The sequence below is a fragment of the Kribbella voronezhensis genome (genome assembly GCF_004365175.1).
GTDB classification, from domain to species: domain Bacteria; phylum Actinomycetota; class Actinomycetes; order Propionibacteriales; family Kribbellaceae; genus Kribbella; species Kribbella voronezhensis.
Map to the genome: position 1 here is coordinate 225,551 of NZ_SOCE01000001.1, position 57,671 is coordinate 283,221.

Below are 57,671 nucleotides of genomic sequence, written 5' to 3' on the forward strand. Positions count from 1 at the left end.
AGCCGGTACGGCGGAGTCGCCGATGTACGCCTTCGGGTTCGACCCGGTCAGGTGGCGCACCATCGCGACCATGCCACCGTGGTACTGGAAGTAGTCGTCCGAGTCCATGATGTCGTGTTCGCGGGTGTCCGCGTTCTTCGCCGCTACCTGGATCCGCGCGTAGGCGCGCTCCATCGACGGCCGGGCCTCCGCGCCGTCGAGGTCCTTGCCGTACGCGTACCCGCCCCAGACGGCGTAGACCTCGGCGAGCTCGGCGTCGGTCCGCCAGTTCCGGGCGTCGACGAGTGGCAGCAGCCCCGCACCGTACGAGCCGGGCTTGGAACCGAAGACCCGGGCCGTCGACGACCGCAAGTCATTGCCCTCGGCAACATCAGCCTGGACGTGCGCGCGAAGGTAGTTGTCGCTGGCATCTTCTTCCAGCGCGGCGACCGTCCGAACGGCTTCGTCCAGCAGCGAAACCACGTGCGGGAAGGCGTCCCGGAAGAACCCCGAGATCCGGATCGTCACGTCGACCCGCGGCCGACCGAGCTCATCCAGAGGGACAACTTCGAAGCCGGTGACGCGGCGGGACGCCTCGTCCCAGACCGGGCGGCAGCCGAGGAGCCAGAGCACCTCGGCCAGGTCGTCGCCTTGAGTGCGCATCGCGGAGGTGCCCCACACGGTCAGGCCGACCGATCGCGGCCACTCCCCCGTCTCGGCCCGGTGTCGAGCGAGCAGCGAGTCGGCCAGCGCGACGCCGACGTCCCACGCGTTGCGGCTCGGGATGGCCTTCGGGTCGACCGCGTAGAAGTTGCGGCCGGTCGGCAGGACGTTCACCAGACCGCGGGTCGGCGAGCCGGACGGGCCGGCTTCGACGAAGCGGCCGGCCAGTGCACGCAGTACGTTGGTCAGCTCGTCGCCGGTCCGGGCCAGTCGCGGCACGACCTCGGTGGCGGCGAAGGTCAGCGAGGCGGTGACGCCGTCGGACGCGCGGCCGAGAACCTCGTCGACGACGACCGGCACCTTGGCCGCATCCCAGCCGAGCGTTTCCATACCCAGCACGAGTTTGCGCGCGACGGACTCCAGCAGGTCCACACCGTCGGCACCACTGATGGCCGGCAGATCGGCGAGCGTCGCCAGTTCCGCGAGCTCCGGCACGACCTGTCCTGGGTCGGCGAGCATCGCGGCCTCGTCGACACCGAACGTGTCACCCAAGGCAGCACGCAGACCCCGAACCGCGCCCGCCTTGCCGCCCCACATCTGCTGCGCACGCAGTACTGCGAGGACCAGGTTGACGCGGGCCTCGCCGACGGGACCGCCACCGAGGATGTGCAGCCCGTCGCGGATCTGGACGTCCTTGATCTCGCACAGATACCCGTCGAGGTGCAGGACGAACTCGTCGAACTCCTCGTCCTCCGGCTTCTCGGACGTGTGCAGATCGTGGTGCAGTTGGGCCGCCTGGATCAACGTCCAGATCTGCGTCCGCAGCGTCGGCACCTTGTCCGGGTCGAGCGCGGAGACGGTCGCGTACTCGTCGAGCAGATACTCGAGCTTGGCCATGTCGCCGTACGTCTCGGCGCGCGCCATCGGCGGTACGAGGTGGTCCACGATCACCGCATGCCCGCGCCGCTTCGCCTGCGTCCCCTCCCCCGGGTCGTTGACGATGAACGGGTACACGAGCGGCAGGTTGCCCAGTACGGCGTCCGGCGCGCAGTCGGCCGCCATACCGATTCCCTTGCCAGGCAGCCATTCCAGCGTGCCGTGCTTGCCCAGGTGCACAACGGCGTGCGCGCCGAAGCCGCCGTCTTCCGGCGATGCTTCGAGCCACCGGTACGCCGCGAGGTAGTGGTGAGACGGCGCCATGTCCGGGTCGTGGTAGATCGCGACCGGGTTCTCCCCGAATCCGCGCGGCGGCTGGATCATCAGTACGACGTTGCCGAACCGCAGGGCAGCCAAGGCGATCGCCGGCTCCGGGCCCGACTGGTCGACGTACAGGCTTCCCGGCGCCTCGCCCCACGCCTGGGTCATTGCCGTCTGCAACGATTCCGGTACCGCGCCGAACCACTTCGCGTAGGTGGACAGCGGGATCTTGGCGACCGCGCTCGACAACTGCTCGTCGGTGAGCCAGTCGACGTCGTGCCCACCGGCCGCGATCAGCCGGTGGATCAGGCCGTCCGCACCGTCGGCGCCTTGCAGTTCGTCGAGGTTGAGGTCCGGTCCGAGGTCGTAGCCGGCCTCCTGGAGCCGACCGAGCAGGACGACAGCGGAGGCGGGTGTGTCGAGGCCGACCGCGTTGCCGATCCGGGCATGCTTGGTCGGGTACGACGAGAGGACGAGCGCGAGCTTCTTGTCCTTCGGCTCCACGTGGCGAAGCTTCGCCTGGGCGGTGGCGATTCCGGCGAGCCGCGCGCAGCGCTCGAGATCCGGCGCGTAGCTGGCGATCCCCTCGGCGTCGTACGCCTTGAACGAGAACGGAATCGTGATGAGCCGGCCGTCGAACTCGGGGATCGCGACCTGGGTCGCGGCGTCCAACGGACTGATCGCGGCGTCGCTCTCAAGCCACTGCTCCCGGGTCGAGGTCAGCGCGAGGCCCTGGATCAGCGGGATGTCGAGCGAGGCGAGCGCGCCCGCGTCCCACGAGTCGTCGCCACCAGCGCTTGCGTTCGCGGCGACCGTGCCACCGGCGGCGAGCAGGGTGGTGACGAGCACGTCTGCTTGGCTGAGCAGCCCGAAGAGTTCGGCGTTCTCCGTGCTGCTCGGGTCCAGGCCGCGCAGCGTGCCGCAGTACACGGGAAGTGCTTGTGCACCGGCGTTCTCGATGGCGTCGGCGAGCGCGTCGACGAAGGCGGTGTTGCCGGAGATCTCGTGCGCTCGGTAGTAGACGATGCCGACGACAGGGCGGTCGTCTTTCTGGAAAGTGCGGCCGGCGCGTACGCCGTACGTGGGAAGCGCGTACGGCGGGTCGAAGGCGTCGCCGGTGAGTAGCAAGGTGTCGCGGAGGAAGCCGGCGAGGTTGGTGAGGTTCTTCGAGCCACCTTCGCGTAGGTACGCGAGTGCCTCGGTGACGGCTCCGGCGGGAACCGTTGAGAGTGACATCAGCTCGGCGTCGGGAGCAGCCTCGCCGGACAGCACGACGGTGGGGATGCCGGCGGAGATGACGGCGTCGAGACCCTCCTCCCAGGCGCGGCGACCGCCGAGGAGGCGGACCACTACGACCTCGACGCCGTCAAGCATTTCCGGCAGCTCCGCCAGGTCGACCCGGGCGGGATTGGCGACCTTCCAGCCTGCGCCGGCCTGAGAGGCGGCGAGCAGGTCGGTGTCGGCGGTTGAAAGCAGCAACAGGTTCGCGTTCGCGGGCAAGCGCGGCCGGTCCTTCCTCGGGGTGTCCACGCCCCAGGTGGCAGGTACGACGGCAGCAGTTCCTGACTCCCACGAGAACGTGGTCACAGTGGCGGGACCGCCCCGGACTCACACCGGGTTCCTGCACCAACCGTCGCTAACACGAAGACTCTAGCCGACTCGGGTTGGTGGGTACGCCGGAGTAGGCCCACGTCACGCTCACGCTCGCTCCTGCGTCGCTCGCTGAGGGTTCCTCCCACCCGCCCTGCGGTCGCGGGCTCCTCCCTCGCTCGCTCAGATGAAGGCGGCCTGGTGCCGTGCGAGCCTCGTCGGCAGGCGACTCCGGAGGACCCGCGCCACGCCAGCGCTTGCTCCTGCGTCGCTTGCTAGGCGTTGCTCCCACCCACCCGGGGTCATGGGCTCCTTCGTCGCTCGCTCAAGAGCGCGTGCTGCTCAGGCAGCCGGTCTCGATCGCCGCCCGACGGCTAGACGAACGCGGATCGCCAGAGCGAGCGCACGCGTGACCGGGACCGGGACCGCTGGAGTTGCCTTCGGATCGGGTTCGCGCGCCACCACGCGGCTTTCATTTGAGCGGGCGACGAAGGAGCCCGCGACCCGGGTGGGTGGGAGGAGCGCCCAGTGAGCGACGCAGGAGCGAGCGCAGGCGCGACGTGGGCTCTCTCACCTACCTATGACCTGTGCGACGCGTAGTGCTCCGCCAGGAGGTCTTTGCCCCAGTCGTTGTGGAGGTCGCGCCAGACCGAGTGGATGTGGTTGGCGTCGTTCTGGGTGTTGTCGTATTCGGCCAGGAAGGTGGGGCCGGCGATCGAGTAGTAGTGGCCGACGCCGGGTTCGGAGCCGCCTCCCCAGGAGAAGGTGAGGCGTTCGATGCCGTTGTCGGTGATGTCCTTCCAGGTGCGCTGGCCGATCACGTCGGCCGCGCGTCCGACGTACTGGCCGATGAGGCGGCTGAAGAGCGTCTGCTGCGCAGCGTCCATGTCGCCGTACGCCAGCCCGCGCCGCAGTACGCCGGGATCCGCGACCGGGTCGTACCGGGTCAGGATGTCGTCCGGTGCCTTCTCCGAGAAGACAGCGACCGTACGCTGGCCCGGCTCCAGCGCGTGCAGCAGCTCGAAGCCGAGGTCCTGCTCGGCCGGGAGCGCCCGGAAGCCCTTGTGCGGGCCCGATTCGACCACCGCCGGCTCGGCGCCGAAGAACTGCGGAGTGAACGCGACCACGTCGTCGACAACGGTCACGTGCACCGCGAGGTGGTGCCCGTTGATCCGCCAGGCCCACGGACTGTCGCCGCCAGGGTCGCCGAGGATGCGGAGGTAGTACCGCTGCTCCGACCCGATGTCCACCGCAGAACCAGGCTCGGCCTGCGCCAGCCCACGCCGTACGGCTTCGGTGAAGAGCACGGACTGCGTATCGCCGTACCCGCGCTCACTGCACCCGATCTCGAGCAGCCGCATCGCCAGCGCGCGCTGGGCGACGTCCAGCTCCCCCAGTGTCACACCGGGCCGTTCACCGGGTAGATAGGTCCAGATCTGGTGGTCTGGAGTGTCGAAGGGCACCGTGATGCGCGCGCGCAGCTCCGGTGAGAGCGCGGCCAGCAGTTCCAGTGCGGCCGCGCGGGTCTGTTCTACAACCATGCCGATCGCTCCCGTTCCGTCGGTTCGTACTCGGTCCATTGTTCGAACGGCCGGTCCAGCTTGTACCGGAAATCCGGCTGGCGCAGCAGGACGCGCGTCTCGGCGTTGCCCGGATTGCGCAGCGTCTCGAAGAACTTCACCGACCAGTGGAACCAGCGCATGCAGAACAGCCGCATCGTGAGCCCGTGCGACACCAGCAGCACGTTGCGCGGCGAGTCGGCCGTCTCGAAGTCGCGGTGCATGGTCTCCAGGAAGCTCGACACCCGGTCGTACACGTCCGAGCCGGACTCCCCGTGGGTGAACCGGTAGAAGAAGTGCCCGTACGAATCGCGCAGCACCTGCTGTCGCTCGATGTCCTCGCTGTCCTGGTAGTTCGCCCAGTCCTGTTCGCGCAGCCGCGGCTCTTCGCGGGCGAGCCCGATCAGGTCGTCGAGGCCGAGCGCGTCGAGGGTCTGCAGGGCTCGCAGGTACGGCGAGACGTAGACCCGTACCGGCTCGTTCTCGAACACCTCGCGCAGCCGCCGCCCGGTCTCCGCGCACTGCTGTACGCCGTTCGCGGTCAGCGGGATCGCGTGGTCGGGCACCCGTTCGAAGATCGATTTGTCCAGATTCGCCTCGGACTCCCCGTGCCGCATCAACGCGATCCGCAGCGGCCGCTGACTCAAATGCACCTAGTCCTCCACCTGGCTCGACCTTCGGGGGCGTAGCGCCAGAATCGCCGCGGTGACCGCCGCCGCGTAGCCGACTCGCCGCGCCAACGCCGCCGTACGCCGGATGTCCGGCACCGTCGGCGGTAGGCCGTCACCGAGTGAGCCGCGATCCTCCACCTCGTCGCCGTAGGTGTTCGTCCCACCCAGCCGCAGGTCGAGCGCCCCTGCGAACGCCGCCTCGACCGGGCCCGCATTCGGACTCGGATGCTTCGGCGCATCCCGGCGCCACACCCGCCACGTCTCCCCCGGTCTCCCGGCGGCGAATCCGGTGAGCACGGCACAAGCTCGCGACGGAAGCAGATTGAGTACGTCGTCCAGCCGCGCCGCGCACCAGCCGAAGTTGCGATAGCGCGCCGACTTGTAGCCGACCATCGCGTCCAGCGTGTTCGCCGCGCGATAACCGATCAGGCCGGGAATTCCGAAGACGCCGCCCCACAACAGAGGCGCCACACAGGCGTCGGAAGTGTTCTCCGCGACCGACTCGACCGTCGCCCGGGCGAGCTCGTCGGCCTCCAGATCGGTGGCATCACGGCTGCACAGATAGCCGAGTCGAACGCGAGCAGCAGCGATCTCCTTCTTTTCGAGATACCCGGCCATCACTTCGGCTTCTCGCTCCAGGCTCCGACCACCGAGCACGGCCCAGGTCGCCGCCGCGGTCAGCACGGTCCTCGCGACCGGCCGATCACGGACCAGGCGCTCGGCGAACACACCAGCGGCTGCGACCGAGCCGACCAGGAGCCCCGCGTACGCCGTACCGGCAGCTCGCGAGTCGGCGTACAGACTCTTCTCGGCCCGGCCGGCCAGTTGACCGAAGCCGGCGACGGGGTGGAACCGGCGGGGGTCCCCGAGGAGACGATCGGCGGCGAATCCGAGTAGGAGACCGGCAGTTCTGGACACCCGGCGAGTCTGCCAGGTCCACTACCTCTACTTGCCGCAGCCTGGGACATCACAGGGCTGGTGGATTGCCGCTTGCCATCTTGTGGAATGGTAACCGTCAAGGGGCGGGGCATGTGGAAAGGTTACGACCATGGGAATCGCGGAGCTGCTCGACGGCGTCGCCGGAAGTGGTGAGTTCGGGGTGTGGCTGGGCCGGCTCGACGGCGTACCGGTGTTCCAGCACGGAGCGGAACGGACGCATTACTCCGCGAGCACGATGAAGCTGCCGGTCGCGATGGCGATGCTGCGGAAGGTCGACGCCGGCGAACTGGCGCTGGATCAGCCGGTCACCGTGCACAACGACTTCGCGTCGGCGGCCGGCGGCCGGTTCGGCGTGAATCCGGCCGAGGACGAGGCGCCGGCGACCTGGACCAAGCTGGGCGAGCAGGTGCCGCTCGGCTGGCTCGCGACCGAGATGATCACGAGGTCGAGCAACCTGGCGACCGACCTCGTGCTCGAACTGGTCGGGATCGACGCGGCCAACGCGGTGCTGGCGGAGTACGGGTCGGGGCTGAGCGCGATCCGGCGTGGGATCGATGACGCGGCCGCCCAGGCGGCGGGTATCAGCAACGAGATGAGCGCGGCGGATCTGGCCGCGGTACTGGTTGCAGTGGGCAACGATCCGGCAGCTGGCTACGTGCGCGACCTGCTGGCGGCGAACACCTGGAACGGCGAGATCCCGGCCGGCGTACCGGCCGGCACGCGGGTCGAGCACAAGAACGGCTGGGACACCCGGATCCGGCACGACGGCGGGGTCGTCCGGCCCGACGACGCGGAGCCCTTCGTACTGACCATGTGCACGACGTCCGAACTGCCGGACACTGAGGCGCAGAAGCTGATCGCCGCGGTGGCCGCGGAAGCTTGGGAACACCGGCACGACCTGGAGACTGTGCGATGAAGATTTCCACCCACCTGGTGTCGGCGCCGCTGCACACCCCTTTCGTCACCGCGCTTCGGACCGCGACGCACGCGGACTCGCTGCTGGTGTCGATCAGCGACGGCTCGGAGACAGGCTGGGGCGAGGCGCCGCAGGTCTGGAAGGTGACCGGCGAATCGCTCGCCGGTGCGCAGGCGTGCGTCGAAGGCCCGATCGCGGGCGCCTTGAACGGGCTCGAACCGGACGACCTGACCGAAGCACTCCGCCGGGTGCAAGGTGCTGCCGTCGGGAACTTCGGGGCCAAGGCGGCAGTCGATGTCGCGCTGCACGACCTGGCCGCGCGCCGCCGGGGGCAGACGCTGCACGGTTTCCTCGGCTCCACGGTCTCCTCGGTGCGGACGGACGTGACGCTGTCGGCCGGCGACGCGGATGCACTCGTTGCCGCTGGACGCGCCCGGATCGCCGACGGGTTCGACGTACTGAAGGTGAAGGTCGGCACCGGCGACGCCGCGGCCGACTTCGAACGCGTCCGCCGGATTCGTGAGGCGATCGGTCCGGAGCCGCGGTTGCGACTGGACGCGAACCAGGGTTGGACCCGGCGCGACGCCGTCACCGCGATCCGCGCGATGGAGGATGCGGGCTGCGCGATCGAGTTGGTCGAGCAGCCGGTCCCCGCCGCCGATCTGGAGGGGATGGCGTGGATCACCGACCGGGTCAGTACGCCGATCCTCGCCGACGAGTCCGTGTACGGCGTACGCGACCTGGTCGCCGTCATCCGGCACGGCGCCGCGGACCTGGTGAACGTGAAGCTGGCCAAGTGCGGCGGTCTCGGGCCCGCCCGGACACTGCTCGAACTCGCCCGCGAACACGGTCTCGGCTCGATCGTGGGCTCGATGATGGAAAGCCACGTCGGCGTCGGCGCTGCTACGGCGCTGGTGGCGGCGTACCCGACAACCTTGGTGAACGACCTCGATGCGGCCTGGTGGCTGAAGGAGTCTCCTGTGATGGGTGGGATCCGGTATGAAGGTTCGACGATCCAACTGCCTACGGGCGTTGGGCTCGGCGTGACAGGCTTGAACTCATGAAGCTAGTTGCCGCCAAGGTCCCGGTCAGCACCGTCTGGACCTCACCCGACGCGCCACGCGACGTCGATGCACCCGCGGTCGCCGCGTCCCCGGACGTGGCCGGATGGGCGAAGTCCATGGACACCGAGACGCGCCTCGGGCTGCACGGGCGAACCCTGACCCAGTTGCTGTACGGCGAGCCGGTGGTGGTCCGCTCCGAGCGCCAGGGCTGGTCCGAGATCCTCGCGCCGTGGCAGCCGTCGTCGAGCGACGAGCTCGGGTATCCGGGCTGGATCCCATCGAGTCACCTCGGTGAGCTGCCCTCGAGCGCGACGGCGCCCGTGGCGGTCGCCGTACCGTCCGTAGCGCTGACGGCTGAGCCTGGGTCGGGGCATTTGCTCGACCTGTCTTTTGCGACTGTGCTGGCTTCCGTGGATCACTCCGATGGGTTCACTCGTGTTGCCCTGCCGGACGGTGGTCAGGGCTGGATTGCCGACTCGGCGCTGCGCTCAGTGGAGGCGCCGGCTACGGCTGAGGATCGGATTCGGCTGGGGTCGCAGTTCTTGGGGCTCGAGTACCTGTGGGGCGGCACTTCGTCGTACGGGCTGGACTGCTCGGGTCTGGTGCATACAGTGAGCCGCGTTCTCGGCCAGCGAGTCCCCCGCGACGCGCATGACCAGGCCGACACGCTCGAGTCGATTCCGGTCGAAGAAGCCAGGCCTGGTGACCTGTACTTCTTCGCCCGCCCCGGCAAACAGGTCCACCACGTCGGCTTCGTCTCCGCCGAAGGCATGCTCCACGCCTCAGAAACCGGCAAACTCCTGGAGAACGAACCCCTCCTCCCCGCCCGCCTCGAAACCCTCGTCGCCGCCGGCCGCCTCTGACCCCCGTACGCCGACCCGCTCCGCGCCTCCTCCTTCGACCGCTCGACCCACCCCCGCCCGGGTCGCCGCTCCTACGTCGCGGCTCTGTCGATGGCCAGCGTGAACTGTCGCCTGGCGTGTCTGGCGGGCGGGTGTGCTGATTACCGGCGGGCCGTGCTCTGCGCACCCAGTCGAGTGTCGCTGTCACCGACGAGGCGCGGAGCTGCCCCGCCTCCCCGGTCCCATTGGTATCGCGAGGCTCTATACGTCGAACCGCCCCGGAGTTTGGGCTCCGGGGCGGTTCGACGTGTTGTTCGTCAGGACTTGTTCGAGTCTGTCTGGTCGACGGGCTTGGGGGCCGCTTCTGCCTCGGCTTCCGCGGTGATGGTGCGGGACTTGTGGAGGCTGAGGAGGGTGGTGATGCCCAGGGTGACGATGATGAAGCCGAGGGAGAACCAGATCGGGATCTCGGGGGCCCAGGTGATGTGGTGGCCGCCGTTGATGAACGGGAGTTCGTTTTCGTGCATGGCGTGCAGGACCAGCTTGACGCCGATGAAGGCGAGCACCACCGACAGGCCGAGTGACAGGTAGACGAGGCGGCGGAGCAGGTCGCCGAGCAGGAAGTACAGCTGGCGCAGGCCCATCAGGGCGAAGACGTTGGCGGCGAAGACCAGGAACGGCTCCTGGGTCAGGCCGTAGATCGCCGGGATCGAGTCGAGCGCGAACAGCAGGTCCGTCGTACCGAGCGCGATGATCACGATCATCATCGGGGTGACCAGGCGCTTGCCGTTCTTGCGGACGGTGAGCTTGACGCCGTTGTACTCGTCGGTGGCGTTCAGCCGCTTCTTCGCGAACCGGATGACCGCGTTCTCCTTGTAGTCCTCGTCGTCGTTCTCACCCTGCTTGGCGAGGTGGATCGCGGTGTAGACCAGGAACGCGCCGAACAGGTAGAAGACCCAGGAGAACTCGTTGATCGCGGCCGCGCCGACCGCGATGAAGATACCGCGGAAGAACAGCGCCAGGATGATGCCGACCAGCAGCGCCGTCTGCTGGTACTTCCTCGGCACCTGGAACCTGGCCATGATGATCAAGAAGATGAACAGGTTGTCCACGCTCAGGCTGTACTCCGTCAGCCAGCCGGCGAAGAACTCCCCGGCGTACTCGCCGCCGGAGAAGAACCAGACGCCGAGGCCGAAGATCACCGCGAGCGAGACGTAGAAGATGATCGCCCGGGCCGATTCCTTCGTGGAAGGTTCGTGCGGGCGGCGGCCGATGACGAAGACGTCGAAGGCCAGCAGGGCGAGCAACAGCCCTACGGTGATGTACCAAACGTAGTCGGCGACGTGCACAGAAACCTCCGGAGCTCAGACGAAAATCGGACTCCGAAGGTCTCTTCCGCCGGGCCCGATCAGTCGGGCCTGGCCGGCGGCACCGGGCGCGGAGACGAACTCCTTGACCGTGATGACGACACCGCCGCGAAGGAATACTCCCCTTCAACAGCCCCTATTCTCGCTGGTCGGTGTCCGAGTTTCCAAATCGAGGACGCCGGTTCCGCCTGTCGGGATGCTCACGCGCAGTACGGGAATGCGCTACCTGACACGTCAGCTTGCCGCCGACGGCCGCCTCGACTTGGGCAGCTTGGCGACGATGATCTCGTACGACGTATCGACCAGCTCCAGGATCTCGTCGTCCGGTACGGCGCCACCCAGCTTGACCGTGTTCCAGCCGGAGCGACCGATGTAGGCGCTCTTCACCACGTCGTCGGGGTAGGTGTCGACCAGCTCGTCGGCCTCCTCGCGGTTGTTCCCGCACTTGACGCCGACCGCGGCGCCACCGCCGAGAAACGCGAAGATCTTGTCCCCGACCTTCGCGACCAGGTCCCCCTCCCACGGCTCGTCCTGCCAGGCGCCCGGCTTCGCCAAGCAGTACTCCAGCAACTCCGCCCCGGTCAGTCTCATCCCGCTCCCCTCTCGTCCGGCCGCCCTGGCCGCTGCACTGAAGGCGACCGTCTCCGCACAATAGCCCAGACCGCCACGCAACTTAATCCGGGCTTTTCGCATCGTGCTTGATAGCCGAATCTCGGCGAAAGCCCGATCTGGGGGGACCTCAATGAAACAAAGGAATGGCTCGCGCACGCGCAAAACAGGGCAGCTGACCGCATTTGTCGCCGTTTTCACCCTGTTCATTTCCCTGATCAATGCAGCGACGGCGGACTCCGCGCCGTTGATTGCTCCGCCACTCCTGCGACCGGCAGCCGCGACGACGAACGGCGTCACCTGCAACACGGTTTCGGCCGGCGAACTCGGCGCCTGTATCAGCCGGATGCTGACCGACCCGAACGGTGCCTATTCGCCGGAACACGTCTACACGGCCGCCGAGAAGCAGCCGGTGTACGCGCCCAGGCAGGCAGCGGGAGTCACGGCAGCCGACGTCGGCTCCTGGTCCGTCGTCGGCGACTGCACGGTCGACGGCTACAAGATCAATCCGATCCATGCGAGCCTGACCAGAACCGGCAAAGTCCTGATGACCGCCGGATCGGGGTACAACAAGAGTTTCTTCGACCAGAAGATCTTCAAAACCTGGCTCTGGGACCCGGCCACGCCGGGCACCTGTCCGCGAGAAATCCCGATGCCGAACATCGACCTGTTCTGCTCGGGCCACTCACATCTGCCCGACGGTCGCGTACTGTTCTTCGGCGGCACCGGCCACTATGCCACCAGCGATCTCTATTACACCGGAATTCGCCAGACCTATGCATTCGACGACGTCACCGAGAAGTTCACCTCCGCCGGCCTGATGAACGTCGCCCGCTGGTATCCGAACGGACCGGTCAACGCCGTCGGCAATCCGATCGTCGTCAGCGGCCTGGACGCCGCCGGCAAGGTCACTTCCACCAACGAGACCTACAACTCCACCACGAACACCTGGAGCAAACTGCCGGGCACCCGGATCTTCCCCCTGTACGCCGGAATGGTGCTCCGCAAGAACGGGACACTCTGCTACTCCGGCACCAACATGGGCGGCAAGGCCGGCGCCTCCCCCGGATGCTGGAACTGGACGAACAACGCCTGGTACCCGATCCCCGGTCTGCTCTACCCCGACTGCCGCGATCAAGCCAGCACCCTGCTGCTCTATCCGGCGCAGACGCAGAAGTTCATGGTGATCGGCGGCGGCTGCCCGACCGGTCTCACCGGCACCACGGCGACCGTCGATCTGAACGCCGCGACGCACAAGTTCGCCAACGGCCCGTACCTCGGTTTCGCGGCGATGCACAGTTGCGCCACCGTCCTGCCCGACAAGTCCGCGTTCGTTGCCGGCGGCGCCGATCACAACACCAGGCCCGTACTGCGTGCCGCCCGGCTGCCCGTCGGCGCGACCGCGTGGCAGCAAGTCGCCAGCCCGACCGTGCCCCGGATGTACCACAGTTCGTGCATGCTGCTCCTCGACGGATCAGTCGTCACCATGGGAACTACTGCGATGCAGGGCTCGGTGGAGTCGCGGCTCGAGGTCTACAAGCCGTGGTACATGCAAGCAGGAGTCACCCGGCCGACGATCACCAGCGTGGCGCCCACTATGAAACTCGGCGGCTCCTACTCGGTGACCTTCGCCGGCCCCGCCTCCGTGACCGGCGCCATGTTGCAACGACTCACGTCGGTGACGCATTCGTCCGACCCGAACCAGCGCGCCGTCGACGTGCCGGTGACAGCAACGACCAACTGGAACCTGAAGACCCTCAAGATCGACGCGAACAGAGGCCTCATCCCACCCGGCCTCTACATGCTCTCGCTCCGCGACTGGCGGAACATCCCGTCGAAGTCGCTCGTGGTCCGCATCGTCGAGAACACAACAGCTACCGCCGCCGGCTCCACACCCACCGCGAGCGCACTGCCCGCAACTGGAGGAGCTCCAGCCGCAGGACCAGTGCCGCCCGCCTCAGCAGCCTGCTGCTGCACCTGCGGAGCTGGTTGCTGCTAGCAACAGCCGCAGGACGCTACGGGAGCTGCTCACAGCAGCTCCCGTAGCAGCGACTACTTCGCGCCGGCGTTGACCATCTGGCGGAGTTCCTTCTTCAGTTCGGAGATCTCGTCGCGGTAGCGGGCGGCGACCTCGAACTGGAGCTCGGCGGCCGCGTTGTGCATCTGGTCGGTGAGTTGCTGGATGAGGTCGGCCAGGTCCGAGGACGGCATCCCGCCGGCCAGTTCCTTCGCCTTCTCGCCCACCTTGCCCTTGAGACCGCCCGGCACCGGTGCCTTGCCGCGACTCTGGTTGCGGCCACTGCCGAGCAGCTCGGCCGTGTCGGCGTCCTCGCGGGCGAGCATGTCGGTGATGTCGGCGATCTTCTTCCGCAGCGGCTGCGGGTCGACGCCGTGGTCGGTGTTGTACGCGACCTGTTTCGCGCGCCGCCGGTTCGTCTCGTCGATCGCCATCTCCATCGACGGGGTGATCTTGTCGGCGTACATGAACACCGCGCCCGAGACGTTTCGGGCGGCCCGGCCGATGGTCTGGATCAGCGACCGTCCCGACCGCAGGAAGCCTTCCTTGTCCGCATCGAGGATCGCGACCAGCGACACCTCCGGCAGGTCGAGACCTTCTCGCAGCAGGTTGATGCCGACCAGTACGTCGTACTCCCCCATCCGCAGCTCGCGGAGCAGCTCGACGCGGCGGAGGGTGTCGACCTCGCTGTGCAGGTACCTGGTCCGGATGCCCATCTCCAGCAGGTAGTCGGTCAGGTCCTCGGACATCTTCTTGGTCAGCGTGGTGACCAGGACCCGCTCGTTGCGCTCGGTCCGGATCCGGATCTCGTGGATCAGGTCGTCGATCTGGCCCTTGGTCGGCTTGACGATGACCTCGGGGTCGATCAGGCCGGTCGGCCGGATGATCTGCTCGACGAAGCCGTCCGACTTGTCCTGCTCGTACTGCCCCGGGGTCGCGGACAGGTAGACGGTCTGGCCGATCCGCTCCAGGAACTCCTCCCAGCGCAGCGGCCGGTTGTCCATCGCCGACGGCAGCCGGAACCCGTGCTCGACCAGCGTCCGCTTGCGGGACATGTCGCCCTCGTACATCCCGCCGATCTGCGGGACGGTCACGTGCGACTCGTCGATGACCAGCAGGAAGTCCTCGGGGAAGTAGTCGAGCAGGCAGTGCGGTGCCGTCCCCGGCGCACGTCCGTCGGTGTGCCGCGAGTAGTTCTCGATCCCCGAGCACGTCCCGATCTGACGCATCATCTCGATGTCGTACGTCGTACGCATCCGCAGCCGTTGTGCTTCCAGCAACTGGCCGCCGCGCTCCAGCTCGGCCAGCCGCTCCTCCAGCTCGGCCTCGATCCCGGCGATCGCGCGCTCCATCTTCTCGGGCGCGGTCACGTAGTGGGTCGCGGCGCCGATGTAGAGCTCTTCCTCCTCGCTGAGCACCTCACCCGTCACCGGGTGCAGCGTCATCAGCCGCTCGATCTCGTCGCCGAAGAACTCCACCCGGACGGCGAGCTCCTGGTACACCGGGAAGACCTCGAGCGTGTCGCCGCGGACCCGGAACGTGCCGCGGGTCCCGGCCAGGTCGTTGCGCGCGTACTGCACCCCGACCAGCTTGCGGAGCAGCCCGTCGCGGTCGGTCTCGTCGCCGACCTTCACGTGGATCATCCGGTTCAGGTACTCGTCGGCGGAACCGAGGCCGTAGATGCACGACACGGTCGCGACCACGACGACGTCGCGCCGCGTCAGCAGCGACCAGGTCGCCGAGTGCCGCAGCCGCTCGACCTCCTCGTTGATCGAGGAGTCCTTCTCGATATAGGTGTCCGTCTGCGGAACGTACGCCTCGGGCTGGTAGTAGTCGTAGTACGAGACGAAGTACTCGACGGCGTTGTCGGGGAAGAAGTGCCGCAGCTCGTTCGCGAACTGGGCGGCCAGCGTCTTGTTCGGCTGGAGGATCAGCATCGGCCGCTGGATCTTCTCCGCCAGCCACGCCATCGTCGCCGTCTTACCGGTACCGGTGGCGCCGAGCAGCACGACGTCCTGCTCGCCGGCATTGATCCGCCGCTCGAGCTCCGCGATCGCGGCCGGCTGGTCGCCGGCCGGCTCGAAGTCGGACACGACCTTAAGGGGCGCGACCATACGCTGGAGATCGGTGACCTGTCTCATGCCACCCACCGTACGACCCCGCGCCGACAGTTTCCGAACCTCACCCAGCGAAGCCGCCCGACCACGCTCGATTCGGAGCTCGGAGCCGGTTTCAGAAGCTCCTGACCAGCGTCCCGTTCATGGTCAGGACCTCCTGCTTGTGCTTGGCCCAGACCTCCCGCTGCAGCGCCGAGTCGGTCGCCGTCGTCTGCCCGTTCTGGTCCTCGAAAGCCTGGATGAAGCCCGAGAACACCACCGGCGGCTTGCCCTTCACCGGCACCACCGCGGAGTAGTTGGTCGCGTAGCACAGCTTCAGCGCCTTGTTCGGGCACTTGCGATAACTGCCCTTGCCGATCACCACGTGCTCGAGGTTGTTCGACTCCACGTCGACCAGGTGGTCCGCGAACGCCTTGGCGCCCATCAGCCGCGTCTGCCGGACCCAGAACCAGCCGTCGATCGCACCGGGCCGGCCGGGCTCTGGCAACAGGTAGTTGAACCCGGAGCGCTTCTTGTCCGGGTCCTTGATCCACCCCTTCGCCGGCGTGAACCAGACCCCACCACCGATCTCCACGCCCGTGTCGTACGGGCCCTTGGTGATCACCGGCTCAGTGGGCTCCGGCGTCGGCGGGGTATACAGCGTGCCGACCGGCTCAGGCGTCAGCGAGTCACTGGCGACCGGCGGGTTCACCGGGTCCTTCTTGTCCCCGCCGCCGGTCACCAGGATGACCAGGCCGGCGGCGATCAGTACGACGGCCAGCACCGCGCCCGCCATCACGATCCACAACGTCTTCTTGGACTTCCTCGGCGGCTGGTACCCCGGACCGGGCCCCCAGCCGCTCGGCGCCGGCGGCCCCGACAGCGGCGCGGGCGCACCGGGCAGCGGCGCGGGCGGACCGCCCTGGTACTGCGGTGCGCCCTGGTACTGCGGTCCTGCCGGGTACTGCGGTCCTGCCGGATACTGCGGACCGGGCTGTCCGTACTGCTGACTCATGTGGTCTCTCGCGGTGTGTGAACGGGCGGGGTGTGTGCACTTCTCAGATGCCGGCGACGACTCAGATGCTGGCGACGACCGAGGCCTTCATCTTCGCCGCGTCGGCTTCGGCCTTCTGGGCGTAGTCGACCCGGGTCCGGAAGTCGATCGCGGTGGTGACCCCGTCCTTGCGGCGGTAGGCCTCCACGAACCCCTGGACCTTCACGCCCTTGGAGACCGAGGTGTAGCTGATCGCGATGCACTCCACCAAGACGTCGCCCGGACACGCGAGGTTCCGCGGGTTGCCCAGTTGGGCGACCTCGTTCTCGGTCTCACCTTCCACGATCGACAGCATGTAGTTCTTCGCCGTGACGTTCTGCTTCTGCCGGACCCAGAAGAACGCCCGTGGCTCACCGTTCGGCGCGTACGTCACCAGCTGCTTGCCCTGCGTCTCGCGGACCAGCACGCTCCAGCCGGCGACCGGTACGACGGAGACGCCGAACGCGACCGGCAACGCGTTGGCCGGTGGGGTGTACGTCGACGCCGGTGGCGTGGTCACGGCGACCGACGAGGACGGCCCCGGTTTGGGGCCCGCCGAGTCGTCACCGCCGGTCAGCACGATCAGTGCCACCGCGACCAGTGCCACGACGGCGATCCCCGCGACGACCGGGATCAGCCACGGCGGAAACTGCGGCCCCTTCTTGACCGGCTCCGGCCGACGCAACGAAGGCGGCCCGACCTTGTCACCCCACGCCGAACTGGTCTCCCGAGCCGGCCCACCGGCTACTCCGGTACTCCCCGCACCCGGTACGCCGGTACTCCCGGCACCCGGTACGCCGGTGCTCCCGGCACCCGGTGCGCCGACGGTCCAAGCACCCGGTACGCCACTGCTCCCACTACCCGGTACGCCGATGGTCCCGCTACCCGATGCGGCGGCACTCCCCCCACCCGGTGCGCCGGGGCCCCCGGTTCCCGGTGCGCCGGGACCCCCGGTCCCCGGTGCGTCGGGCTTGCGGCCCCAGCCCGAAGGCTCTCGGGGCGGGACCTCGAGGGACCACGGCGAGGGGGGCAGCTCCGGTTCGGGAGCTGCTCCCTCGCCCTCCTCGGGCTCGACCTTGCGGACCCACGGGTTGTCCGGGCCCTTGTCGCGCTTTCCGCTCACTGGCTCTTGAGCACCGACTGCAGCATCGCGGTCGAGTCCGGCTGGATGGTGTCCTTCTTGTCCTTGCGGCCGTACACCTTGACGATCGTGATCACGCCGTCGTTGCGCTCGATGACGCCGACGTAGCCGATCACCGGGACGCTGCCGTTCTGGCTGCTCGACATCGCCTCGTAGCTCTGCGTGGTGAGCAACTTGACGTCGGTCTTGTCGTCCGGCCCCGGCTTGAGCTCCTTGGGCGCGTTCGGCTTGAAGGTGCTCGACGTGACGGCCTTCTTCTCCGCCTCCATCAACTGCGGCAGCAGCGTCGCGGTGTTGTCGTTCGGGCCCGCCTTGAACGCCTCGACCATGAAGTACGCCTCGCTCTGCTTGAGCAGGTAGACGCCCTTGTAGCCGGTCAGGGTCTTGCGGATGTAGCCGGTCTGCGGCTTGACGAAGACGCCTTCGCCGACCTCGATGCCCTCGTCCACGTTCGTGGTCGGCTTGTCGGTCGGCTGACTGGTCGGCGTCGGGTCCGGCTGGACCTTGTTGTCGTCACCGCCGCCCAGCACCAGCGCCAAGACGACACCGATCACCGCCACCGCTGCCAGTCCGCCACCGGCGAGCAGCAGGATCTTCTTGCTGCCCTGACCACCACGACGCGGACCGTACGGCTGGCCGGGACCAGGACCCCACTGCTGCTGCGCCGGGTACTGCTGCGGGTAACCCTGCTGCGGCGGGTACCCCGGCTGCTGACCCGGGTAAGCCTGCTGCCCCGGGTACTGCTGCGGCGGCGGCCCCTGCTGGTACGGCGGCTGCTGCGGCGGTTGCCCCTGGTACGGCGGCTGCTGCGGCGGCCGGCCCTGCTGAGGCGGCTGCCCCTGAGGCGGCTGGCCCTGCGGAGGCTGCCCCTGGTACGGCGGTTGCCCCTGCGGCGGACCCTGGTACGGCGGCTGGCCGTACCCAGGCGGCGGCTGCTGCCCGTAACCCGGCTGGCCCTGCGGCGGCTGCCCCTGCGGCTGACCGTAGCCGGGCTGTCCTCCGTACGGCGGCTGCCCGGGCTGACCTGGCTGACCGTACGGCGGTTGCTGGTTGCTCATGCCTGCGTCTCCCCAGTCGATCCTTCGTAGCCTGCTGCCGGTCCACTCCCTTGCACAGCCACTCCCCGCTCCGACTTCGGCACCGAACGGACCGAGTTGCCACAGGCCGAGCAGAAGTCGGAGTGCGGAAGCAACGGCATCTCGCAGCGCGAGCAGAACGCGAGCTCACCCGAGGCATGGTTGGAACCACCACGAGCAGCAGACTCCAGTGCCGCTTCCAGCAGACCCTTGTGCAACACAGTGCGGACCAAGATGATCAGCGCGCCGAGCAGCAGCAGACCCCAGACCACACCGAGGATCGCGCCCACCGTGGAGCCGTGTCCGCCGACGAAGCCGAGCAGATAGACGCCGCCCTGGAACAGCGCGTTCACCACCATCGCCTGAACCAGACCGGCCGCCCAGCGCGGGGTGAAGCCGTCGTACTTCTCACCGAGACCGGAGAACTCCGCGGCCGCGAGACCGGTCGCCGAGCCGTAGATCAGCGGCTTCACGAAGCCCTGCAATACGACGATGGAGATCCAGGTGCCCGCGCTGCTGCCCGGACCGGCGAAGCCGCCGCTGATCCAGCTCCAGTGCAGGACGAGGGTCTCGAAGCAGGCGTAGCCCACACCGGCCACCACGCCGAAGGTGAAGCCGTCCATCAGGTCGTCGTACCGGGGCCGGGAGGCCAGGTAGAGCGGGCCGATCTGGCGGATCAGCTCGGAGACGACCGGCACCAGCAGCACGAGGATGAGCAGGTCGCGGCCGGTCGGTCCGCCGCTGTTCGAACCGATCGTGTTCGCCGACAGGCCGAGCTTGTCGGACCACAACCAGGTGAACACCGCTGCCAGTACGCCGGTCAGCAGGAACGCCGCGGCGACGACCGGGACCGGCTCGTCCTCCCACAGGTTCACGTCGTACAGGTAGAGGATGTAGACGATCGGGATGGCGAAGGCGGCAACCATGATCGCCACCGGCAGAGCACCCAGTGCGGCCAGTACGACGGTCAGCAGCAGCGCGACGCCGAGTGCGACCTTGTACGTGTACGGCTGCCGGCCGGCGCCTTGCGGCATGATCGTCGAAACCAGCTTGAACGAGGCGACCGGCTCGTCCGGTCTGGCGGCGTACGCCTTCGTGCGCCCGGCGTCCTGGGACTGCAGATCGTTGCCACAGTGATGGCAGAAATGCGAGACCTCGGGAACGGCAGAGCTACAGCGCGGACACTCCACGCCATCCTCCCAACCTTGGACTTGCGGACCGACGCGCGGACGCGCCGAGGGATGGTCAGGCCGACCGGCCGGAGGCCGGGCGAACCAGCAGAGATTCTCGTACAGGTCGGCCGGGATTCATCATTTCCCGCGCAAGGGTCACCCTTTCGTGTCCGTACCGTGGCCTGTCCCGGCCGCCCAGGCCCGCCGCGAAAGCTCCGGCCAGATCTCCTCGACCCGGCGCTCGAGGTCCGCCAGGCTGCCGGAATTGTCGACCACGATGTCGGCCGCCGCGAGCCGGTCCTCCCGGCTCGCCTGACTGGCGATCCGCTGCCCGGCCTCCTCGGCCGACATGCCCCGCAGCTCGGTCAGCCGCTGCACCTGCAGCTCGGGTGGGACGTCGACCACCAGCACCAGGTCGAACCTGTCCGCCTGTCCGGTCTCGACCAGTAACGGGATGTCGTTGACCACGACCGCCCCGGCCGGTGCCGCCGCCTCGATCTCCGCGGCCCGCGCCCGGACCCGCGGATGGATGATCGCCTCCAGCTTCCGCCGGGCCTCCGCGTCGCCGAACACCAGCCGCCCCACGGCCGGCCGGTCCAGCTCGCCTTCCGGGGTCAGCACGTCGCCGAACGTCGCGACCACCTCGGCCAGCCCGTCGGTCCCCCGCGCGACGACTTCCCGCGCCAGGACGTCGGAGTCGATCACCACCGCGCCGCGCTCCTCGAGCAGCCGCGACACGGCACTCTTGCCCGCTCCGATACCCCCGGTAAGCCCGACTCTCAGCACCCCCGAACCCTAGCGAAGATCAGGGAGTCGCCATCGTCAGGCCGGGCCGCTCGTCGTCCCAGGCCGCCGCGGTGATCCGCCAGCCGTCCGGCGTACGGATGAACTGCATCGTCTTCATGCCGCGGCCGGTGAACGGAGTGCCGTTCTGCACGCCCTCCTTCGCGTAGCTGCCGAACCAGTGGGCGATGTCGCCGAACGTCTCCACCCGCCCGGTGACTGCCCACTCCTTGAAGTCCACCAGGTCGCCGAACGTCAGCAGGGCCGCGCGAGGCGCGATGAACTCGTCGACGCTGTAGACCTCCGGCTCGAGACCGCAGGTCCGGGCGATCACCGCGTTCGGTACGAAGAGCGCCCGGAGCGCGTCGAGCCGCTCGGCACAGTCCGGACCGGTGGTGAAGGCAGCGAAGAATGTCCGTACGACGTCCTCGATCGCCTCGGCGTCGATGCTGGTGCTGGTGCTGGTGATGTCGGATCCTCTCAGGAACGGTCGGCGATCTGCTGACGCAACGTCTTCAACGTCGCGACGTAGATCTCCGAGAAGGTCGGGAACGGCTGAATCGTGTCGGCCACGACATCCACCGGCACGTGAGCGCGGATGGCGAGCGTGGCCTGCTGCAACCACTCGCCCGCCTCGGGTCCGAGCGCGTAGGCGCCGGTCAGCCGTTCACCGTCGCTCAGCAGCGTCAGGAAGCCGTTGGACTCGGCGTAGGCGCGCGTGTAGGTGGCAGTCTTGGCCACGTCCTTCAGCGCCGTCGTAGCACTGAAGGCTCCCTCGGTCTCCCCCACCGATGCTGCCTGCGGGTCGGTGTAGACGACGTTCGGCACAGCCTCGTAGTTGGCCTTCCGCAGGTCACCGGCGATGTTCGCCGCCGCCACATCGCCCTGGTACTTCCCCACGTGCGTCAGCAGCTTGATCCCGGTCACGTCGCCGACGGCCCACAGCCGCTCGCTGACCCGCAGGTACTCATCGACCTGTACGCCGTGCGCGTCGACCTCGAGCCCGACCGTCTCCAGGCCGATCCCGTCCACCCGCGGCCGCCGACCGGTCGCGACCAAGAGCCGATCGCCTCGCAGCTCCCGCTCATCGGCCAGCGTGACGACATAGTCCTCACCGTCACGCCGTACTGCGGTCGCCCGCGCGCCCAGTTCGAGCTCGACTCCATCGCGCCGGAGCACCTCGCCGAGTGCTTCACCCAACGCCGCCGGCTCCTTGGCGAGGATGTGCTCCCCGCTGTTGATCAGCGCGACCTCGCCGCCGAGCCGGCGTACCGCCTGTGCCATCTCGACACCGACCGGTCCACCACCGAGCACGAGCAGGCGACGCGGGACAGCCTTCATGGCAGTGGCCTCGCGGTTCGTCCACACACCGTCGAGCTCACGCAGCCCCGGGATCGGCGGAATGATCGGATCCGAACCGGTAGCCAGCACGACGTTCTCCGCCGTGTACTGCGTGCCGTCGACCTCGACGACTCCGGTGCCGGCGAGTCGGCCGGTACCGCGCAGCAGGTCGATGCCCTTGCTCGCCAGCCACTGCTCCTGACCCTTGTCGGAGTAGTCCGAGACCATGAAGTCCCGCCAGGCCAGTGCCGCCTCAGGGTCGAGCTCTGCGGTAGAGACCGCGTCCCGCGCCTGGTGCACCGCCTCACCGGGGCGCAGGAGCGTCTTGGACGGGATGCACGCGTAGTACGAGCATTCGCCGCCGACCAGCTCGCGCTCGACCAGGGCGACCCGCAGTCCGCGGTCGACCAGCTCTCCCGCGCAGTGCTCCCCTGGCGAGCCGCCGCCGATCACGATGACGTCATAGTCAGTCATTTGCCGGTCCTTCGATGTCGTCGTAGATACGAACCGCGGCGAGTACGCCGTCCGGTCCCCGTTCGTAGATCGCGATCCCGGCTTGCGGCGGCAACTCTCGCTCGCCCCAGCCGACACAGTTGTACTCCACCGCACAGCGCTGGCCGTCGTCGGTCACGCTGCACACCTGCAACTGGATGCCGCCCGTAGTGAACCAGCTCTTGAAGAACGAGCGCAGCTCGGAGGTACCGCGATGGTCCGGTCCGATGGGTTCGCGAAGGTAGCCGTCCGGTGCGAACGTGCTCACGATCGCCTCGGCATCGCCCGCGGCGAGGGCGGTCAAGTAGCGGCCGACGACCTCGGCAAGCTCGGCCGGCGCGGACTCGACCGGCGCCGGCTCGAGGACGGGCGGTCTGAGATGGCGCCGGCCGTCGACCGGCACCTGGCTGCAGTACGTGCGGAACTCGATCCTGCGGTCGTCCGACTCGGCGACGACCGCGAGGGGCCACTCCACGGCCCGTCCGGTGTCGTCGGCCAAGCGCGCCAGCAGTTCCACCACTGCCCGCCCGCCCACGCGTGTGGAGGCCACCGTCTCGATGGTGGCGTCGCGCTCGGCCAGCCAGGTCTTGTTGCTCTTGACGAAATGACGCAACTCGCGGTGACCGCGGACCTCACCGGCGCGGGGATCGAAGACCACCACCTCGCCGGGCCACACCGTCTCCAGAGTGTGTGCGTCGCCTTCCTGCAAGGCTGCGAAGTACTGCATGACCGGGTCGGCCTGACCAGCGGTTCGCGCCAGGGTGCGCGCCAGCGCCGCCGCACTGACGAACTCCGGAAACCAAGGCATCTCACCGTCTCCTCCCGCACCGCACCGTGTCGTCAGTCTGTTGTAGCCGGGACGGACTGACAACAGCGGTACCGAACCGCCCGTACGCCGAATTGTCCCCGGCCATGGTTAGCCTTCGGGGATGGGTATCCGCCGATTGACTCGGGAGCAGGCACGGCGCATCGCCGTACGCGCTCAGTTGCTGGACGCGGCGCGGCCGGACAACCTGGTCGCGATGGTCCGGCAGTTGACGTTGCTGCAGATCGATCCGACCTCTGCGATCGCGCCCAGCGCCGATCTGGTCGCCTGGAGCCGACTCGGTTCGGCGTACCGGCCTGAGCAGTTGAAGCAGGCCGTCGAGGTCGACCGGACGTTGTTCGAGCGCAACGCGCTGATCAGGCCGATGAGTGATGCGGGGCTCTATCTCGCCGAGGTCCCCGGCTGGCCGAGGATGCTCGACTGGATGAAGGCCAACGAGTCGTTCCAGCGGGACATCCTGGCGGTGCTGGCCGAGCGCGGCCCGGTGACGTCGCGGGACATCCCGGACACCTGTTCGGTGCCTTGGGCATCGACCGGGTGGACGAACAATCGCAATGTCACCCAGATGCTCGAATTCCTGGCCAGGCGCGGTCAGGTGGCGATCTCGGGACGAGTCGGTCGCGAGCGGATCTGGGACCTGGCGGACCGGGTCTATCCGGCCGGCCTCGACGTACCGACGCCGGCCGAGGCGCTGGAGATCAAGAACGAGCGACGGCTCCGGTCGCTCGGCATCGCGCGCGCCACCGGCGCGGAGGTCCCGGTGGAGCCTGCGATCGTCGGGGACACCGGCGAGCCGGTCGAGGTCGAGGACACGCCAGGTGTCTGGCGCGTCGATCCGGCGGCGCTGGCGACGGTCGACGACTTCGAAGGCCGGACGGCGCTGCTGTCACCGTTCGACCGGCTGATCCACAATCGCGTCCGCGCGCTGGAACTCTTCGACTTCGAGTACACGCTGGAGATGTACAAGCCGGCGGCCAAACGCAGGTGGGGCTACTTCGCGCTCCCGGTCCTGCACGGCGACCGGATGGTCGGCAAGCTCGACGCGATCGCCGACCGGAAGGCCTCCGTACTGCGGGTCAACGCGATCCACCCCGACGTCCGGTTCACCCGCGCGATCAGCAAGGCGGTCCTCGCCGAGGTGGACGACCTGGCCGGCTGGCTGAAGCTCGGCAAGGTCGAGTTGCCGCCCGGCTGATCCGCAACCAACAGTTGCGTGAGCCCGTCGTCATGGTCTACGTTATGTGCAACCAAACGTTGCAGAGAGCGGGGAGACCATGGAATTCGGAACCATCGAGCGCGAGATCCACATCGACGCCACACCGGAGACCGTCTTCGAGGTGGTCAGCAGTCCGGAGCACTTGCAGGAGTGGTGGGCCGACGAGGCGGACCTGACGTCGGCGACCCCCGGAGCGATGGGCGAGCTCGCCTGGGGCGACAAGGAGAATCCCCGGAGCCACGTCGAGACGTTCACCGTCGTCGAGGCCGACCGGCCGCGGAGGTTCGCGTTCCGCTGGGTCTACGACGAGGCCCCGGCCGCCGGGACCTCGTTGCTGGTCACGTTCGACCTCAGCCCGGCCGGCAGCGGCACGAAGCTCCGGATGACCGAGTCCGGCTTCCGCGAGAAGGGCTGGGAGGTCGCCGTCCTCGAACAGTCCTACCGCGAACACAGTGAGGGCTGGGACCTGTTCATCCCCCGCCTGGCGGAGTACGCCGCCCGGCTGGCGGCGACGCGATGAGTACCGCCATCGACGACGACCTGTGGTCCGCGATCGGGGACCCGACCCGGCGCCGGATGCTCGACCTGCTGCTGGCGAACGGCGAAGGCACGGCGACGAGTCTGAGCGAGCACCTGCCGGTGACGAGGCAGGCGGTCGCGAAACATCTCGGCGTACTGGACCGGGTCGGACTGGTTCACGTCACGCCGGCCGGCCGGGAGATGCGGTACCGGGTCGACGACGCCCAACTGGCTCGCGCTGTGGCACAGCTGTCCACAGTCGGGGCCGCCTGGGACGCCCGGCTGCGGCGCATCAAGCGGATCGCCGAGGCGATCCAGCGCAGTCAAGAGCAATGACCACAGTCCGGAAAGAGGTACCGCAATGTCCGACATCCTGCACCGCATCGCTACCAGGACCACCTCCGCCGACGGCGTGTACGAGGCGCTGACCACGATCGACGGTCTGGCCGGCTGGTGGACGAAAGACACCACGGGCAAGACCGGCATCGGCGACGTGATCGAGTTCCGCTTCCCGCCCGGCGGCTTCTCCCTGAAGGTCCTCGAACTCGTCCCCGGCGAGCTGGTCCGCTGGGAAGTGGTCGAGGGACCCGAGGAATGGGTCGGGACGACGGTCAACTGGAAGCTCGAGCAGAGCGGCGACTACACGGTCGTCCTGTTCGAACACCTCGGCTGGAAGGAGCCGGTGGAGTTCATGTACCACTGCAGCACCAAGTGGGCGTCGTACCTGCTGAGCCTGAAGTCGCTGGTCGAAACCGGCACCGGCGCCCCGTCGCCGCACGACGTCATGATCAGCGACTGGCACTGAGCTTCTCCGGATTCCGAAGGGGATCGTCCGGAACCTGTTCTACGGTCGTGCCATGACGACCAACGAAACCCCTTGGGAACCCCCGCTCGCCGGGACCGAGGCAGAACACCTGATCGGGGCGCTCGAGCGGCTGCGGACGACATTCCGGTTCAAGGCGGACAACCTCGATCCGGCTGGGCTGCAGACCCGGATCGGCGCCTCGTCGGTGACACTCGGCGGGCTGCTCAAGCATCTCGCCGCCCAGGAGGACTACGCGTTCACCACCAAGCTCCACGGCAAGCCGCTCGGAGCACCGTGGGAGGAGAACGGGTGGGACGGTGACAACGACTGGGAGTTCACCTCCGCCGCGGACGACGCACCGGAAAAGCTCTATGCGTTGTGGGACGACGCCGTCGAGCGCTCCCGGTCCGCGCTGACCGCGGCCTTGGCCGACGGCGGACTCGACCAGTCCATTCACGCTTCCCGGTCCGATGGCCGGCACGCCAACCTGCGCCGGCTCGTCTACGACATGGTCGAGGAGTACGGCCGCCACACCGGGCACGCCGATCTCCTCCGGGAAGCCGTCGACGGCCGCGTCGGCGAGGACCCGCCCGCCGGCTGGCAGGCGGCATCCGGCCACTTCAGACTGCCGGGCTGAAGCAACGGATCGCCAGGATCTCGGCGTGGGCGGGGTACGAGATTTCAGTCGTCAGGCTTGGCGGTGAAGTCGATGTCGGCAGTGCTGACCGTGCCCGCGGTTCGCCCGGGGGCACGGTGGTACTGCCAGTACAGATTGGTGTGCGCGATCACCTTGTCGGGCGGCGGCGCGCCGTACTCGGTCAGGTCCTCGGTCGTGTGGGCGTCGGCGACCAGCGTCGCGTCGTACCCGCGAACCAGTGCACCGTGCAAGGTCGACCGGATGCACTCGTCGGTCTGTGCTCCGGACACGAACAGCCGCCCGATCCCCCGCTCAGCGAGCACCGTCTCGAGTTCGGTGTCCTCGAACGAGTCCGGGTAGGTCTTGTGCACCAGCGGCTCGGGCTCGCGCCGCACCAACTCCGGCACGTACTCCCAGCCCTCGCTCCCCTGCGTCAGCTCCCCACCGCTGTGCTGCACCCAAACCACGTCGACACCATCGGCCCGCGCCTTGTCGACCAACTGCCGGATGTTCCCAACCACCTTGTCGCGCTCGTACGCCTCCCCCACAACCCCTCGCTGCACGTCGATCACGAGCAACGCAGCATTGGGCCGATCCTCAAACCTACTCACAACGCCCTCCCAACAATCCGGTAGGCCGCCAGGCTACGACTCCCCACCGACAAGTCCCACCAGAAAACCGCACCCTCGACGGCCGCGTCGTCTTCGGCGCGGCCGCGGCTTTTGGCGGAAGCGTGGTACGTGCGAGACCCCCGCACCCTGGTGGGTGCGGGGGTCTCGGTGGGTACTACGGGGTTGCTCAGCCCTGGCCGGTGAGCTTCTCGCGGAGTGCCTGCAGGGCCTCGTCGGAAGCGAGTGCGCCCTCGACGGGCGCGTCGTCCTTCGGGGCGGCCGCGGAGGAGTACGTCGACGCCTCGCCGGCCTCGACGTCCGCCGTCTTGGCGTCCTCGATCTGCTTCTTGTGGGCCTCCCAGCGCGCGTGGGCCTCGGCGTACTGCCGCTCCCACTCCTCACGCTGCTTGTCGAAGCCCTCGAGCCACTCGCCGGTCTCCGGGTCGAAGCCGTCCGGGTAGACGTAGTTGCCCTGGTCGTCGTACGTCGCCGCCATGCCGTACAGCGTGGGGTCGAAGTCGTCCGAGACCGGGTCGACGCCCTCGTTGGCCTGCTTCAGCGACAGCGAGATCCGGCGACGCTCGAGGTCGATGTCGATGATCTTGACCATCACGTCGTCGTTCACCTGAACGACCTGCTCCGGGATCTCGACGTGACGCTCGGCCAGCTCGGAGATGTGCACCAGACCCTCGATGCCCTCCTCCACGCGGACGAACGCACCGAACGGAACCAGCTTGGTGACCTTGCCGGGCACGATCTGGCCCATCTGGTGGGTCCGGGCGAACTGCTGCCACGGGTCTTCCTGGGTCGCCTTCAGCGACAGCGAGACGCGCTCGCGGTCCATGTCGACGTCCAGCACCTCGACGGTGACCTCCTGGCCGACCTCGACGACCTCGGTCGGGTGGTCGATGTGCTTCCAGGACAGCTCCGAGACGTGCACCAGACCGTCGACGCCGCCGAGGTCCACGAACGCACCGAAGTTGACGATCGAGGAGACGACACCCTTGCGGATCTGGCCCTTCTGCAGCTGGGTGAGGAAGTTCATCCGCACCTCGGACTGCGTCTGCTCCAGCCACGCCCGGCGCGACAGGACCACGTTGTTGCGGTTCTTGTCGAGCTCGATGATCTTGGCCTCGATCTCCTGGCCGACGTACGGCTGGAGGTCGCGGACCCGGCGCATCTCGACCAGCGAGGCAGGCAGGAAGCCACGGAGGCCGATGTCCAGGATGAGTCCACCCTTGACGACCTCGATGACGGTGCCGGTGACGACGCCGTCCTCTTCCTTGATCTTCTCGATCGTGCCCCACGCCTTCTCGTACTGAGCGCGCTTCTTGGACAGGATCAGACGGCCTTCCTTGTCCTCCTTCTGGAGAACAAGGGCCTCGACGTGGTCGCCCACGTTGACGACCTCGTTGGGGTCGACGTCGTGCTTGATCGACAGCTCACGGGAGGGGATGACGCCTTCGGTCTTGTAACCGATGTCGAGGAGAACCTCGTCCCGGTCGACCTTGACGATGGTCCCTTCAACGATGTCGCCGTCGTTGAAGTACTTGATGGTCTGATCGATCGCCGCGAGGAAGTCTTCCTCCGACCCGATGTCATTGACCGCTACCTGCGGGGTGGTGCGTACTGCGGGGTCGAGAGGTGCCTCGATGCTGGCCGTCATGTGGTGGGTTGCTCCGTGGGCTGATGGTGTCGTACGGGTGCGCTGGGACCGTTGGATCGCACCCAACCGCTGGATTGCCTGAACAGGACAGAGTCACCACCGACTGCTGCGAGCACGAGCCTGCTCCGTCCGAGGTCGCGCGGGCCCATAGCGCATCTCACAGAATACGGCTATTGACTCGGGCAGGGCAACCCGGGGCACCCGGCTCGACCGGCTGCCCGCCGAGGTCTCCCGACGCGCCACGCAATAACACCTGAACTCAATGTACGACGTCAGGCCAGCCCCGGCCGCCCGCGAGGTCGCCCGTGTCGGCGATCCGGGTGATCAGAGTGTGCGCGGCGGCCGCCACCGGGTTGGCCGCGGGCCGGCTCGCGAGATCGATCAGCGCCCACAGATCCGCCACCCGCCCTCGCTCGACCACCCGGTCGCCGAGATCGAGACCGGAAGCCAGTACGACGCCCAGCACCGCCTCGCCGAGGACCGGGTCGTCGCAGAACCGCAGCAGGTTCCCCAGGTCCGTGTACGGCGAACCCGCGTGCGCGAACTCCCAGTCGATCAGCCCGGTGATCTGGGCCGTCGCCGGGTCCACCAGGAGGTTCTTCGGGTTGAAGTCGCTGTGCACGAGGCAGACCCGGTCGACCCCGCTCTCCGCGAGCTCGTCGGCCCGGTCGATCACCGCCTCCATCGAGGTGACCTGGTCCCTGGTCAGCCCCAGGTCGGAAACATGCTGGTTGAACCACTGCAACAGCCCGCCCGCGCCGAACGACTCGATCACCAACTCCCGCCCGACGAACTGCCCGAAGGTCAGGAACGGCATCCCGCTCAGCCGCACCAGTAGTTCCCCGAGTTGCTCCCCCACCCGCTGCCGTTCCGCCTCGCCGGCGGTCTCCAGGTAATTCTCGAGATTCATCCCCGGCAGCCGCTCGGTCAGGACATAAGGCGGCCCCTCGTCCGAGACCTCGGGCATCGCGTCCAGCACCCGCGGCACCGGGAGCAGCCCCCGCACGAGCCGCATCAACGAGACGTCCACGGCCGCCCGAGCAGGCTGGCGCACATACAACCGCAGTACGGCGTCCTCGCCGGCGGCGCTCACGGCGTACGTCTCACCGCCGTAGCCACCGGTCAACGGAACAGCACTGGCCGCGATTGCTTCGAAACCGTCCACCCCCGCGATCCTGCCACTGATCACGGACGGAGCTTTTTCGCTACCAGAGTAGCGATAAACCTGCTACGGTCTTTTACGACACCGGAGTAGCGGAAAGGAAGCAGCGCGATGGCGGGACGGGGCAGGCCCCGCGACGGCGGGATCGACGGGCGGGTGCTGGCAGCGGCCGCGGCGGAGATGCGGCGGGCCGGGTACGACGGGTTGTCGATCGACCGGGTCGCCGAGCAGGCCGGCGTGGCGAAGACGACGCTGTATCGCCGCTGGGCCACCAAGGCCGAGCTGGTCGTCGCGCTGATCGCCAATCTCCGGGAGGACGTGCCGTTCGAGCCGACCGACGACCCTCGGCGCGACCTCACCGAGCTGGTCACCGCCATCGCCGCCGGTCTCACCGCCACGCCCACCTCCCTGGTCGCCGATCTCGCAGCCGCGGCAGCTCGCGAGCCGCGAGTCGGCGAAAGCGTTCGCGCGCTCTGGGCCGACCGCCACCGAGCTGTGACGGCTGTCGTCGCAAACGCTCAGGCGGCCGGGCTCGTGCTCGCCCATGTCTCCCCCGCCGTCCTGGTCGACCAACTCGTCGGCCCGCTGTATTACCGGCTGCTCGTCACCGGCGAGCCGCTCACCCCCGACTACGCGAGGACGCTCGTCAGCAGCGTCCTCGGTGAGGAACCGACATGACCAAGAAGCGCAAAGTACTGATCGGGTTCGGAACCGTAGCCGTCGTCCTGATCGCGTACTGCGTGTTCTCGATCGCCAGGCCGACCGTCCTGCGCACCGCGATCGAGCTGGATGCCACCCCGGACCAGGTCTGGAAGGTGCTCACCGACCGCGGCAGCTATCCCGACTGGAATCCGTTCATCGTCTCCTCGACCGGTGACCTCACGGCCGGCGCCACGATCACCAATGTCCTCAAAGACACAGCCGGCAAGGAGACGACCTTCACGCCCAAGCTGCTGGCCGTCGAGCCCGGCCGCGAACTGCGCTGGATCGGCAAGGTCGGCTTCGGCGGGATCTTCGACGGCGAGCACTCGTTCCGGATCGAGGCGCTGCCCGGCGGCCGGTCGCGGCTGATCCAGCAGGAGACCTTCCGCGGCGTCGCCGTACCGGTGATGGCCGGCTGGCTCGACAGCAAGATCAAGCCGCAGTTCACCGCGATGAACGAGGCTCTCGCCGCCCGGGTCGCCGCAACGCCCTAGGGTGATCGGCGTGGACTACGAGGTGACCGAGCCGCAGCGAATCGGGCTGAGCGAGACCGAGACGTCGCGGGCGAGCCGGACCTACTGGGACAGCGCGGCCGGCGAATATCTCGCCGAACACGGCGAGTTTCTCGGCGACGACCGGTTCGTCTGGTGTCCGGAGGGTGTCGACGAGGAGCAGGCCCAGCTGCTCGGCCCGGTCACCGGCCGACGGGTCCTCGAGGTCGGGTCCGGAGCGGCCCAGTGCTCACGCTGGCTGGCGAAGCAACGCGCCGATGTCTACGCGTTCGACATCTCGGTGGAACAGTTGCGGATCGCCAAGGACCTGGACCGCCGAACAGGAACCGCAGTACGGACCGTCGCCGCGGACGCAGTACGAATCCCCTTTGCCAGTGGCGTTTTCGACATCGTCTGCTCGGCGTTCGGCGCACTGCCGTTCGTGGCCGACGCCGAAGACGCGCTGCGAGAGATCGCGCGTGTTCTCAAACCCGGCGGCCTGCTCGTGTACTCCGTGACGCACCCGATCCGCTGGAGCATGCCCGACGACCCGACCCCGGCCGGCCTGCGGATCACCCAGTCGTACTTCGACCGCACGCCGTACGTCGAAACCGACGCAGCCGGTACGCCGGTCTACGCCGAGCACCATCGCACCACCGGCGACTGGATCCGGGCGCTGACCGGAGCCGGCCTGGTCGTCGACGACCTGCTCGAACCCGAATGGCCCGCCGGTCACGACCAGGTCTGGGGCGGCTGGGGACCAGAACGCGGCCGGCTGATTCCCGGTACCGCGATCTGGTCGGCCCACAAGCCCGCCTAGGCCTCTTCGGCCCTGCGAGTACCCCGCGGCCGCAGCTGCAGGTAGACGACGAGGGCGAGCAACAGCAGTCCGATGATCAGCGAGATCAGCGGGACCCAGAAGCCGATCAGGTGCAACTGGGCGGCCTTCGCCTTGTAACCGCCCTCTTTCTTCTCGTCGCCCTTGCCGCCCTCGACGTTCTTCTTCACGGTGTCGTCGTCGTAGTAGATCTTCACCTTGGTCGCGGTGACCTTGTCCTGGCCGTTGTAGGCGAAGGTGGCCAACTGCTCTTCCTGGCCCTTGATGATCGCGCCGGTGACCGGCTCGATCCACAACGTCCGGGTGTTCTCGTAGGTGCGTTGCACGACGACCGAGTCCTTGCCCTGCTGGCCCACCAGGCTGCCCGGCACCTCGAGCGGCTTCGCCTGCGGCAGGTCCTGCTTGGGCACCTTCTGCTCGAAGACGTAGACGGGCAGGCCGTCCAGCTTCGTCTCGCTCTTGAACTGGATCGGGTACGCCTTGCGGGTCGTGGTGTCCCAGAACTTGTAGGTCTTCTTCTCGGTCCCGAACGGGAACTTCAGCACCAGACCCTCGTGCCCCTTGAAGAACTCGCTGTCCTTGTCCGGCTTCAGCCGGTCCTCCGGCTTCAGCGAGTTGCTGATGTACTCGCCGCTGTTGTCGGCCGGGTCGCTGGGATTCCAGCGCACCGCCTCTCCGGTGTGGGCGTCCAGCACGACGCGCTCCTGGACGAAGCTCAGCGGCAGCTTGTCGGTCTGCGTCGCGTCGTCGGGGAAGGTGTAGTCCTTCTCGTCGTCGGTCACCACGGCGGTGTCGAAGACGACGACCTTGCGGTTCAGGGCCTTGCTGATCTTGTCGGCGGCGGCGACGTCGCCGCGGACCGTCCGCCGGGCCCACAGGTCGACGCCCGGCTTCTCGGCCAGGTCCTTCACGCTGAAGATGGTCGCGCCCGGTCCGGTCGACAAGGTGTGCGCGACCTGGTCGGCCGGCGCCACCGCCAGCGTCGGATACGCGTAGAACTTGGACAAAGCAGCAACGCCGATGAAGAAGATGCCCAGTGCGATCACCAAGGCACGACTGCGATTCCCCACAACAACCCCTCCCGGTCTGTCCGCGGGACGCTACCAGCGAGTAGGCAGGTTGAACAGAGACCGGGAGCGACAAAATCCGGCAGTGGCCGAACTGTCATATAGTCCGGCCCCATGAGGGGGATCGAGAGCGTTCCGGCGCGGCTGGCGAAGGTGGTGTCCGGCGCGCCCGACATCGCCGTACTGCGGGCTGTCGTGCTCGCCGTCGCGATCGTGCAGGCCTGTGTGCTGGGGCTGCTCGCGCGCCGCGGCTCGTGGATGAGCGACGACATCGAGTTCCTCGTCCAAGGCGACCGCGGGTTCGCGCCGGGCGAGTTACTCACCCCGGTGAACGACCACATCGCGCCAGGGCTTCGCTTCGTCTACGCGCTGTTCGCCACCATCGCGCCGCTGAACTGGGATGTCACGATCGCCTGGCGAGTGCTGATGCAGGCCATCGCCATCGCGTTGATGGGGCTGCTGTTGCTACGCCTGATCGGCCCCAGTCGCTGGGCGCTGACCGGCACGCTGCTCTACGCGCTGACCCCGTTGAGCATGCCGTCCTTCATGTCGTTGTCGAGCGCGGTGAACAATCTGCCCGCCCACGTCTTCGGCCTGCTGCTCCTGCACGCGACCCTCGACTGGTACGCCGGCCACCGTCGCCGAGCCGTTGCCTATGGCCCCCTTTCCCTGCTGATCTCGCTGGCCTGCTGGGAGAAGTCCGGCCTGATCGTCTTCACTGCCGTCGCGCTCGCCCTCTACCTGCGCGACCGCCCGATCCGGCAATGGGTCCGCCAGAGCCTGCCGTTCGCCGCCGCCCTGGTCGCACCAATAGTTGCCTTCGGCATCCTTTACCTCACCCACGGCCGGCCGTCGGCGGGCCGCCTTCCCGGCTTCGGCCGGCTGCTCGACCTCGGTGCCCACTCGTTCGCGGTACCGCTGGCCGCTCTCGTCGGCGGGCCGTGGGAGTGGAACGCGCTCGCGCCACCGTTCGGTACCGCGGCGACACCCGTGGCCGCGGTTGTCCTGGGTGGCATCGTGGCAGCCTTCTTGCTGATGGTGGCATGGCGGCAGGACCGGCGGGCTCTGCTGGTCTGGGCGTCGGTGCTGATCTATGTGCTGGTGACTTTGTTCCTCGTCTCCTACGGCAGGTTCGCGGCCTTCGGTGACACCTTCACCATCCACTACCACTACTGGTCGGACCTCTCGATCCCGTTGACCCTGGCGGTGGTGCTGACCGCGCGATCCGTCCGCCCCCGGCCGATCGCGGTCCGGATCGCGCCGGCCGTCGCGCTTGCGTGCCTGCTGGCCTGGACCGCAGGCATCGTCGTCTCGGACGCGCGGTTCGCCACGATCTGGGCCGACAACCCGTCGCGCCCGTACTTCGACCACGTGACCGCCGATCTGGAGCAGGCCGGTCCGGCGGTCAACCTCTGGGACACCCCGATGCCGCCGACGGTGGTCACCCTGCTGTCCGGCGAGCGCCGGCTGTCTCCCGTACTACGAATGGCCGGCGTCCCCTTCCGCCTACAGGGCCCCGGCAGTGACCCCTATCTCGTCGACGACACCGGGCGGCTCAAACCCTCCCACCTGGCCGTCTGGTCGCGGGTCGACTTCCCGGAGCCGAAGCAGAAGACGATCTGCGGCACCCTGCCGCTGCCTCACAACCGGCCGGTCACCCGGCCGCTGCGGCCGACACAGCAGGAGTTGATCGAGGCCGAGTGGTTCGTCAAGGTCGGGTACTTCGCCGACCGGGAGTCACGATTGCGAATCGAACTGGTCGACGCCGCCGGCCGGACAGTAGCTTTGCCTGAGCCGGCCGACGCCTGGCCGGCCGGTGCGGCAGCCATGTACTTCGGGCCGTCGGCGCGGATTCGCGCGACCGCGATCCGGGTGCGCTCGACGGATCCGAAGGCGAACGTCTGCATCACCTCCCTCGAGATCGGACTTCCCGTGGTGACAGGATGAGGCGGACCAGGTTCGCGGCCCTGGACGGTCTGCGCGCGATCGGCGCGCTGGCGGTCGTCAGCACCCACGTCGGCTTCCGGAGCGGAGATGCGCTGAGCGGCCCGTTCGCGGGCATCCTGGCCCGGATGGACATCGGAGTCGCGATCTTCTTCGCGATCTCCGGCTTCCTGCTCTACCGCCCGCACGTGGTGGCCTGGTTCGAAGAGACCGAGCCGCCGCTGACCCTGCCGTACCTGCGCAACCGCGCGCTCCGGATCCTGCCCGTCCTCTGGGTCGCCGTGGTACTGGCCGCACTGCTGGTGCCGACGGCGGGGCCGGTGTCGTGGACGGCGTACCTGCAGCACGCGACCTTGATCCAGATCTACAGCAACGTCCCCTCGGTGGAAGGGCTGACGCAGTTCTGGAGCCTGGCGACCGAGGTCGCGTTCTACCTGGTGCTGCCGTTCCTGGCGCGATTCCTGACCGGTTACGAGCGGCCGACGCGACGGGCGGTGCGCTGGCGCCTCGCAGTACTGGCTTGTTTCACGGTGCTCGGGCCGGGGTGGATGGCTGCTGTCACGGCGACCGATCATTCGCGTGCCGGTCTGTGGTTACCCGGGTACCTCGGCTGGTTCGCCGTCGGGATGGGGCTCGCGTTGTGGCAGGTCGCGCGCGGCAGTGGGCGCTTGGGCGCGTCCGCACTCGACACGCTCGCCAAGCTCCCGGCCACCGTCTGGGGCATCGGGATCGCGCTGCTGCTGATCGCGACCAGTCCGCTCGCCGGCCCGTACAACCTGAACCCGCCGTCCCCAGGGCAGGCGTTCGTCAAGAACCTGCTCTACACCGCGATCGCCGCCTGCGTGATCCTGCCGGCGATCACGCCGACCCGGCGCATCGCCGCGGTCCTCGGTGGCAAGGCCGGCCACGTCGCCGGTGACATCTCGTACGGCGTCTTCGCCTACCACCTCGTCATTCTGAACGTGATCGCCCAGCTCGCCGGATTCCCGTTGTTCTCGGGACATTTCACCGTGCTGTTCGTCAGCACGGTGATCAGCTCGGGACTGCTCGCGGCGGCCAGTTACTACCTGATGGAGCGCCCGATCATGCGCCGCGGACGGCACGACCGCAACTACGACGTGTCGCCGGTCGGCCTCGACAAGAGAGCCAGCGCACAGCCGAACAGGACCGATGCCTGGACCACACCCGAGGTCAGGCCCGCCGCGTCGTCCGGCCAAGGCTGAGCGGCGGCGATCACCCCGCCCGCCAGGACGACGGCGGCCGCCGTACCGATCAGCACCGGCTTGCGCCCGCGCAGGTACCAAGCCAGTACTGCGGCGACCGCGGTGGCGGCCAAGCCGATCCAACCGGCCACGAAGGTTCCAGCCAGGATCGCCAGCGCGGTCGCAAGCCACGGACCCAGCCGGCGGCCTTCCTTGAGCCGGTGAGCCGACTGCCTGGATCTGCGCCGGGCGAAGATCGCCAGCGCCGCAACCGACAGCAGGCTGACCAGTCCTACCAGCAGGCCGGCGCGGTAGCTCCGATCAGGCAGGAACCGCGCCGTGACGACCTGCTCGGGTCCCGACGGCAGCAGCCATCCTTGCTGCCAACCGCCGATGCGGATCGGCACCAGCTTGCGCCCGGAGCCGTCGTACGCCTCCCAGCCGTCGCTGTAGTTCTGCGCCAGTGTCAGCACCGAAGGCTCGTCTGCCGACGGTACTTCGAGAGTCAGTTCGGCCGGGTTCGGTCGCCAGATGTCGACGTGTTTGGTCGGAGTGACCGCCGTGGTGGCGAGCCCGGGCTTGGTGAGCTTCACCTGGACCGGCACGAAGTCCTTGCCGGCCAGGACATCCACAGTGGCGCGACCGGCCGGCAACTGCAGGGCCGGACGGCCGGTGCCCTTGTCGCAGGTCGTGAACGTCACCTTCCGCCGCTGCAGAACGTCGCGCACGGTCGCCGTCAGCTTTGTTGTGTGGTGTACGCCGTTCACCTCCACCGACGGGCCGAACCCGCACAGCGAACCGGTCCTGCCGTTCAGGTTCGGTCCTCTGCGGAGGTTGTCCGCGCCGAGCACCCGGACCTCCGAGACCCCGACCGGTAACGCCTGGGCGAACCCGGTCGCCGAGTCGAGGGTGAACACGTCCTTCTTGGCCGTGAAGGTGAGCTCGAGCGACCTGACCCTTCGTTGCTTGTCCGGGAAGGTCAGATAGCCCTCCGCCGACACCGGCAGCGTGATCGCCGGCCCGCCGTCCAGGCGCGCCGACACCTCGGCCGGCCTGGACGCGGCCAGGAACGGATCGGCAAGGAACTGCAGACCCTGGAGTTTCCTTGCCGTCGGCAACTTCAAGGTCAGGGTCGGCCGCAGGTCACCGGACGCCGCCACCCAGCCGGTGCCCAGATCCCGGTCGACCGCTGCCCCGGGTCTCCCCTCGGGCGCAGTCACCGCACGGGACGAAGCGGTCGCGCCGATCGCTCCCGGAACAGCCAGCAGCCGTTCGAGGAAGGCTCCGTCCCGCGGCAACGCGGTCCCGATCAGCTGGTACGACGCGGCCGCGGGCAACTCGATGCTGCGGAACAACCCCGTCGGTTCCTCGGAGTCCTTCGCGAAACTCGCGCCGCACAACGGACGGCCGCCCGCATGCAGGCATCCACTACGACCGAGTTGCTGGTTCCGCAGCACGATCGCCTCGGGCTGCCGATCCAGCCCACCCGGTACGACGAGCCTGCTGCGCGGCGCCAGGCCGGGCAGGGACACCTCGGAGATCGCGACACCGTTCGGGTTCTTGCCGTCCGTCAGGCCGACGGTGATCCGCAGTCGCTGGGTCGGACCGGGTGGCGTCGGAATGCTCTGCGGGTCATCGGTCGCACTGACCACAGCCGTCAGCGAACCGCTGTCGGTGTCCACCTGCACTGTCCGGACGGGATCGGTCGTCGGCGCCGCGAGCGAGAACTGGACCTTGAGATTCTGCACGGATCGCGGCGAGACGAAGTCCAGCTCCAGCCACTCGCCGCCACTGTGGCCGAACAGGCCGGAGATCCAGCGAGTCGACGGATCACCGTCCGCCGCCGCGAACGGGCCGTTGCCCGGCCCGGTCCGGATCGTCGCACCGGCGTCGGAGGCCGACGACGAGGCCCGTACGTCGACGACGCCGTCCGCCCACGCGCGCGTAGTACTGGGTGCTGTCGGGTCGATGACGTAGCCGAGGGTGCGGCGCTTCAGGCGACCGGGATCGTTGGCGGCCAGGACCGGTGAGACGTTCTCGGCCGCTCGGCCGATGTCGACCTCCCGGCGTTGCATACCGTCGGTCTGGACCAGCGGGAGCTTGCGAGGCAGCGCCTTGGCGTCATTGCTGGTGACAGCCTCGTGGTCACCGCCGAGCGCGGTCAGGACTGACGGGACGTCTTCGGACGCCCCTCGGACCTCCACGAGCTGTGACTGTGGCACCAGTCGCGCCGGGGCGGTGTCACCGACGTCGTAGATCTCCAAGCTGGGATAGGGCAGCCGGGACTTCTCGTCGACGGTCAGGTCGGGCCGCTCGAGGGAGCTGCCGACCACCGGGCCGAAGGTGGCGACCCGGCCGAGACCGGCTTCGGCCAGGCTTTCGTGCACCGCGATCAGCGAACTGACCTGTGCGTCGTACCGCAGGTCGTTGCGGATCAGGACATAGCGCACCCCGGCCTTGGCGAGGGTCTGCCGGATCGTGCCGTCGCCGACGCCCGACCCGAGTCGGCGCTCGACCTCGTCCAGCCAACGCGTAGTACCGGCCGAGCCGAGAGGCATCGCGTCGCGCACCACCATCGGACGCCTGAGGAGGGCCTGGAACGGTTCGTCCTCGGTGGAGCCCCAGGTGAAGTCCGCGAACGAAGCAGCCGGTACGACGAGCACGCTGCCGCTGGTCTGCTGGCTGTCCAGCCAGGCCGCGGCATCCCGCCAGTGCTGCGGGATCGTCTGATACCCCTCGTGCGTCGGCAGCTGGGCGAAGATCGCCGGGCTACCGACAGCCAGCGCCAGACACGCGGCCAGCGCCGGCACAAGCCGTCGATGTACTCCCCGCGCCCTGCTCCAGGTAGCGATCCGGGTCAGCGCGTGGGCGGCGGCCAGCATCAGCGGCAGCCGGGCGACCAGCTCGAACTTGTGCGTGTTGCGTGCGGCCGCCAGCGGGCCGTCCAGCAGACCTTGCAGCTGCGCCGAGAGCGGCGAGCTGTCGTGGCCGAAGGTCATCAAGAGGAGACCGACGACCAACGAGAGCTGCAGGAAGCCTCGGTGCTTCAGCGAGCTCATCGCGAGCCCGGCCAGACCCAGCAGAGCGATGGCCACAGTGGTGATGATCAACGCGGGCTGCGTGACGTACAGCCACCCCGCGGGCCAACTCGGGCCGTTGCCGGTGACCAGGAAGTTGAGCCACTGCGACGTACCGCGGAAGGACTCGAAGACGCTGGCCGTCTTGGTGGTGACCGCCGCGTTCTCGATCCAGTCGAGGAACGGCGGGCTGTAGCGACCGAGGAGCATCAGCGGCACCAGCCACCAGAAGGCGACGGCCAGCACGCATCCCAGCCAGCCCACGGCGACCTTCAGCGTGGACCGGTCCCAGCGGCGGGTGACCAGCCAGATCGCCGGCAGCACCAGCGTTGCTCCGGTCGCCACTGCGTTCACCCCGCCGACCAGACCGAAGGCGAGCGCCGACCAACCGACCCGCCACCAGCCCGACCGTGCCCGAGGCGTCACCAACGGCAGCAGAACCCAGGGAGCCATCGCGATCGGCCAGACCTCGATCGACCGGATCGCCACCTCGCCGAGCATCCTCGGACTCAAGGCGTACAGCAGTGCGGCAGCGAACCGAGCCCATGGAGCACCGCAGTCCAGAGCGCCCGACAGCTTCCAGACGCCCAGGAAGGCGACGCAGAGGACCAGGGACCACCACAGTCGCTGGATGACCCAGTCCGGCACCGACGCCCTGTCCAGCAGCCAGTGGAACGGACCCATCGGCAGCAGGTAGCCGTACGCCTGGTTCTGCAGCTGCCCGAAGGCGCCCTGCGGATCCCACAGATGCAGGGCACGCAAGAGGAAGCCACCCGGGTTGGCCGTGAGGTCCAGCTTGGTGTCGGGCACGATCTTGCCGGGAGCCTGGTGGAAGCACAGGGCAATGAGGACCAGGCAGCCCAGGACGAGCCTTGCTCGCCAGACCACCTGCTGCGTACTCCGCGCCTTCAGGCCCTTCATCGCCGCCGGAGCACCAGGACGAGGTTCCAGGTGGCCAACTCCCGCACCCCGGGCACAGCCAGTACGCCGTACGCCCAGCGCGGGTGATAGCGCGGGAAGGCAGCTACTAGTTCTGCCTCGACGCACTGGCGGGCCCAGCGCAGCCCACTGGCGACGGTGACCGGGAAGAGCGATTCGCCGTACCGGTTCTTCGGTGCGCGGCCGTGGCGGCGTTGGTAGCGCCGGGCCGCACGGTGACCGCCGAACAGGTGCCAGGGCGCGGTCTCGTGGCCGCCGTGCACGCCCCACCAGCCCGTGTACGAGAGGACGACCGTGCCGCCGGGTCTGGTGACGCGGACGAGTTCGTCGGCCATCCGCCACGGATCGGGCACGTGCTCCAGCACGTTCGAGGAGAAGCAGATGTCGACCTGGCCGTCGCCGACCGGCAACGCCATTCCACTGGCGACGACAGTGCCCGCGGCCGGCTCACCCAGGTCCCTCAGCTCGTCCGGGTCGGAGTCGATCAGGTAGTAGGTCGCACCGGCCCGGTGGAAGGCGTCGGCGAAGTAGCCGCGGCCGCCGCCGACGTCGAGAACGGTCGCGCCGCGCGGATCGGCGTATGCGCCGACCAGGGCGACCGAGTCCTCGGCAAGCGTTCTGTAGAAGCGATCCGGGTCCGACCGCTCACTGCGGAACGCCCGGAACAGCCGCACCGCGCGACCGAGATCCGCGGTCCAGGCCGCGGTCGCCGGTGGGCTGGAAATCGCTTCGGACACAGGCGGGACGATAACGGATCTCGCGAGGGCTGGCGGACATCGTTACTCCTTGGTAACCTCGCGGCCCATTACCTGCGGGGGCGGGCTAGCAGAGGGTGGGGCTTGGCAGTGCGCGCGCAGACCGTGCTTTTGGTGAACTGGCGGGACACGACGAATCCGGAAGGGGGTGGATCCGAGCGGTACGTGGAAGAGGTCGCGAGAGGCCTTGCGCGACTGGGCTGGTCCGTCACCGTGCTCTGTGCGGCATACCCGGGCAGTCCCCGGGAGGCCCGTCGTGACGACGTGCGGTACCTGTACCGCGGCAGCAAGGTGACCGTGTATCTGCGTGGCCTGCTGCACACGCTGCTGAGCCGCCCGGACCGGGTGGTCGACGTGCAGAACGGTCTCCCATTCTTTACCCGCCTCGTACGTCGGACCGGCGTCGTCGTCCTCGTCCACCACGTCCACCAGGAGCAGTGGCCGGTCGTCTACCCGGGATGGCAGGGCCGGTTCGGCTGGTGGCTGGAGTCCCGCGTCGCGCCGCGGCTGTACCGGGACTGCCGCTATGTCACGGTTTCCTCGGCCTCCCGCGACGAACTGCTCGGGCTCGGCGTGGACGCGGACCGCATCTCGGTCGTGCACAACGGCACCGATCCCGCACCGGCCCGCCAACGCCCGCAAGCCGCAGTACCGACTGTTGTCTGCGTCGGCCGGGTTGTGCCGCACAAGCAGGTCGAACACGCTGTGGACGCCATCGCCGAAGCACGGTCGACACTGCCCGAGGCAAGACTCGTCGTGGTCGGCTCCGGGTGGTGGGAGGAGTCCCTGCGCGCGTACGTCGCCTCCCGTGGGCTCGAGGGCGCCGTGGAGTTCCGCGGCCACGTCAGCGAGGCCGACAAGCATGCGGCGTACGACGAAGCCTGGGTGCTGGCACTGCCGAGTCTCAAGGAGGGCTGGGGTCTGGTGGTCGGTGAGGCAGCCGGACACGGCGTACCGGCTGTTGCCTATCGCAGTGCGGGCGGACCGACCGAGTCCGTGCACGACGGCCAGTCGGGAGTCCTCGTCGACACTGCCGAGGAGTTCACCGCAACGATCATCGCGCTGCTGCAGGATCAGGCTGCCCGGACCAAGCTGTCCGACGGAGCCCTCGCGACCGCGGACCGGTTCACCTGGCCTGCGACGGTTGATGCGTGGGACCGGGTGCTCACCGGGTCCCCGGCACAACAAGACCGGCCAGCATCAGTGCTGGCCGGTCCGTGAAGTGCTGGTCCTACTTGTCCCCGTAGTTGACGAGCGGGACGTCCGCCTGTCCGTTGGTCTGGCCCGGCGGCACCGTCGGGTCGTCCTTGACCGACTGCACGACCCCGACGACAGCGGTGGTGGCGACGGCCATCCCGGCGAGCACGGCGATGGCCGCGCCGATCAGTGTTCCCATGAAGCGAGTCCCCTCCTAGACAAGTAAACCGGATGGTAACAACCGGCCAGTAACTCCGCTAGATCCTGGAACGTGCTCGTCGGCGGCGGGGAACAACCGTTATCAGCGCAGTGATCAGCACGCCCGCCGCGGCGGCCCAAGCGGCCAGTACGGCGGCCACGAACGACGGTTGCACGTGCTGTGGCGACGGGTCGCCGTTGAGCCGGTACACCGCGACGGTCGGGCCGGCGAACACCTCCGTGAGTTGCGGCAGCATCCCGCGCGGCGACGGACCACCCGCTTCGATGTCGACCACGATCCAGCCCACTCCCTGCTGAAGAAGCGCCGCCGTCGGGTCGGTGCCGTTGCGCACAGCGGCCCGCAACGCATCCGCGACGACAGCTGACCGCGGATCCTCCCCCGCCAGCCGGCGACCACCCACGATCAACTCGTCGGGTACTACGGCCTGCCGGGTGAAGTACCGCTCCATCGGGTCCAGCACCGGCCGCCGTCCGTTCCACGTCGGTGCCCGGTACGCCTCGAACGGCCAGGGGATGAAGTCGCCGCGGTTTGGATCGTCGGCCAGCACCTGCCGCGCTCGCGTCCAGTCGGCCGGGTACTGCGAGACGTGCAGCCCACCTCCGAAAGCAAGGCCGGGTAGCGCGGCGACCGGCACCAGTACTGCGGTGACCGCCACCATCTGCTTGAGCGGCGCCACGTTCAGCAGCGCAGCCAGGGCAGCAGCGAACCCGATCGACTCCAGTAGCACCAGCGGCGGCAGGTACCGCTGTCCGTCCCGCAGCAATCCGGCGCCTGGGACGTGAGCTACGACCTGGGCGAAGCCGTGTGGCGCTACGACTCCGGCCATGCCCACAACGACAGCGATGACGGCTGCGACCACCAGGGCCATCGCAAGCCGATCCTGTCGCCACCAGATCACTACGCCGACGCAGGACGCCAGCAGGATCAGGAAGCCGAGCACAAGCGGTAGGGACGCTCCACGGCTGGACGGGACGACGTTGGCGTTCCAGACGCCACCCAAGGTGAGCAGTGTGGGCAGGACTCCCCCGTAGCCCTCGTCTCGGGCAGCGAAGGCCACTACCGAAGCTGGGTCGGTCGTGGCTGCCGTAGTACGAGCCAGGCCGGCTATCAGCCAGGGTGCGTTCAACAGGGCGGCACCGAGGAGTGGCCATCGGCGTCTTGGGTCGGTACCGGGCCACAGGAGCACTGCGGTGGCCAGCAGCAGGCCGATCAGTCCGCCGGAGGCTGTGAGGGCACAGGCTGCTGCGGCTAGTAGGAACCCGGCCCAGCCTTCGCCTCGACGTACACGAAGGGCAGCGCGGAGGAGCCACGGCAGGGCGGCGTACCCGAGCATCAGGGCCCAGGCGCCCAGCCGGAGACGCTCGGCGACGTACGGGTTCCAGACGTAGAGGGTGACCGCGGCCGCACCGGCCAGTGGGCCGCCGAGGCGGAGTTCGCGCCACAGGGCGGTCATGCCGAGACCGGCCAGCAGCGGGATCAGGATCAGCACCGCCTTGTTGAGGAACTGACCACCGGCGACCTCGTCCAGCAAGGCGACGATCAGATCCGACGGCACGGCGCGCGGCAAGGCAGTTGTGACTCCGAACAGGTCACGCCGTAGCGTGAGGTCCGGCACGAACACCATGTCGTAGCCGACGACGAACCCGGGAGCGAGCAGAGGAGCGGTGATCAGGACAGTGAGCACGACCGGCCAGCCCCACGGCACCAACCGGGTGGTCCGCCCCGCCACGATCGCCTCCTCGCAGTACTGTTCCCGCGCAACCTACCTGGAAGCTGCATGACTTCAGACACGACGCCAGAGCAGCAGCCCCCGACTGCCGCACCCCAGCTAGGCTTCCTCCGCAGTGCCACCGTCGTAGCGGTCGGCATGGCCATCATGAACGTCGCGGCCTACGGTTTCACCCTGATTGCGGTGCACCGGCTCGTGCCGGAGCAGTTCGGTGCCGTGACGGCGCTGCTCGGCCTGCTGCTGATCGGCAACGTCGCCTCGCTCGGGCTGCAGGCTTCCGGCGCACGGCGGATCGCGACGCACACCGGACCGGGTGAAGCGGCTCTGGCGGACTCGATGCTGAGAGCCGGGCGGCGGGCGGCAGCCGGACTGACAGTGTTCGCGCTGGTGCTCACCCCGCTGTTCGTGTTCCTGCTGCACATCGATTCGATCGTTGCTGCGCTGCTTGTCGGGCCGACGCTCGGCTGCTTGACCTTGATGGGGTCGCAGCTCGGCGTACTGCAAGGTGGTCAGCACTGGACCGAGCTGGCCGCTGTCTACACCTCGGTCGGGGTCGGACGACTCGTCTTCGGCGGTGGCGCGCTCCTGATCCACCCCACCCTCACCTCGGCGATGCTCGGTATGGCGGTCGGTGCTGCGGTCCCGCCGCTGCTGGGCGCCTTCCTGCTGCGCGGATCCACCGGCGGTAGCCCGGAGCAGGTGAAGGAAGTACTGCGGGAGACGATCCACGGCACGCACACCCTGCTCGCCTTCTTCGTCATCGCCAACGCGGACGTCCTGCTCGCCCGGGGCCTGCTCGACAAGCAGAGCAGCGGGTACTACGCGGCCGGCGTGATCGTGGCGAAGGCGTGCCTCTTCCTACCGCAGTTCGTGATCGTCATCGTGTTCCCGTCGCTGGCCAGCGCTCCTGGCGACACCCAGCGGCTGCGCAGGGCTATCCAGGCCGTCGCCGCACTCGGCGTCTGCTGCGTGCTGGGCACTCTGGCCGTGCCGGACATCGTGGTCGCGGTCGTCGGCGGCAAGGAGAAGTACGCCGCCCTGGGTCCGTTCGCCTGGCTGTTCGCCCTGGCCGGCTCCTCGTACGCCGTATTGCAGTTGGTCGTCTACGCCGCGATCGCGCAGCAGGAGAAGCGTGCCGCCGTGCTGATCTGGATCGGGCTGATCGGCCTGGCTCTGGCCGCGGCGATCATCCTCGGCGGGGACATCGCCACCGGCATCAACGGCGTGAAGGTGCTCGTCGCGATGACCGCAACCTGCGCGCTGGCCTTGTCGGCCGCCCTGGCCTCCGGACTCCACCGGCAGGCGGCCGACAACGCCTGAGCATCACCAGAGACTGGACTTGGCGAACTTCCGCGCGAAGGTGTTCGCCAGGACCAGCAGCACCAGTCCGACCACCGATCGGAACAGCCCGATCGCGGTGGCGTAGCTGAACTGCGGCACCTGGGAGGCGAAGCCGAGCTTGTACACGTAGGTGTCGATCACCTCGGACGCTTCCAGGTTCAGGCTGTTCTGCATCAACAGCACCTTCTCGAACCCGACCGACAGGATCGAGCCGATGTTGAGGATGAGCAGGATCACCGCGACCGGCCGGATCGCCGGCAGATCCACGTGCCAGATCCGCCGCAGCCGGGAAGCGCCGTCGACGATCGCGGCCTCGTGCAGCTCCGGCGACACGCTGGTCAGTGCGGCCAGGTAGATGATCGCGGAGAACCCCATCGTCTGCCAGGCGCCCGACCACACGTACAGATGCCGGAAGGAGCCCGGATTGCCGAGCAGGTCGACCGGGCCGAGACCGAACAGACCGAGCAACTGGTTCGCCACTCCGGTGTTGGGATCGACCAGGACGACGATCAGGCCGACCACGACCACTGTCGAGATGAAGTGCGGCGCGTAGGTGATCAGCTGGACCGACCGGCTGTACCAGCGGCGCCGGACCATGTTCAGCCCGAGCGCCAGGATGATCGGCAACGGGAAGGTGGCGACGAGTTCGTAGACGTGCAGGACGACGGTGTTCCGGATCAGCCGCCAGAACTGGTACGACTCGACGAAGCGCTCGAAGTGTTTCAGGCCGACCCAGCGGCTGCCGAGGATGCCGTCCACGACGTTGTAGTCCTTGAACGCGATCACCACGCCGTACATCGGCCAGTAGGCGAAGATCGCCAGCCAGACCAGCGGAATCGCGAGCATCGCGTAGAGCTGCCAGTGCCGGCGCATCCGGGCGCCGAGGCCGAGCCCCTGCTGCTTGGCCTGGGTCTTGCGCGCGGGGTTCGCGGACCGGCGTACCAAAGTCTCAGTTGTCATGGTCTCAGCCCTTCAACGAGCCGATCATGGCCCCCTTGACGAAGTGCTTCTGCACGAAGGGGTAGATCAGCAGCGGCGGAATGGTGGCGATCACGATCAGCGAGAACTTGAGCTGCTCCTGGAGCTCCTTCAACCGGATCAGCTCGCTGGTGTCGCGGATCTGGGACGGGTCCACGTTGTGCTGGATCAGGATCTGGCGCAGGACGAGCTGGAGCGGGAAGAGGTGCTCGTTGGTCAGGTAGATCAGCGCACTGAACCAGGAGTTCCATTGCGCGACCGCGTAGAAGAGCATGTTCACGGCAACGATCGGCTTGCTCAGCGGCAGCACCACCCGCCAGAAGAAGCCGAAGTCGCTGCAGCCGTCGACCCGGGCGGCCTCCAGCAGCTCTTCGGGGATCGTCACCTGGAAGTAGGTGCGGGTGATGATCACGTTCCAGACCGCGAGCGCGGCCGGCAGGATGATCGCCCACCGGGTGTTCAGCAGGCCGACGCGATCCACCACCAGGTACGTCGGGATCAGGCCGCCGCTGAACATCATCGTGAACACGAACAGGGCCATGATCAGGCCCTTGCCCGGCAAACCCTGCCGGGACAGGGGATACGCGGCGAACAAGGTCAGTACGGTCGCCAGCAGTGCCCCGCCGATCGCGTAGATCAGCGAGTTGCTGAAGCCGCTGACGATCGAGCCGTAGTCGAAGACGGCCTTGAACGCGTCCAGGCTGAACCCGACCGGCCAGAGCCAGACCTTGCCGGAGGCAACGTTCTTCGGATCGCTCAGCGACGCACTGAACACGTAGACCAGCGGATACAGCACCGCCAGCGTGAACAGGCCGAGCGCGGCGTAGTTGCAGATCATCACGATCCGGTCCGAGCGGGTCTCCCGCACCGGAGCCGGTGCCTGCGTGGTCGTGGTCATCGCGCTCACCCCTGGAAGGCTTCGTAGGCGGCCTGCTGAATCTCCAGATAGGGCTTCAACCCGATCTTGCCGATCCGGGCGAGGTAGTCGCGCCAGTGCCCGTCGTCGGCCGGATCGAGCTTGCCGGTGACGAACTTGGCCATCGACAGGTTCACCTCGCCTTTGAGGTTGAGGCCGATCTCGGCGTCCTGCGCGGCCTGGTCGGCCTCCAGCGTCACGGGCGGGAACTCCAGGTCCACCGGCTGCTTGTACGGGAAGTAGTCGTCCCTGGTCTGCTCGTACAGCGGAGACTCGAAGGTGGGCTTGCGCGGGTTCACCCGCTCGGCCAGCCGGAAATCGCCGGAGCGGTACATCACGCCGTACTGGTCCCAGGTCTTTCCCTTGGTGGTGTCGGAGGCCCAGGTCTCGCCGAGACTGTAGATCGCCTGCTTGCCGTTGATGCCCTTGTCACCCTTGGCCGCCCACTGGAAGTCGGGTCCGCCGTACGAGCGCAGGATCGCTTCGAGGTCGAACTGGACGTCGGCCCAGCGGACGAGCAGGTCGGGCCGCTTGCACTTGCGGGTGATGACGAGGGTGGAGACTTCGAGGCCGACCTTGAGGTAGTTCCACGCGGCGTACCGGACGTTGTTCGGGCCCCGCAACGGTGGGATCGAGCTGTACTGGTGCCAGCGGGCCTTGGGGTCTGCCTCGTCGATCTCGAGGAATGAGCCCCAATAGTAGCCACGGGCGCCACCGATGATCGGCCGGTCGGGATTGTTGCCGTACCGGTTCATCTGGTCCTGGTCGGCGGTGAAGGCGTCCTTGTTCAGCAGGCCGTCGGCGTACAGGCCGCGCAGGTACTTCAGTCCTTCGCGCCACTCGTCCTTGACGTAGTTCGCCTCGACCTTGCCGTCGTTGAGCACCAGCCACGGATCGCCGGGGTTGTAGAGGAACGCGTTCATGAAGTAGGTGTCGAGCGGCGCGTCCTTGTAGCCCGCGAACGGGATCGTCCGGCCCTTGCCGCCGAGGTCCGCCTGCTTGAAAGCCTTCAGTACTTCGCGAAACTCGTCGGTGGTCGACGGGATGTCGAGGCCGACCTTGCGCAGCCACTCGGTGTTCAGGTACGACCGGCCGTTGGAGGCGCGGCAGTGGTAGCAGTCGTTGATGTCGGGAAAGCTGTAGATCCCCTTGTCCGGCGAACGCATCAGGCGGCGCGCGTCCGGGTAGTCCTTCTCCACCTGCTGGAGATTCGGGGCGTACTTGTCGAGGTACGGCGTCAGGTCGACGAACAGGTTCTGCGCGCCGTACAGGTAGAGCTGCGAACGGGTGAAAGCCACGCCCAGGAAGGCATCCGGGATGTCGCCGGCCGCCATCATCGCGTTCACCTTGGTCATCGTGTCGTCGCCGCCGGCCACCTGACGCCACTCGATCTGGATGCCGGTCTGCTGCTGCATCCACTGGGTGAAGGCATTCCTGTTCCAGTCGCCGACCGTCAGACTCTGCGGTACGACGATGGTGAACCTGACCGGTTCGTTCACGATCGGCCGTAGCTCGCGCGCCACCGGGCCGACGTAGCCGGGCGGGTAGTTCACGCCGCTCTTCTTCGGTCCCAAAACCGCCGGCGGTGCCGCGAGGCTGTCTGCGTCCGCACCGGCCGCAGTGTCCGCCGATCCGCAGCCGGTGAGCAGTCCTCCGCTGCCCGCAGCCGCGCTGACCCCCAGTGCTCCGGCGACGAAGGACCGCCGCCTCATCCCACCCGTTGTCGTTTCTGGTTGCATGCTGCCTCCAGCTCGGGTCGTCTCGATGCCATATCCGATAGGATCCAGGATCTTGCCCGGGAGGATGGCACAGATTCCGGCGGCGCGGAAGGCTTCGGTGGTCGCGGACCGGATCCGGTCGATCACTGTCGGCATCTTTCGGGGAACCGCTTGCTGCTTGAGCTGTACCGGTTCAGTTTCTTGCAGCGGCCGGGTTCTCGGTGGCCGGGCCGCGCGGTCGGCGTACCGGTCGGGGGTGCGAGGTGTTGGCTAGGCTGCGCGGATGACGACGCCGAAGTTCATCCTGGAGTTGCGGGAGAAGATCGGGCACGACCCGCTCTGGCTGCCGGGGATCACCGCGGTCGTGCTCGACGAGGACGAGCGGGTGTTGCTGGTACGCCGGGCCGACGACGGCCGGTGGACGTTGATCGCCGGGGTGCTGGAGCCGGGCGAGGACCCGGCGCCGGCCATCCTGCGGGAGATCCAGGAGGAGACCGGTGTCGAGGCCGAGATCGAGCGGCTGGTGAGCATCGAGGCGATGCCGCCCTCGGCGTACCCGAACGGCGACCAGGTCCAGTTCCTCGACCTCTGCTTCCGCTGCCGCCCCCTCAGCGGCGAAGCCCGTGTGAACGACGACGAGTCCCTCGAAGTCGGCTGGTTCCCTCTCGACGCGATGCCCCGACTCCCCCACCGCGAACAACGCTGCCTGGCGAACGCCCTGAGCCACGACCCCCTACCGAAATACACCGGCCGCCCAGCCGACTGACTACCTGCCAGCGCGCGGACACTCAAGCGCGGCGGCTCGCGCCGGGCCATCCCCGGTGGGTGCGGGTCCGCCCGTTCGGCAAAGTCGCCTCGACCCGCCAGCCGCCGCCGGGCACCGGGCCGGCGGCCAGTTGACCACCCACTTCCTGCACGCGTTCCCGCAGGCCGATCAGCCCGTGTCCCGTGCCGGACAACCGTGGATGCTCCCGGATCGCGTGGTCGTTGTCGACCCTGACGATCAGACCCCGACCGGACCCGTTGACCAGGACCCGTACCGCGGCGCCGGGCGCGTACCGCAGGGCGTTCGTCAGGCTCTCTTGCACGACCCGGAACGCGATGTGCGCGGTCGGAGCGGCAAGGCCCTCGCGGTCGCCCTCGAAGCGGCACGACACGTCGAGTCCGCCCCGCGCGGCCCGGCTCACCACTTCGTCGATCAGCGACAGGTCCGGGCCGCTGACCTCCGTTCCGCCGAGGAGCTCGACGAGGCGCTGCAGGTCGTCGTGGCCCTGCCGCGCCGACTCCGCGATCCCGACGAAGACCTGTTCGGCCTGGACCGGATCGCGCTCGACCAGTCGCTGCCCCGCGGCCGCCTGGATGACCATGACGCTGATCGCGTGCCCGACGATGTCGTGGAGTTCCGCGGCGATCCGGGCCCGCTCGTGACGTACGGCGAGTTCCGCGAACAGCTCCCGCTCCTCCTCCAGTTCGAGGCTCCGGCGGGCGAGCTCGTCTGCCGCCTCCCGCCGGAGCCTGAGCACCGTGCCGGCGAGAAAGCTGGGGACGGTGAACATGATCAACGGCACCTCGTTGCGCTCACCCAGAATCAGCCAGACGACCGCCAGGTACGCCGTCAGGCCGGCCGTCGCTCCCCAGGCAGCACGCCCCGACCAGCCCAGCGCGGCCACCAGTGACAGAAGCGCCATGATCGCGAAGGCGGTGTCAGGAAACCACCCGTAGCTGCCCAGCAGCGTTGTCAGCAGCAGCAGCGCGCCGCCCACAACAGCGACGATGCGGGGATGAGTCCGCCACCACACCAGGGTCAGCCCGCTCGCCAGCAGGAGCGCGGTGAAGAGGTTGCCCCGGGCGCTGGTCGGCCAGCCGTGGTACGCCGTCGGGACGGCGATCAGCGCGACGATCACCCCGACGATCCCCACCTGCTCGAGCCTGCGCACGACCCGCTCCCTCGGCTCAGCCGACGACCGGCAGTTGGGCGATGGCACCGGCCCTGCCCTTGACGACCTTCACCTCGACCGAGCCACCGAGCAGTTTGGCCCGCTCCTTGGCCCGGGCGACGGCGGCCTTCAGTTCGGAGCTCTCGCCGACCTGCCCGTTGACGCGGATCTCGAGCGCGTCGGCCTCGAACCGCACGCTGACCTCGATCGGGGCGTCGGCCTGATCGGCCAGCGCGGTGGTGAGGTGCTCGACGATGCGGTACGCCGACAACTCCACCGCCGCCGGCAGCGCCCGGGGATCGCCTGTCACGACCAGCTTCGAGTGGGCCGTCCGCAGCCGCGCGAGCAGGGTGTCGAGATGGGCGACAGTCGGCGTCGGCGCCAACGCCACGTCGTCACCGCGCAGCAGGCCGACGATCTCGCGCATGTCGTCCAGGGTCTGGCGACTGCCGGACTCGATGGACTCCAGCAACGCCTTCGCCTGGGCCGGCGCGAGACCGTTCGCCGACTCGGCCGCCGTGGTGAGCCCGGCGAGCCGTTCCTGCAGCAGGCCGTCGAGCTGCTGGGACAGCCGGGCCCGGCTGTCGGCCACCTCGATCGCCGCTCGCTCGTCGCGCAACTGCCGCAGCTCCCCCTCGCGGATCGCCAGCTCCTGGTTCAACGCGGACCGGTGCCGGGCGGCCAGTCCGATGCCGAAGACGATCAGGACGATCGGCAGAGCCAGCAGGATGGCGCCCGGCCCGGTGGTCGCGTCGACCACCAGGACGAGTGCCGTCAGGACCACGCTGAGCCCGCAGACGATCCAGGCCGTCGCCCGCTCCGAGGCGAGCGCCCCGAGGAACGCGAGGACGAAGGCCAACGGGAGCCCGGCGCCACAGCGGGTCACCCAGCCGAACAGGACGACGTGGAGCGCCATCGCCGCCACCGAGACGCCGGCGACGGCGACGAGCCCGCGTCGCCACCAGAGCACCGGAACCGTCGTACCGGCGTACACCGGGATCATCCAGAGCGAGTGCGAGCTCAGGGCGTGAACCATCGACCCCTCCGCGAGGGCTGCACGCACCTGGTCGTCGGACATCCGCAGGTTGAGCCACATCAGCAGGATGCCGAGCGCGGTGAGACCTCCGGCCAGGACCCAGTCGCGGGCCTTCACACCGCGGAAGATCTCACTCATCGCCGGCTCCTGACCCGCCGCAGTCCGCTCAGGCGGCCAGACGCTCGTCGACCGGCGCGTTGCCCACGGACTGCTTGCTGACTCGATTCTGCACGAGAACGCCGATGCCGTAGAAGAGCGCGACTCCTGGCAGCGCCACCGGCAGGGCACTCACGACGGTGTCGATCGACGCGTCCCTGGCGAGCATGACGAGATTGAGTACGACGATGCCGGCGAGGCCGAGCACGTGGTTGCGCCAGATACCGCCGAACCGGCCGACGGCGTACGCCAAGGCGAATGCCAGCGGGATGAGGACACCGCAGCGGGTGATCCATCCGAACGCGAGCACATGGGCGACGGTCAAGACGGTCGTGATCCCGACGACCGCGAGGATGTTGCGCCGCCGCCACAGGATCGGCAGGGTGACGAGCAGGAAGGCGGGCACCATCGCCCACGAGGTGGTCGAGAGCGGGTGCGGCAGGTCCTCGCCCGAGGCTGCGACGTTCTCGACCATCAGCAACACGCCCGCAGCGGTCATCAGGGCCGCCAGTACGTAGTCGAGTGGCCGGATCCCCTTGAAGATTTCGTTCATCGGACTGTCCTTTCGGTTCGGGTCCCCCTGACCCTGATGCCGTGACAGTAGGTTCCCGGCCCTGTCGCCCACGTCTGGCGCAAGGACGATTACCCGGCCCGCGCGTCGTCCGCAGGGATGACGCGCTCGCCGCAAGGATGAGGGCACAATCGCCGTGTGCCCGACAAGATCCGCGTGCTCGTCGCCGACGACCAGACCCTGGTCCGGACCGGCTTCCGGGTGATCCTGGAGGCCGAGGGCGACATCGAGGTCGTCGCCGAGGCCGACACGGGGACGGCGGCGATCCGGCAGGCCCAGCTGGTCAGGCCGGACGTGATCCTGATGGACATCCGGATGCCTGAGCTCGACGGGCTGTCCGCCACCGAGCAGATCCGGCGGCAGCCGGACCCGCCGACGATCATCGTGCTCACGACGTTCGACCAGAACGAATACGTGTACCGCGCGCTGCGCGCCGGCGCGGCCGGTTTCCTGCTCAAGGACTCCCCGTCGAGCCGGTTGATCGCGGCTGTGCGGGCAGCAGCCACCGGGGACTCGCTGATCGAGCCCGCGATCACCCGGCGACTGGTCGAGCGCTTCGCCGAGCCCGTGCAGCCCCAGGGACTGCCGTCCGAGCTCGCAACGCTGACCGAACGCGAACTCGACGTCCTTCGGTTGCTGGCGCGCGGACTGTCCAACGCCGAGATCGCCGCGGAATTGGTGGTCGCCGATACGACGGTGAAAACGCACGTCGCCCGGGTGCTCACCAAGCTCAACGTCCGCGACCGCGTCCAGGCGGTGGTAGTCGCCTATGAGACCGGCTTCGCCAACCGCGGCTGAACGACCTGGCTGCGCAGGGATTGCTGGAGGTCCCGCGACCAACGTTCGCGGGTGGTGGGTTCGCGGTTGATCACCTCGCGAGGCGGCGGCGTACGTCGGGTGAGCGGCCTTGCTCGGCCAGGCGGACGGCCTCGGTGGCTGCCCGGGCCTTTACCGCTTGGTGTCGTAGCGGCTGACCACCGTGAGTTTGCCGTCGGGTGAGGGGGTCAGGATGACGGATTCACCTGGGTCGCAGTTTTTGCCTGAGGGCTCTCGGAGGGTCAGGTCGCGGATCTCGTAGGACTGCACGATCCGGCCGGCCACTGCGACGTCGAGGCGCAAGGTGGCCGGGAGGTCTGAGTGTGAGGCCATCGAAAAGCGCTGGCCCAGGCGGGCCAGCGCGAAAAAGTCATTGCATTGGTCGTTCCTGCAGGTTCTGAGCATGGCGGTTCTCGGCTGCAGGCTGGTCACGTCCACCTGCACCGGCGGTGGCGACGGCTTGCAAGCCACGACATTGTCCCGGCAGCCCGACAGCGAAATCACGCAAACCGCGATCAGTGCCGCCGCCCAGCGTCCCACCATGGCTCCCCATCCGTCGTCTGTATCCGAAGGACGCGTGGACCGCCGCTTCCGTTGCAGGCAACAGCAAACGGGCAGGTGGAGAATTGCCCCCGGCGGCGGGCCGGGGGCATCCCGGCGGTGGGCCGGGGGATCCCGTCAGTGGGCGGCTTCGTGCCAGGTGCGGCCGACGCCCACCGAGACGTCGAGCGGGACGGCCATCTCGACGGCGCTGCCCATGTCACGGCGTACCAGCTGCTCCAGGGCTTCGCGCTCGCCCGGGGCGATCTCGAAGACCAGTTCGTCGTGGACCTGGAGGAGCATCCGCGACCGCAGGCCTTCCGCGCGCAGTGAGGCGTCCACCTTGAGCATCGCCATCTTGATCACGTCGGCGGCCGAGCCCTGGATCGGCGCGTTCAGCGCCATCCGCTCGGCCATCTCACGACGCTGCCGGTTGTCGCTGGTCAGGTCGGGCAGGTAGCGGCGGCGGCCGAGGATCGTCTCGGTGTAGCCGCTCTTGCCGGCTTCGAGCACGATGCTGCGCAGGTAGTCGCGGACCCCGCCGAAGCGCTCGAAGTACTCGTCCATCAAGCCCTTCGCCTCGTCCACGCCGATCTTCAGCTGCTGACTCAGCCCGTACGCCGACAGGCCGTACGCCAGGCCGTAGTTCATCGCCTTGATCTTCGCGCGCATCTCCTGGGTGACCGCCGACGGCTCGACCGAGAAGACCCGGGCAGCCGTCACCGAGTGGAAGTCCTCGCCGGAGTTGAAGGCGTCGATCAGCCCCTGGTCCTCCGACACGTGCGCCATGATCCGCATCTCGATCTGGCTGTAGTCGGCCGACATCAGCGCCTCGAACCCGTCGCCGACCACGAACGCCTCGCGGATCCGGCGGCCCTCCTCGGTCCGGATCGGGATGTTCTGCAGGTTCGGGTCGGTCGAGCTGAGCCGCCCGGTCGCCGCGATCGTCTGGTTGAACGTGGTGTGGATCCGGGCGTCGGTCGGGCTGATCGTCTTCAGCAGCCCCTCGACGGTCTGCCGCAGCCGGGTCGCGTCGCGATGCGCCAGCAGGTAGGCCAGGAAGGGGTGCTCGGTCTTCTCGAACAACGCCTGCAGCGAGTCCGCGTCCGTGGTGTAGCCGGTCTTGGTCCGCTTCGTCTTCGGCATCTGCAGCTCGTCGAACAACACCACCTGCAGCTGCTTGGGCGACCCGAGGTTGATCTCCTTGCCGATCACCTCGTACGCCGAGGTCGCGGCGTCCCGGACGCCGGTGGCGAAGCGCTCCTCGAGCTTTTCCAGGTACGGCCGGTCGACCGCGATCCCGACCCGCTCGACGTCGGCGATGACGTCGATCAGCGGCAGCTCGACGTCGGCGAGCAACGCCGTACCGGCTTGTTTCTCCAGCTCCGCGTCGAGGGTGTCGGCCAGGTCGGCGATCGCGCGGGCGCGCAACATCGTCGCGTCGGCGGCCGGGCCGCCCTCGATGTCGTCGAAGCTGAGCTGCCCGTTGTCGGCCTCCTCGGTGCGAAGCTCACGCTTCAGATACCGCACGGTCAGGTCGGCCAGATCGTACGACCGCTGGTCGGGGCGGACCAGATACGCGCTCAGCTGGGTGTCCGAGGTGAGCCCGGCCAGCTTCCAGCCGCGCTCCAGGAAACCCAGCAGCGGGCCCTTCGCGTCGTGCAACGCCTTGGGCTGCTTCGGGTCCGCGAGCCACGCCTGCCAGGCGGAGTCGTCGTCCGGGGTCAGCGTGCTCGGGTCGAACCAGGCGGCCGCGCCGGTCGAGGTCGCCAGCGCCAGGCCGGTGATCTCGCCGGTGCCACGTCCCCAACTGCCCTGCACAGCCACACCGGTACGGGCGCCGGTGGAGACGTGCTCCTTGATCCAGCCGGCCACCTCGCCCGGCTTCAGCTGGGTGCCCTGGAGGTCGAAGCCCTCCTCGATGGTCTCCTCGACCTGCTCGTGCTCGGCGACGAGGCGCTCCCGCAGGACGCGGAACTCCAGGCTGTCGAACAGCGTGTGCACCTTGTCGCGGTCCCACGGGTGCCGGACCAGGTCGTCGACCGAGACGTCCAGGGTCAGGTCGCGGACCAGCTCGTTGATCTGCCGGTTCCGGATCACGTCGGCCAGGTGCTCGCGCAGCGACTCACCGGCCTTGCCCTTGATCTCGTTCACCCGGTCGATCAGGTCGTTGAGCGAACCGAACTGGTTCAGCCATTTGGCCGCGGTCTTGTCGCCGACCCCCGGCACGCCCGGCAGGTTGTCGCTCTTCTCCCCCACCAGCGCGGCCAGATCGGGGTACAGCCGCGGCGGGATGCCGTACTTCGCCTCGACCGCGGCCGGGTCCATCCGGGCGATCTCGGAGACGCCGCGCTTGGGATACAGCACGGTGATGTTGTCGTTGATCAGCTGGAACGAGTCCCGGTCGCCGCTGCTGATCAGCACCTCGAAACCCTGCTCGTCGGCCTGGGTGGCCAGCGTGGCGATGACGTCGTCGGCCTCCCAGCCGTCGATCTCGGTCATCGGGATGCGGAGCGCCTCCAGCACCTCCTTGACCAGCGAGACCTGCCCCTTGAACTCGTCCGGCGACTTCGACCGGCCGGCCTTGTACTCCGTGTACTGCTCGGAGCGGAAGGTCTTGCGGGACACGTCGAAGGCCACGCAGATGTGGGTCGGCTGCTCGTCGCGAAGCATGTTGATCAGCATCGAGGTGAACCCGTACACCGCGTTGGTGTGCTGGCCCGTGGTGGTGGAGAAGTTCTCCACCGGCAGCGCGAAGAACGCCCGGTAGGCCAGCGAGTGCCCGTCCAGCAGCAGGATCCGCGGGCGGGTGGTGGACTCGGCCACCGCCGTACCCGGATCCTTGGTCATCGTCGAGGAGTCAGTTTCAGGAGCCACGTAGAGACTCTAGTGGACCCCGCCGACAGTTCTGACACGCGCACGCGAGGGCTCACGTAGTCTTCGAAATGACACATCGCGAGAGCCCGAGGAGACCCGCTGTGACCGACGAGAACGCTGCCGCCGAGCTACCCGCGGGGATGCTGACCGAGGGCACACTGCTCGACCTGATGGGCATCGTCATCACCGAGGCGAGTCCGGAGCGGATCGTCGCGACGATGCCGGTCAAGGGCAACGTCCAGCCGTACGGCCTGCTGCACGGCGGCGCCTCCTGCGTACTGGCCGAGAGCCTCGGCTCGATCGGCTCGGCACTGCACGCGGCCGCTTTCGACAAGGTCGCCGTCGGGGTCGACATCAACGCCACCCACCACCGGGCCGTCCGCGACGGCGTCGTCACCGGGGTGGCCACGCCGATCTACCTCGGCCGCACGACGACGACGTACGAGATCGTCATCACCGACGAGCGGGACAAGCGGGTCTGCACCGCCCGGATCACGTGCCAGCTGATTCAGGCTCCGCCGGGATCCTGAGCTCACTCGCCGCGTACGCCGGATCGTCGGTCAGCGGCGACCTGGTGGCCTGCGCGCGCCGGGCGATCACCGAACGGCGCGACGACAGCAGGGCCAGGAGATTGG

At 68.3% G+C, this 57,671-nt stretch carries 51 protein-coding genes and 1 riboswitch (2 of these 52 running past the window's edge); of the genes, 19 read left to right on the forward strand and 32 right to left on the reverse strand.

Annotated features, from left to right (window positions below; translation table 11 throughout):
• The 4 genes from cobN to EV138_RS01035 form a co-directional block, all read right to left on the reverse strand.
• Positions 1–3,339 carry the 5' portion of a cobaltochelatase subunit CobN gene (cobN, locus tag EV138_RS01020; protein ID WP_238157884.1) on the reverse strand. 387 nt of this gene lie to the left of the window's left edge, so 3,339 of the gene's 3,726 nt are visible here — the first part of the coding sequence; it begins with the start codon at positions 3,337–3,339; its stop codon lies beyond the left edge, outside the window.
• 34 nt (positions 3,340–3,373) lie between these two features.
• A riboswitch (cobalamin riboswitch) is annotated at positions 3,374–3,489 on the reverse strand.
• 518 nt (positions 3,490–4,007) lie between these two features.
• Positions 4,008–4,970: a DUF3500 domain-containing protein gene (locus EV138_RS01025; RefSeq protein WP_133976601.1), complete on the reverse strand. Its 963-nt coding sequence runs from the start codon at positions 4,968–4,970 to the stop codon at positions 4,008–4,010.
• A complete protein-coding gene (locus EV138_RS01030; protein WP_202866587.1) occupies positions 4,961–5,641 on the reverse strand; it encodes a histidine phosphatase family protein in 681 nt (226 codons plus the stop codon). Before EV138_RS01030 ends, EV138_RS01025 begins: the two co-directional genes overlap by 10 nt.
• Positions 5,642–6,577, reverse strand: a complete 936-nt coding sequence (locus EV138_RS01035; protein ID WP_133976602.1) for a cobalamin biosynthesis protein — start codon at positions 6,575–6,577, stop codon at positions 5,642–5,644.
• A 130-nt stretch (positions 6,578–6,707) separates the two neighbouring features.
• Here EV138_RS01035 and EV138_RS01040 point away from each other — a divergent pair, with 130 nt between their 5' ends.
• The 3 genes from EV138_RS01040 to EV138_RS01050 are packed head-to-tail and all read left to right on the forward strand — an operon-like array spanning position 6,708 to position 9,441.
• Positions 6,708–7,514: a serine hydrolase gene (locus tag EV138_RS01040; protein ID WP_133976603.1), complete on the forward strand. Its 807-nt coding sequence runs from the start codon at positions 6,708–6,710 to the stop codon at positions 7,512–7,514.
• The gene (locus EV138_RS01045) at positions 7,511–8,578 is read left to right on the forward strand and encodes a mandelate racemase/muconate lactonizing enzyme family protein (RefSeq protein WP_133976604.1); all 1,068 of its coding nucleotides are present in this window, start codon (positions 7,511–7,513) and stop codon (positions 8,576–8,578) included. Before EV138_RS01040 ends, EV138_RS01045 begins: the two co-directional genes overlap by 4 nt.
• Positions 8,575–9,441, forward strand: a complete 867-nt coding sequence (locus EV138_RS01050; protein ID WP_133976605.1) for a C40 family peptidase — start codon at positions 8,575–8,577, stop codon at positions 9,439–9,441. Before EV138_RS01045 ends, EV138_RS01050 begins: the two co-directional genes overlap by 4 nt.
• 296 nt (positions 9,442–9,737) lie before the next feature.
• Here the strand turns inward: EV138_RS01050 and EV138_RS01055 are convergent, their stop codons facing one another.
• Complete coding sequence (locus EV138_RS01055; RefSeq protein ID WP_133976606.1) at positions 9,738–10,769, reverse strand: TerC family protein; 1,032 nt, start codon at positions 10,767–10,769, stop codon at positions 9,738–9,740.
• Between the two features lie 252 nt (positions 10,770–11,021).
• A complete protein-coding gene (locus tag EV138_RS01060) occupies positions 11,022–11,378 on the reverse strand; it encodes an MmcQ/YjbR family DNA-binding protein (protein WP_202866588.1) in 357 nt (118 codons plus the stop codon).
• A 151-nt stretch (positions 11,379–11,529) separates the two neighbouring features.
• Here EV138_RS01060 and EV138_RS01065 point away from each other — a divergent pair, with 151 nt between their 5' ends.
• Positions 11,530–13,395, forward strand: coding sequence for a galactose oxidase early set domain-containing protein (locus EV138_RS01065; RefSeq protein ID WP_133976607.1), 1,866 nt, complete (start codon positions 11,530–11,532; stop codon positions 13,393–13,395).
• 53 nt (positions 13,396–13,448) lie between these two features.
• Here the strand turns inward: EV138_RS01065 and uvrB are convergent, their stop codons facing one another.
• The 9 genes from uvrB to EV138_RS01110 all read right to left on the reverse strand — a co-directional run bounded on the left by uvrB (position 13,449) and on the right by EV138_RS01110 (position 23,355).
• Complete coding sequence (gene uvrB / locus EV138_RS01070) at positions 13,449–15,554, reverse strand: excinuclease ABC subunit UvrB (RefSeq protein WP_133976608.1); 2,106 nt, start codon at positions 15,552–15,554, stop codon at positions 13,449–13,451.
• 91 nt (positions 15,555–15,645) lie between these two features.
• Positions 15,646–16,524: a hypothetical protein gene (locus EV138_RS01075; protein ID WP_305000168.1), complete on the reverse strand. Its 879-nt coding sequence runs from the start codon at positions 16,522–16,524 to the stop codon at positions 15,646–15,648.
• 61 nt (positions 16,525–16,585) lie between these two features.
• Positions 16,586–17,665, reverse strand: coding sequence for a hypothetical protein (locus EV138_RS01080; RefSeq protein WP_133976609.1), 1,080 nt, complete (start codon positions 17,663–17,665; stop codon positions 16,586–16,588).
• Positions 17,662–18,741, reverse strand: coding sequence for a hypothetical protein (locus tag EV138_RS37545; protein WP_133976610.1), 1,080 nt, complete (start codon positions 18,739–18,741; stop codon positions 17,662–17,664). The genes EV138_RS01080 and EV138_RS37545 overlap by 4 nt, the downstream gene beginning before the upstream one ends.
• Positions 18,738–19,949, reverse strand: a complete 1,212-nt coding sequence (locus EV138_RS01090) for a PrsW family glutamic-type intramembrane protease (protein WP_133976611.1) — start codon at positions 19,947–19,949, stop codon at positions 18,738–18,740. The genes EV138_RS37545 and EV138_RS01090 overlap by 4 nt, the downstream gene beginning before the upstream one ends.
• 138 nt (positions 19,950–20,087) lie before the next feature.
• The gene (gene coaE / locus EV138_RS01095) at positions 20,088–20,717 is read right to left on the reverse strand and encodes a dephospho-CoA kinase (RefSeq protein ID WP_133976612.1); all 630 of its coding nucleotides are present in this window, start codon (positions 20,715–20,717) and stop codon (positions 20,088–20,090) included.
• 19 nt (positions 20,718–20,736) lie between these two features.
• A complete protein-coding gene (locus EV138_RS01100; protein WP_238157885.1) occupies positions 20,737–21,048 on the reverse strand; it encodes a nuclear transport factor 2 family protein in 312 nt (103 codons plus the stop codon).
• A gap of 146 nt (positions 21,049–21,194) precedes the next feature.
• Entirely contained in the window at positions 21,195–22,529 is a 1,335-nt protein-coding gene (locus EV138_RS01105; protein WP_133976613.1) for a dihydrolipoyl dehydrogenase family protein, read from the reverse strand.
• A complete protein-coding gene (locus tag EV138_RS01110; RefSeq protein WP_133976614.1) occupies positions 22,522–23,355 on the reverse strand; it encodes a nuclear transport factor 2 family protein in 834 nt (277 codons plus the stop codon). The genes EV138_RS01105 and EV138_RS01110 overlap by 8 nt, the downstream gene beginning before the upstream one ends.
• Positions 23,356–23,476: 121 nt before the next feature.
• Between EV138_RS01110 and EV138_RS01115 the strand changes: the two genes are divergently transcribed.
• The 5 genes from EV138_RS01115 (at position 23,477) to EV138_RS01135 (ending at position 26,550) form a co-directional block, all read left to right on the forward strand.
• Entirely contained in the window at positions 23,477–24,568 is a 1,092-nt protein-coding gene (locus EV138_RS01115; RefSeq protein WP_133976615.1) for a winged helix-turn-helix domain-containing protein, read from the forward strand.
• 79 nt (positions 24,569–24,647) lie between these two features.
• Positions 24,648–25,109, forward strand: a complete 462-nt coding sequence (locus EV138_RS01120) for an SRPBCC domain-containing protein (RefSeq protein ID WP_133976616.1) — start codon at positions 24,648–24,650, stop codon at positions 25,107–25,109.
• Entirely contained in the window at positions 25,106–25,444 is a 339-nt protein-coding gene (locus EV138_RS01125; RefSeq protein ID WP_112240917.1) for an ArsR/SmtB family transcription factor, read from the forward strand. The genes EV138_RS01120 and EV138_RS01125 overlap by 4 nt, the downstream gene beginning before the upstream one ends.
• 25 nt (positions 25,445–25,469) lie before the next feature.
• The gene (locus tag EV138_RS01130; RefSeq protein WP_133976617.1) at positions 25,470–25,913 is read left to right on the forward strand and encodes an SRPBCC family protein; all 444 of its coding nucleotides are present in this window, start codon (positions 25,470–25,472) and stop codon (positions 25,911–25,913) included.
• A 52-nt stretch (positions 25,914–25,965) separates the two neighbouring features.
• Positions 25,966–26,550 carry a mycothiol transferase gene (locus EV138_RS01135; RefSeq protein WP_133976618.1) on the forward strand — a complete coding sequence of 195 codons (585 nt, stop codon included), beginning with the start codon at positions 25,966–25,968 and terminating at the stop codon, positions 26,548–26,550.
• Positions 26,551–26,594: 44 nt separating this feature from the next.
• Here EV138_RS01135 and EV138_RS01140 read toward each other — a convergent pair whose 3' ends face one another.
• From EV138_RS01140 to EV138_RS01150, 3 genes are all read right to left on the reverse strand, one after another.
• Positions 26,595–27,161: a cysteine hydrolase family protein gene (locus tag EV138_RS01140; RefSeq protein ID WP_133976619.1), complete on the reverse strand. Its 567-nt coding sequence runs from the start codon at positions 27,159–27,161 to the stop codon at positions 26,595–26,597.
• A gap of 187 nt (positions 27,162–27,348) precedes the next feature.
• Entirely contained in the window at positions 27,349–28,827 is a 1,479-nt protein-coding gene (gene rpsA / locus EV138_RS01145) for a 30S ribosomal protein S1 (RefSeq protein WP_112240909.1), read from the reverse strand.
• Positions 28,828–29,086: 259 nt separating this feature from the next.
• Positions 29,087–30,016, reverse strand: a complete 930-nt coding sequence (locus EV138_RS01150; protein ID WP_238157886.1) for a phosphotransferase family protein — start codon at positions 30,014–30,016, stop codon at positions 29,087–29,089.
• 84 nt (positions 30,017–30,100) lie between these two features.
• On the opposite strand from EV138_RS01150, the gene EV138_RS01155 reads away from it, so the two are divergent.
• From EV138_RS01155 to EV138_RS01165, 3 genes are read left to right on the forward strand one after another with little or no spacing between them, the layout of a single operon-like run.
• Positions 30,101–30,667 (forward strand): TetR/AcrR family transcriptional regulator, encoded by a 567-nt coding sequence (locus EV138_RS01155; protein ID WP_133976620.1) that lies wholly within the window; start codon positions 30,101–30,103, stop codon positions 30,665–30,667.
• Positions 30,664–31,185: an SRPBCC domain-containing protein gene (locus tag EV138_RS01160; protein WP_133976621.1), complete on the forward strand. Its 522-nt coding sequence runs from the start codon at positions 30,664–30,666 to the stop codon at positions 31,183–31,185. The genes EV138_RS01155 and EV138_RS01160 overlap by 4 nt, the downstream gene beginning before the upstream one ends.
• 10 nt (positions 31,186–31,195) lie before the next feature.
• A complete protein-coding gene (locus tag EV138_RS01165; RefSeq protein ID WP_238157887.1) occupies positions 31,196–32,002 on the forward strand; it encodes a class I SAM-dependent methyltransferase in 807 nt (268 codons plus the stop codon).
• On the opposite strand, the gene pgfA is transcribed toward EV138_RS01165, so the two are convergent.
• Positions 31,999–33,090, reverse strand: coding sequence for a cell envelope lipid trafficking protein PgfA (gene pgfA, locus EV138_RS01170; protein ID WP_133976622.1), 1,092 nt, complete (start codon positions 33,088–33,090; stop codon positions 31,999–32,001). The genes EV138_RS01165 and pgfA overlap by 4 nt on opposite strands.
• A 111-nt stretch (positions 33,091–33,201) precedes the next feature.
• Between pgfA and EV138_RS01175 the strand changes: the two genes are divergently transcribed.
• A complete protein-coding gene (locus tag EV138_RS01175) occupies positions 33,202–35,034 on the forward strand; it encodes a hypothetical protein (RefSeq protein ID WP_133976623.1) in 1,833 nt (610 codons plus the stop codon).
• On the forward strand, positions 35,031–36,254 hold the full coding sequence (locus EV138_RS01180; protein ID WP_133976624.1) for an acyltransferase family protein: 1,224 nt from the start codon (positions 35,031–35,033) through the stop codon (positions 36,252–36,254). Before EV138_RS01175 ends, EV138_RS01180 begins: the two co-directional genes overlap by 4 nt.
• On the opposite strand, the gene EV138_RS01185 is transcribed toward EV138_RS01180, so the two are convergent.
• Positions 36,143–40,231, reverse strand: a complete 4,089-nt coding sequence (locus tag EV138_RS01185) for an alpha-(1->3)-arabinofuranosyltransferase (RefSeq protein WP_238157888.1) — start codon at positions 40,229–40,231, stop codon at positions 36,143–36,145. The genes EV138_RS01180 and EV138_RS01185 overlap by 112 nt on opposite strands.
• Positions 40,228–40,986: a class I SAM-dependent methyltransferase gene (locus EV138_RS01190; protein WP_238157889.1), complete on the reverse strand. Its 759-nt coding sequence runs from the start codon at positions 40,984–40,986 to the stop codon at positions 40,228–40,230. Before EV138_RS01190 ends, EV138_RS01185 begins: the two co-directional genes overlap by 4 nt.
• Positions 40,987–41,094: 108 nt before the next feature.
• Between EV138_RS01190 and EV138_RS01195 the strand changes: the two genes are divergently transcribed.
• Complete coding sequence (locus EV138_RS01195) at positions 41,095–42,225, forward strand: glycosyltransferase family 4 protein (protein WP_238157891.1); 1,131 nt, start codon at positions 41,095–41,097, stop codon at positions 42,223–42,225.
• Positions 42,226–42,235: 10 nt separating this feature from the next.
• On the opposite strand, the gene EV138_RS01200 is transcribed toward EV138_RS01195, so the two are convergent.
• On the reverse strand, positions 42,236–42,400 hold the full coding sequence (locus EV138_RS01200; protein ID WP_112240891.1) for a DUF2613 family protein: 165 nt from the start codon (positions 42,398–42,400) through the stop codon (positions 42,236–42,238).
• Between the two features lie 58 nt (positions 42,401–42,458).
• Positions 42,459–44,150 carry an MmpA family trehalose lipid delivery protein gene (locus tag EV138_RS01205; protein WP_238157893.1) on the reverse strand — a complete coding sequence of 564 codons (1,692 nt, stop codon included), beginning with the start codon at positions 44,148–44,150 and terminating at the stop codon, positions 42,459–42,461.
• 48 nt (positions 44,151–44,198) lie between these two features.
• Here EV138_RS01205 and EV138_RS01210 point away from each other — a divergent pair, with 48 nt between their 5' ends.
• Positions 44,199–45,470 (forward strand): lipopolysaccharide biosynthesis protein, encoded by a 1,272-nt coding sequence (locus tag EV138_RS01210; protein ID WP_133976626.1) that lies wholly within the window; start codon positions 44,199–44,201, stop codon positions 45,468–45,470.
• A 3-nt stretch (positions 45,471–45,473) separates the two neighbouring features.
• Here the strand turns inward: EV138_RS01210 and EV138_RS01215 are convergent, their stop codons facing one another.
• Genes EV138_RS01215 through EV138_RS01225 form a run of 3 tightly spaced genes read right to left on the reverse strand, consistent with a single transcriptional unit; the run spans position 45,474 to position 49,097 of the window.
• Entirely contained in the window at positions 45,474–46,451 is a 978-nt protein-coding gene (locus EV138_RS01215; RefSeq protein WP_133976627.1) for an ABC transporter permease, read from the reverse strand.
• 4 nt (positions 46,452–46,455) lie between these two features.
• Complete coding sequence (locus tag EV138_RS01220; protein ID WP_133976628.1) at positions 46,456–47,367, reverse strand: carbohydrate ABC transporter permease; 912 nt, start codon at positions 47,365–47,367, stop codon at positions 46,456–46,458.
• A 5-nt stretch (positions 47,368–47,372) separates the two neighbouring features.
• A complete protein-coding gene (locus EV138_RS01225) occupies positions 47,373–49,097 on the reverse strand; it encodes an extracellular solute-binding protein (protein WP_166678460.1) in 1,725 nt (574 codons plus the stop codon).
• A 289-nt stretch (positions 49,098–49,386) separates the two neighbouring features.
• On the opposite strand from EV138_RS01225, the gene EV138_RS01230 reads away from it, so the two are divergent.
• Positions 49,387–49,869, forward strand: a complete 483-nt coding sequence (locus EV138_RS01230) for an NUDIX hydrolase (protein WP_133976630.1) — start codon at positions 49,387–49,389, stop codon at positions 49,867–49,869.
• A gap of 22 nt (positions 49,870–49,891) precedes the next feature.
• On the opposite strand, the gene EV138_RS01235 is transcribed toward EV138_RS01230, so the two are convergent.
• Genes EV138_RS01235 through EV138_RS01245 form a run of 3 tightly spaced genes read right to left on the reverse strand, consistent with a single transcriptional unit; the run spans position 49,892 to position 52,785 of the window.
• Entirely contained in the window at positions 49,892–51,040 is a 1,149-nt protein-coding gene (locus EV138_RS01235; protein ID WP_133976631.1) for a sensor histidine kinase, read from the reverse strand.
• Positions 51,041–51,056: 16 nt separating this feature from the next.
• On the reverse strand, positions 51,057–52,214 hold the full coding sequence (locus EV138_RS01240) for a sensor histidine kinase (RefSeq protein ID WP_133976632.1): 1,158 nt from the start codon (positions 52,212–52,214) through the stop codon (positions 51,057–51,059).
• Positions 52,215–52,242: 28 nt separating this feature from the next.
• Positions 52,243–52,785, reverse strand: a complete 543-nt coding sequence (locus EV138_RS01245; protein ID WP_133976633.1) for a hypothetical protein — start codon at positions 52,783–52,785, stop codon at positions 52,243–52,245.
• Positions 52,786–52,941: 156 nt separating this feature from the next.
• Here EV138_RS01245 and EV138_RS01250 point away from each other — a divergent pair, with 156 nt between their 5' ends.
• Positions 52,942–53,601: a response regulator gene (locus EV138_RS01250; protein WP_133976634.1), complete on the forward strand. Its 660-nt coding sequence runs from the start codon at positions 52,942–52,944 to the stop codon at positions 53,599–53,601.
• Between the two features lie 150 nt (positions 53,602–53,751).
• On the opposite strand, the gene EV138_RS01255 is transcribed toward EV138_RS01250, so the two are convergent.
• Positions 53,752–54,162 (reverse strand): hypothetical protein, encoded by a 411-nt coding sequence (locus EV138_RS01255; protein WP_133976635.1) that lies wholly within the window; start codon positions 54,160–54,162, stop codon positions 53,752–53,754.
• A gap of 135 nt (positions 54,163–54,297) precedes the next feature.
• Positions 54,298–57,009, reverse strand: a complete 2,712-nt coding sequence (polA, locus tag EV138_RS01260) for a DNA polymerase I (RefSeq protein WP_133981648.1) — start codon at positions 57,007–57,009, stop codon at positions 54,298–54,300.
• Between the two features lie 128 nt (positions 57,010–57,137).
• On the opposite strand from polA, the gene EV138_RS01265 reads away from it, so the two are divergent.
• The gene (locus EV138_RS01265) at positions 57,138–57,566 is read left to right on the forward strand and encodes a hotdog fold thioesterase (RefSeq protein WP_238157894.1); all 429 of its coding nucleotides are present in this window, start codon (positions 57,138–57,140) and stop codon (positions 57,564–57,566) included.
• On the opposite strand, the gene EV138_RS01270 is transcribed toward EV138_RS01265, so the two are convergent.
• Positions 57,529–57,671 carry the 3' end of a GNAT family N-acetyltransferase gene (locus EV138_RS01270; RefSeq protein WP_133976637.1) on the reverse strand. 502 nt of this gene lie beyond the right edge of the window, so the window shows 143 of its 645 coding nt (coding positions 503–645); its start codon lies beyond the right edge, outside the window — the gene reads right to left on this strand; it ends in the stop codon at positions 57,529–57,531. The genes EV138_RS01265 and EV138_RS01270 overlap by 38 nt on opposite strands.

Coding starts and splice junctions, on each gene's coding strand:
- rpsA (WP_112240909.1), bottom strand. CDS start 28,827: ATGACGGCCAGCATCGAGGCACCTCTCGACCCCGCAGTACGCACCACC.
- EV138_RS01155 (WP_133976620.1), top strand. CDS start 30,101: ATGGCGGGACGGGGCAGGCCCCGCGACGGCGGGATCGACGGGCGGGTG.
- EV138_RS01175 (WP_133976623.1), top strand. CDS start 33,202: ATGAGGGGGATCGAGAGCGTTCCGGCGCGGCTGGCGAAGGTGGTGTCC.
- EV138_RS01255 (WP_133976635.1), bottom strand. CDS start 54,162: ATGGTGGGACGCTGGGCGGCGGCACTGATCGCGGTTTGCGTGATTTCG.
- EV138_RS01180 (WP_133976624.1), top strand. CDS start 35,031: ATGAGGCGGACCAGGTTCGCGGCCCTGGACGGTCTGCGCGCGATCGGC.
- EV138_RS01220 (WP_133976628.1), bottom strand. CDS start 47,367: ATGACCACGACCACGCAGGCACCGGCTCCGGTGCGGGAGACCCGCTCG.
- EV138_RS01160 (WP_133976621.1), top strand. CDS start 30,664: ATGACCAAGAAGCGCAAAGTACTGATCGGGTTCGGAACCGTAGCCGTC.
- EV138_RS01225 (WP_166678460.1), bottom strand. CDS start 49,097: ATGAGGCGGCGGTCCTTCGTCGCCGGAGCACTGGGGGTCAGCGCGGCT.
- EV138_RS01130 (WP_133976617.1), top strand. CDS start 25,470: ATGTCCGACATCCTGCACCGCATCGCTACCAGGACCACCTCCGCCGAC.
- EV138_RS01045 (WP_133976604.1), top strand. CDS start 7,511: ATGAAGATTTCCACCCACCTGGTGTCGGCGCCGCTGCACACCCCTTTC.
- EV138_RS01230 (WP_133976630.1), top strand. CDS start 49,387: ATGACGACGCCGAAGTTCATCCTGGAGTTGCGGGAGAAGATCGGGCAC.
- EV138_RS01210 (WP_133976626.1), top strand. CDS start 44,199: ATGACTTCAGACACGACGCCAGAGCAGCAGCCCCCGACTGCCGCACCC.
- EV138_RS01135 (WP_133976618.1), top strand. CDS start 25,966: ATGACGACCAACGAAACCCCTTGGGAACCCCCGCTCGCCGGGACCGAG.
- EV138_RS01105 (WP_133976613.1), bottom strand. CDS start 22,529: ATGACTGACTATGACGTCATCGTGATCGGCGGCGGCTCGCCAGGGGAG.
- EV138_RS01185 (WP_238157888.1), bottom strand. CDS start 40,231: ATGAAGGGCCTGAAGGCGCGGAGTACGCAGCAGGTGGTCTGGCGAGCA.
- EV138_RS01215 (WP_133976627.1), bottom strand. CDS start 46,451: ATGACAACTGAGACTTTGGTACGCCGGTCCGCGAACCCCGCGCGCAAG.
- EV138_RS01075 (WP_305000168.1), bottom strand. CDS start 16,524: ATGAGTCAGCAGTACGGACAGCCCGGTCCGCAGTATCCGGCAGGACCG.
- polA (WP_133981648.1), bottom strand. CDS start 57,009: ATGACCAAGGATCCGGGTACGGCGGTGGCCGAGTCCACCACCCGCCCG.
- EV138_RS01110 (WP_133976614.1), bottom strand. CDS start 23,355: ATGCCTTGGTTTCCGGAGTTCGTCAGTGCGGCGGCGCTGGCGCGCACC.
- EV138_RS01120 (WP_133976616.1), top strand. CDS start 24,648: ATGGAATTCGGAACCATCGAGCGCGAGATCCACATCGACGCCACACCG.
- EV138_RS01050 (WP_133976605.1), top strand. CDS start 8,575: ATGAAGCTAGTTGCCGCCAAGGTCCCGGTCAGCACCGTCTGGACCTCA.
- EV138_RS01115 (WP_133976615.1), top strand. CDS start 23,477: ATGGGTATCCGCCGATTGACTCGGGAGCAGGCACGGCGCATCGCCGTA.
- EV138_RS37545 (WP_133976610.1), bottom strand. CDS start 18,741: ATGAGCAACCAGCAACCGCCGTACGGTCAGCCAGGTCAGCCCGGGCAG.
- EV138_RS01240 (WP_133976632.1), bottom strand. CDS start 52,214: ATGAGTGAGATCTTCCGCGGTGTGAAGGCCCGCGACTGGGTCCTGGCC.
- EV138_RS01125 (WP_112240917.1), top strand. CDS start 25,106: ATGAGTACCGCCATCGACGACGACCTGTGGTCCGCGATCGGGGACCCG.
- EV138_RS01065 (WP_133976607.1), top strand. CDS start 11,530: ATGAAACAAAGGAATGGCTCGCGCACGCGCAAAACAGGGCAGCTGACC.
- uvrB (WP_133976608.1), bottom strand. CDS start 15,554: ATGAGACAGGTCACCGATCTCCAGCGTATGGTCGCGCCCCTTAAGGTC.
- EV138_RS01245 (WP_133976633.1), bottom strand. CDS start 52,785: ATGAACGAAATCTTCAAGGGGATCCGGCCACTCGACTACGTACTGGCG.
- EV138_RS01060 (WP_202866588.1), bottom strand. CDS start 11,378: ATGAGACTGACCGGGGCGGAGTTGCTGGAGTACTGCTTGGCGAAGCCG.
- EV138_RS01040 (WP_133976603.1), top strand. CDS start 6,708: ATGGGAATCGCGGAGCTGCTCGACGGCGTCGCCGGAAGTGGTGAGTTC.
- EV138_RS01200 (WP_112240891.1), bottom strand. CDS start 42,400: ATGGGAACACTGATCGGCGCGGCCATCGCCGTGCTCGCCGGGATGGCC.
- EV138_RS01025 (WP_133976601.1), bottom strand. CDS start 4,970: ATGGTTGTAGAACAGACCCGCGCGGCCGCACTGGAACTGCTGGCCGCG.